Origin of the sequence: Proteiniclasticum sp. (assembly GCF_032054185.1) — a bacterium.
In the GTDB taxonomy this organism is placed as follows: Bacteria; Bacillota; Clostridia; order Clostridiales; family Clostridiaceae; genus Proteiniclasticum.
Genome location: NZ_DAMBTF010000005.1, coordinates 115,344 through 163,085 on the forward strand (window position 1 = coordinate 115,344; position 47,742 = coordinate 163,085).

Consider the following 47,742-nt stretch of genomic DNA (forward strand, 5'->3'; position numbering starts at 1 on the left):
ATACTTTCTATGATGCCGCCATGAGAAAAGGATATACCACCTGTGCACTCCTGTGGCCGGTAACCGGTAAATCCGAGATCACCTATAATCTTCCTGAAATATTCCCCAACAAGTTCTGGAAGAACCAGGTCATGGTGTCACTGGCTAATGGAACTCCCGGATATCTCATTGACATCGAAAGGCGCTTCAGACATCTTCGAAACGGAACAAATCAGCCCGAACTTGACCTTTTTGTGGAAGCTGCCGCACATTACACCATGAAAACAAAAGGGCCTGATGTCATGATGATTCATTTTGTCGAGCTTGATGCCATGAGGCATAAGTTCGGATACGATTCTCCAGAGGCAAATAAAGCCCTCCTGAGCTATGACCAGAAACTCAGCGGGATTTACCGTATGCTGGAGGATGAAGGAATTCTCGATCAGACCACCCTGTTTGTACTGGGTGATCATGACCAGATTTCCGTTCACACGGCGGTACATCTCAACTCCATATTCAAAGACAAAGGCTTTATCCGAACAAAGAATCAGAGAATCATCGATTATGACGTTTATGCCCATGGCCAGGACGGTTCCTGCTATATCTATCTGAGCAATCCTGAAGATGAAAAGATCAAGGGAAATATCCTGGAGATTCTTGAAACGCTGAAAAATCGTGAAGACTTCGGCATCGAAAAAATCTTTTCAAAAGAAGAAATCATCACTTCAGGTGCGGACAGAAAAGCGGTATTCATGCTGGAAGCAAGAAGAGGATTCTTCTTCACAGATGACCATAAAAAACCTGCACTTATGAAACTGGACCCCGACGCCAATGGAGAAGAACACCATGGAAAATCCACCCATGGCTACCATCCGGATAAAGAGAACTACCAGACTGTTTTCTTTGCAGCGGGAAAAGGAATCCGGAAAAATGTGGAAATCCCTGCCATGAGCCTCGTAGACGAAGGCCCTACTTTCGCCTATGTCATGGGTACAAAGCTTCATGATACAGATGGCAGAATTCTGCATGAGATCCTGGAAGATTGAAAGACAGCACAGAAGGGAAACGGACCTGAAATCAATCAGGTCCGTTTAGGGAAACAGTATATTAACAAAGGGTAGGGGTATGACTACCCTAAATATGGGAGCTAAATACTTAGCTTGTGTTAATTCTATCATACTTAAGAATATTTGTTAATTAACAAACTGATAAATCCAATATTGTCCTAAAATGATACAGTATCCCACTCCCTTTTTCTAATTGATGCCCATTTTCTTCATTTTGCTGTAAAGCGTATTTCTGCCTATTTCCAGTTCTTTTGCCATAACCGTAATGTTCCAGTTGCAGCGTTTTCCTGTTTCCAGGATGGCATATTTTTCATAGTCCTCGAGGGTTTTCAGCTTACATGCTGTTGCGGCCATGGTTTCTTTTTCTTTCATTTCTCTATATTTCACGATGAACAGATTGATGATGTCCTTAAGGATGAGATCCGTTGTGCACTCTGCCTTTTCACATCCATCTGACGCATAGATGACACCAATGACGCCGATGGGTTTTCCTGCACCAAGGATGGGCATGATCAGTATGGATTTCTGCTCATCTTCTTTCAGCTTATGGTGCACACCCGTTTTCAGTGAGTTCTTCATAGCGATCTGAATTTTCTTGTTTTCATCGATAAATTCTCCCACTTTCATCCGACCGTCTTTGGTATTCTTGATATCCTTCTTGCTCTCACAGAAGATGGTATTCAGTTTCTCATCAAACACAGCAAGGCTTTCCAGACAGGTAATTTCTTTCAGATCCACGGCAATATATGACATTAAATTAACAATCATCTGCAGTTCTTTAATCTCTTCCGGACTTTTCATCTTTTCTTTCAACCTGAACATCAAAACCAACCCCTTATTTTGATAATATATTAACAGGTGGCGTTTTACAAGGAAGAAACCTCGATTTCGGCATATTTGACGGATTCATTTCCTGAGCACCAGTTTTAGTGAAAGAATGGTGAAAATAGCGCACAATTATTGAAAATTAAGCTATAATGAAAAAAGATAAAATGATGATAATGGAGGGAAAACAAGTGAAAAAAGGTGAAGTGATCAAAAGCGGAATTACCATGGGCAGCGCACTTGCAATGGTAATCAGCTGGAGTCTAAATCAGTCAGTCATCTGGGCCATCATCCATGGACTCTTCAGCTGGGTCTATGTGCTGTATTATCTCATCATACTAAACTAAAAGAGGTGCTACATGTTCGGAACCATAGTTAATGTCTTTGCAATTATTTTAGGGAGCATCATCGGAATCATCTTTAACAAGAGAATCAATCAGGACATTGCTTACAGCCTTTTCAAGGTGCTGGGACTTTGTGTCATATTTCTAGGAATCATCGGTCTTGTCAAAGTGGAAAATACCATGATCATCATCATCTCCATGGCTCTTGGTACCCTCGTGGGAGAGATCATCAATATTGAAAATAAACTCGAGATCATGAGCGGCAGAATAGAAACGGTTGTCAACCGTTACTACAAGGGTAAAATCAAGGACGGTTTTCTTACAGCCACCCTGCTCTTCTGCATTGGTTCCATGGCCATCATCGGTACCATAAAAAGTACACTCTCCAATAATCATGACACACTTTACGCAAAATCCATACTTGACGGTATCACTTCGGTGATCTTCGCTTCATCCATGGGTCTTGGTGTCATGCTTTCCGGAGCATCTGTTCTTCTCTATCAGGGAGGCATTTCCCTGCTGGCCAATTTCATCAAGCCTCTGGTTACCGCAGTTCCGGACACCATTCCGATGATTTCCGGTGTGGGCAGTCTGATGATCATGGGTCTGGGCATCAATATGGTTTTCAATCTGAAGCTGAAAATCTCAAATATGCTTCCCTCAATCCTTGTGCCTATCCTCTATGCCATCGGACTGATTCTATGGAGAAGTGCAGTATCATAAAAATCTGTTTCAGGATGTACAAAGCGTCAGACCTTTAAAAGATCTGACGCTTTTTTACAATTAACTTCTTTTTGAAATGGAATTCCTTTAAAAGATCTTTCTTCAGATGATCATACCTCGGACATCCGTTTCTTGCCCTTCGGCAGTTCTCTGTTGACGAGGACAATACCGATGACAATGGAAACAAGTGATACTGCAACCTGCAGCGTAATCTTTTCGCCCAGGAATATTGCTGACAGGAGTGAACCTGAAACAGGAATGAGGAACCTGAACATGGTGATTTCACCAGGTTTGTTGTATTTAAGCAGTGCATACCATAAAGTGAATGCCACAGCAGAGAGTACTGCAGAATACAGAAGAAGGACTAAAGAAAGAGGCGTCACATTTATCGTACTGTAGTCTCCTCCAAGAGAGATGAGGAGCATGACGATCCCTCCGAAAATCAGCTGGTAGGCTGAAAGAAGTACGGGATGCATGGTCCTTGAATAGCTCTTCACCATGAAGCTTGAGAGTACTGCGGTCGCGACAGCAAAGAACATAAATCCTTCTCCGATGAGCGTGAAGCTCGTATCAATCCCAGACCCCACGTTTACAATCACTACACCGATGATACCAAAAACGATGCCCATGATCTTGTTTCTGTTCAGTCTGTCATTTTTATAGATAAAATGTGCCAGAATGATGATGAGAAAGTTCGACAGTGAATTGATGATGGCTCCTTTTGATGCTGTTGTGTTGGCCAGTCCGATATAGAAAAAGAAATAGTTAAGGGATGTCTGCACAAGCCCAAGTAGAAGTACTCTACCGAAATCGCCGCGGGATCTGATTTTCACGTTATCCTTCATAGTGAAGAATGCATAGACCAGAATGAGGAGACCCGCAAGAAGAAACCTCACCCCTGCGATGAGAATCTTCGAATACAGATCATCCCCTGCCATATTCATTTCCTGATAAGTGATCTTAAGAACCGGGAATGCACTTCCCCATAGAAACGATGAAAAAACTGCAAGAGTGATCACCCACGGTTTCTTCTGAAATATATTCTTTTTTTCTGAATTCTGACTATCTATACTCATCTTGACATACCTCCAAAATTTTCCATAAACCTCATTATACTCAAAATTTACGATTCATGCATGGAAATCGTAAAATTAAGTGGCATCAAATTTATTTTTGTGAAAAATAAACCCCCACCAGGTATTTTGTTCTATTTTATGTTATCATAATCTACAAGAAATATCATATGACAGGTACGCCCTGCAGCATATTCATTGGAGGTAATAAATGAAAAAATACAGTTTTATCATATGGATAATTATATTCGTTCTTCTTCTGGGTGGAGGATATTATTTCATCCAGCGTTACGGTTCTCCTGAAACACCCGCTCCCGTTTCAGAAAATACTGCACCAGAGGTGGAAACACCATCTGACACAGAAATTCCAGACGCAGAAACACCGGTTGAGGCAGAAACACCTGCTGTAGATGATGCAGTATCAAAGCTAAGAGTTAAAACCCCTTTTGCCCCTGAATTCACTCTGAAGAACGAAAATGACGAGGACGTCTCTTTGGCCGATTATAAAGGCAGAAAAGTCATCGTGAACTTCTGGGCTTCATGGTGTCCACCATGTGTCTATGAGATGCCTGAATTCCAGACTCTTCATGATGAGCTGGATCCTGAGAAAACTGTTCTTCTTGCAATCAATCTCACAGACGGACAAAGAGAAACAAGAGCACTTGCAGATGAATTCCTGAAGGAAAACAATCTGGATCTGAATGTACTTTATGATACCAAGGGAGATGCATTCTACGGTTTCAATATTTCCAGCATCCCTCAGACTTTCGTCATCGACGATGATGGCCTGGTCCAGTATGCCATTATGGGCATGACTGATAAAGCCACACTAGACGCAATACTGGAAAGGATGGAATAAATGGACGGACTTAAACTTGCCCTTCTGTTCTTTGAAGGGGTACTGACTTTCATCTCTCCCTGCATACTGCCGATGTTCCCCGTTTTTCTCATGTACCTGAGCAACGAAAGCCAGAAAAAGGGCAAGGAACTGATCGTAAATATTCTGGGATTCATACTGGGGTTCACCATTGTATTTGTGATCCTTGGTGCAACAGCTACCGCTCTTGGCAGCCTGCTCAATCAGAACCGTGTACTGCTTCAGAGAATCGGCGGCGTGATCATCATTCTGTTCGGTCTTAATATGGCAGGATTCATAAACATCAGACTGCTGAACTTCCAGAGAGGCCTGTCCCTTAAGAAAGACAGCGGAGGCTTTATCTCCTCGATGATCTTCGGTATTGTCTTCTCCTTCGGGTGGTCGCCATGCCTTGGCACATTCCTTGGTTCCGCACTGATCCTTGCTGCGGATGCCAGCACAGTCGGAATCGGCATGTTCTACCTTTTCGTTTTCTCCATGGGTCTTGGTCTGCCGTTTCTCATTACGGGAATTCTGTTCTCAAAACTCGAGCAGGCATTCAGTTTTGTCAAGAAGCACTACAGTCTCATCACGAAGGTCTCAGGAATTTTCCTTGTGATCATAGGGCTCCTCATGGCGCTTGATCTCTTCGGATACTACCAGAGGTTCTTCAACTTCTGATTCAAAAACTGAACATAGTCTATATCGACGAAGGACATCATAAAGCTCCAGGTTTTTACACCTGGAGCTTTTTACTCTATATTTCCCTTTTCACCTGGTTAGTTCATATCCACGATGCTGTCGTAATTCACTTCAATGGGTTCAAACTTCTCAAGAAGAATATGACCTGATTCGTAGGTTTTTCCATCAACCGTCAGCATGATCTTATCTGCACCGTAGTAATCACCTAAGGTGTTGGCCAGCGACTGGAGAATCAGCGATTCATATCCGGCTCCTGCATTCATTTCACTTACGAACTGCTGAGACAGATCCACATACACCATGCCATCCTGATTCAGGTAGAGGTAGTTTACCGCAGTATTCTTTGATAATACCGGTGCGGCTTCTTTCGGCAGATTTTTGTAGGCTTCGACGATCTTGTTTCTAGGGATATCATTGGTGGTGAAGAGAATTTCTTTCCTGTAGAGGAAAATACGTTCATCATTGGCATTGGGATAATAAAAATTGACTACTTTCTTTCTCGGTACTCCTCGCTCCAGTTTTTCAAGGCTTGATGTCACTTCATATCCGTCGCCAAGGTTCACAGTCCTGATCAGCCCAAGCCCTTCTGAATAGTAATCGATATTTGTGTATTCATTACCTTCATTACTGGATTTCCTTGTCACTTCTACTGCCATAAAGGTTCCATATGGAGTGACGACTTCTTTATCCACCGATGTAATGGTATTGGATTCTTTGTCGTTGTTCCAGGCTGTACCCACTGCGATCGGTTCCTGAATCAGTATGCGATCGGTATTGGGTGTTTTCTCAAGTATGTTTTCCTTATAGTAAGTTTCCGGCAGATTGATGACTTCTCTCAGTACGCCATCCTTCTTTTCCAGTACTCTGACAATTTCTGTACCGCCATTGTTTTCTCTTAGCTGAATCCTGTTTCCATCCAGGAAATCCACATACTGATCAAACCATGCAAACTCATTTCCTGTTCCCTGATATACTCTTGTCACATCCGCTTCAAAGGGAAACAGTTTATCAACTGTGAGATCCGAAACTTCCGGTGCCTCTTCAGCAGGAGTTTCTCCAGGTGTCATGACTAGAGGCTCCTCTTCTATCCGCATTTCCTCCGGACTTTCTGCAGGGCTCTCTGCAGGAATCCCTTCCGGATTCGACTCCGGCTGACTATTTCTGCCGCATCCTCCGAGAAATACTGCCATCGATAAAATGATCAATGGTATCATCAGCTTTTTCATTTAAAAGCACTTCCTTTTAACATTCGATATCTTCTGTCTGTGCTTTTAGTCTAGCAGTTCCCAGCACATTATGGGTTACACAGTTATTACAACAATCTGTCAAAATATTCTCAAATCTGTTTCTTAATTATAACAGATTCTCAAAGGTTTCAAAGTATGATCTTACCTCGTTGATGTAGTACAGAGATCCGAAAGCGCAGATGACATCATTATCCTCTGCAGCTGACAACGCCTCTTTTATAGCCTCTTCCACACTCTCACAGTAAAAGGCATCTGTTCCTTCGTTCACGATGATTCTTCTCAGGTCTTCTCCGTGAAGAGCTCTCTGGTTGTCCACTGTCACCGTATAAAATCTTCTGGCAATGGGGAGAACCTCATAGAGCATTTCCATATAGCTCTTGTCCTGCAGAACACCCATGATAAAGATGATTTTCCTATCCGGAAAATATTTATCGAGATTTCCTTTCAGTACCTGTACCCCCTGAAGATTATGTGCTCCATCGATGAGCATCATGGGTGCATGAGTGAGGATTTCGAACCTTCCTGGCCATTTTGCCATGAGCAGACCTCTTTTCAGAAGATCATGTGGAACTCTTAAACCTTTGCTGTCCAGTACATTAAGCGCTTCAATCGAAACCACAGCATTTTTGACCTGATGTTCGCCAAGGATGGTCAGACGGTATTCTTCCTGTTCGTAGGAGAAATTCTGGGTATAGTCATCATGTCCCAGGTATTCCACATGTTCAAAGCTGACCCGATGCACCGGTATACCTAATACGTCCGCTTTCTGAAGGATCACTCTTTCAGCCTCTTCAGCCTGAGGATAAAGGACAAGCTCGGTTCCAGGCTTGAGAATCCCCGCTTTCTCGCAGGCGATTTCTTCCAGGGTGTTTCCGAGAATATCCATATGATCGTAATCTATTGAAGTGATCACAGACACAAGCGGCGCTTCAATGACATTTGTGGAATCAAGTCTTCCACCCAGTCCCACTTCAAGAAGGACAATGTCGCATCCCTCTTCAAAGAAATAGACAAAAGCCAGGGCTGTGATGATTTCAAACTCCGTGGGACTGTCAAGTCCCTGGCTGATCATGTCATCTATTCTCCACCGGATTCTCTCCATAATTTCAGCCAGTCTGTGGTCTTCGATATCTCTTCCCCCAATCCTGATCCGATCATTGAATCCGTGGAATCCGGGTGAAGTATACATGCCAACCTTATATCCCGCATGGCTGAGCACGCTGCCCATAAAAGCCACGGTAGATCCTTTACCGTTGGTACCGGCGATATGGACAAATTTCAGTCTGTTCTGGGGATTGCCCAGAAGCTCCATCAGTTTCTGTATTCTTTCAAGCCCCAGTATACTGCCGAACTTCTGGGTGCTTTCGATATATTTCAATGCTTCCTGATAATTCAAATCAAACACTTCCCTTCAATACTTATGCTCATTATAAACTGGACAGATTTTTAATACAATTGACAACCTTTGAAGAATGCGTAACCTTTGTACATCACTTTCGTATAATCATCGTACGTCACTCTATATCTTATTTTAATATCTTTTAAAGTTATATTATCTTGTATAAATGTATATATATTATTCTTTTTTAAGATTTGCTTAATATTAATAACGTACAATAGTGAAGTATCAATATAATCATCTTCAGTGACTTCATCTTTTTCAATCTCATGAGTTTCTATACTCTTCTGCCCCCTCAAAAAAGCAGACAGTTTTATTGCTAATCATTTTCATCCGTATCTGTTCAGAACAGTTCAAAACAAAGGAGGTTTTTATTTGCATTTATTACTCGACAAATTCAAGGAAATACTTATGGCGGTGCTGCCGATCACCCTCATTGTGATAATCCTCAATTTTACACTGGTTCCTCTGGGACAGACAAACTTTTTGAGATTTTTACTGGGCTCCGCTTTTGTCATCATCGGACTTTCCATTTTTCTCTTCGGTGTAGATCTCAGTGTCACTAAAATCGCAAATCTCATCGGCCATCATCTGGCCCGATCAAATTCCATCCTTATCGTCCTTATAGCAGGACTGATTCTGGGATTCTTCATTTCAATAGCAGAACCTGATCTTCATATTCTGGCAGATCAGGTAAGCGGCGTCACAGGTGGAGTCATCACAAAAACCAGTATTCTTGTCACCGTATCAGTGGGTATCGCATTCATGCTGGCTCTAGGACTTTTCAGAATTCTTTTTGCCATACCGCTCAAAATCATTCTCTGGGTCATTTACGGAGTCATACTTGCACTTACTGTCTTCACCACTCCTGAGTTCCTTGCCATTTCCTTTGATGCATCCGGTGCAACCACCGGAGCTATGGCCGTTCCCTTTATTCTGGCTCTTGCTGTCGGAGTCGCTTCACAGAACAAAAAAACTCAGCGTTCTGAAGAGGACAGTTTCGGGCTTGTCGGGCTGATTTCCACAGGTGCCATATTAGGGGTACTGGTCCTTGGAATGCTCACAAAGACTGAGAACCTTACAGGAATCCAGATAGAGTCTGCGGCTGAATACCCGAGACTTCTGAGCCCGTTTCTCCATCATCTGCCCGTCATTGCTAAGGAAATCGCACTGGCTCTGTTCCCGATCATCCTCATATTTATCCTCGGTCAGAAGCTGGTCTTCAAAGTTTCGAAGAAAGTCTACAGATCGATTCTCCTGGGTTCGCTTTACACGTTTCTGGGGCTTGTTCTCTTTCTCACCGGAGTGAATGCAGGGTTTATGGAAGCGGGAGAAATTGCAGGAAGAGGACTTCACGAGCTTGGGTACCCCTGGCTGACTGTTCTCATCTCATTCATCCTGGGCCTTGTAGTCATCCTTGCAGAGCCGGCAGTCTATGTGCTGACCCGTCAGATCGAAGAGATCACCTCAGGTCATATCAAAAGAAAGGTTGTACTCATTGCCCTTTCCATCGGCGTCGCATTTGCCGTGGCATTATCTGTTGTAAGGATCCTTGTGCCCGGCTTTGAACTATGGCATTTTCTCCTTCCAGGTTATATAATAGCCATAGTACTGAGCACAATCGTCCCCAACCTGTTTGTGGGTATCGCCTTTGACTCAGGAGGAGTCGCCTCAGGTCCGATGACTGCGACCTTCATCATGGCATTTGCAAAGGGTGTCGCAGATTCGACCCCTGATGCGGATGTGCTCATCGACGGATTCGGCATCATCGCCATGGTGGCCATGGCTCCGATACTGGCTCTGCAGATACTTGGACTTATCTATAAGACCAAATCAGTCAAGGGAGGACTTAAACTTAATGAATAATGATAACCATAAGAATTTCGAGCTTTTTGTATATATCGTCAATTATGATGACGGTTCAAGAGTCATGAAGCTGGCAAAAAAATGCGGAGTGCTCGGAACAACAGCATTTCTCGGACACGGAACCATTGACAGCAGTCTGCTTGATTTTCTTGGACTGAATGACATCAGAAAAGAGCTGGTCATGATGGTCACTGAAAAAGAAACCGGGACCCTGGCTATGGAAGAAATCAGCCGCAGCCTGAAACTGGAAAAGCAGGGCCGTGGAATCGCATTCACACTTAATGTCACGCGCATGGTCGGGACCAGAGGAGATTTTACAGAAAATCATAAGGATAATAGAGGTGAAAAGAACATGTATGAAGCAATATTTGTCATCGTGGATAAGGGCAGAGGAGAATTTGTCATCGACGCCGCAAAGAAAGCGGGTTCCACTGGTGCTACGCTGATCAGCGCAAGAGGATCGGGAATACACGAAAGAAGCAGACTCTTCTCCATGGACATTGAACCGGAAAAAGAGATTATTCTCATTCTCTCGGAGAACACATCAACAGAGAAAATCATCGCTTCAGTAGCGGAAGAAACACAGATCAGCGAACCGGGTAATGGTATCCTCTTTACCTGCGACGTGACCCGAACTCTGGGTCTATATCAGAGCAAAGAATAGCAGGATTTACGGAAGGCAGTGAAGTGCCTTCTTTTTTTGTCCTGAAACTATGCAATGATGAATTAAACACGATATTTTCTATGGAAAATTGATATAATCAGTAGTAAGGAAATATATTCACTGGAGGATAATTATGGAAAGCTTCAAAAATCGCATCGTCTACCAGATCTGGCCAAGATCCTTTAAGGACTCAAATGACGACGGAATCGGAGATCTTCAGGGTGTCATCTCAAAACTGGATTATCTGAAGGATATAGGAATAGATACCCTCTGGCTCTCACCTGTCTACGCCACTGGAAATAAGGATTATGGCTACGACATAGATGATTACTATAAAATCAACCCGGAATACGGCACCATGGGGGATTTTGATGAACTTCTTAAGCAAGCAAAGGAAAGAGGCATAGCCATCATCATGGACCTTGTTGCCAATCATACCTCCGATCAGCATGTCTGGTTTAAAGAAGCGCTTAAAAGCAAAGATTCCCCTTACAGGGACTACTATATCTTCAAAGAAGGCAAAAGGGACAGAAAAGGCAGGTCAGTGCCGCCCAATAACTGGCTCAGCGCCTTTGGCGGAAGTGCCTGGCAGAGAGACGAAAAGTCCGGAGAATACTACCTCACCATTTTTACGCCCAATCAATGCGACCTCAACTGGGCTAACAGAAAAGTCAGAGAAGGCATATACGAGATCATGCGCTTCTGGCTGGACAAAGGCATTCTCGGTTTCAGGATGGATGTCATCAACACCATCGCAAAAGCCGATGGCCTGCCACCTGCCGGAAAGGGAAAGAAGCTGGATTTCCCCTTTGAACACATCGTTTCCCTTCCCAAATCCCATGAGTACCTGAAGGAAATGCATGAGGAAGTCCTATCCCATTATGAGAACGCCTTTACAGTGGGTGAAGGCATGGTGACAAGTATCACTGATCTCATCCGTTATACCGCTCCAGAGGAGAAAAAGCTGAACATGATGTTCCAGTTCGATCTCCATCTCATCGGATGCGGACCACTAGGCAAGTTCGACTTCAGAAAAGGATATCTTTGGAACACGAAAGAACTGAAGGACATCATATTCAACTGGCAGCTGAAAGTTCAGGAAGGCAATGGCTGGCTCGGAAACTTCATGTCCAATCATGATCAGCCGAGGCAGGTTTCACGCTTCGGGAACGACAGGCACTTCAGAAGAAAGTCCGCAAAAGCGCTGGCACTTCTCAACATGACTCTACGTGGTACACCATTTCTCTATCAGGGAGAAGAAATCGGCATGACGAACTGTCAACTGGAAATCGATGAATGGAGAGATTTTGAAGCCATAAACGACTTCAAGGTTCTTCAGGAAATGATGCATCTTCCGGAATTCGTCGCAAAGAAGGTCATCCAGAAGATGACAAGAGATCATGCAAGAACGCCCATGCAGTGGAGCAGAAAAGAATATGCAGGCTTCTCAAATACCCTTCCCTGGATAAAGGTGAATCCTAATTACACCTACATCAACGTTGAAGATGAATTGAAGAAGGAAAATTCCCTCATCGGCTTCTACAGGCAGATCATCGCCATAAGAAAAAACTCGTCTGCACTCAGCAGCGGTGTCATTATCCCCGTAGACAGAGATCATCCTCAAGTGATCTCCTATCTCAGAGAGAATCAGAATGAAAGCTTCCTTGTGGTCATCAATCTCAGTGAGAAAAAGACGAAGGTGAACCTTGAAGAAGTCATGACTTCGGAGTGGCGCGCGGTTCTTGGCACCTATGGCAGCCGTGAGTACGACAGCACCTTGAGTGTTCATCCTTATGAAGCTCTTCTTTTCAGAAGAGTGAAGTCCATAGAAAAGATCTGATGAGACCTGGAACTTCTTCCTGATCGGAGCCGTTTCACCAGACTATAGATAAGAAAATGATAAAATCCAGTTCGCACTGAACTGGATTTTTTATCTGCTGTGATTATTCCACTTCTTTCTTATCTTCTTCCCGGATTACGAGCTTCTCAATAATCTCACCATAGGTTTTCTCATCAATGATGTATTTCTTTCTGTAGATGAAGAAACTGAGGACAATGAGGAGAAGCGGAAGAAGCATCATGGCCGATTTCATGATGAGAAGACCTCTTTGTGAAAGAAGTTCTCCATCATTCAAGGAATTGATACCTGAAATGACCAGTGTGTATCCCACGATACCGTTGGCAACAGCTGCGCCCATTTTGTTGATGAATGGCTGAATGGCAAAAGTCACACTCTCATTTCTCTTTCCAAGTTTGAGGTGCCCGTACTCAATGGTATCTGCAAGGAACACAAGCATGAGAAGCTGGATGAAGGCCTGCCCCACAAAGAGAAGGATTCCGGCTGCTCCGATGAAGATCATATTGGCAGGTGAAAAGAAGAATATGAGATAGCCAAGAACAATCAGTATGATCGCACCGCCATAAAGTGTTTTTCTTGAATGCCTCCTGCTGAACCAGGGAAAAACAAGAAGTGCGAGAATCTGAGAAACACCCAGGACAATAGCGAATACGCTGTACATCTCCTCATTGAGAAAAACGTACTTGAAGTAGTAGACACCAAAGCTCGTTGTGGTCACATATCCGATCATAAAGAGAGCCATGGCAACAGCTGTCACCAGCAGCTGATCGTTCTGAAAGAGTGCTCTAAGCATACCCTTAAGGTCCGTTTTGGACTCATCAGCACCCCCGATGACAGGAGGCTCCTTGACCCCAAATACGGTAACCATCTGGAAAACGATCATGATGATGACCAGTATACCCGTATACACAAGGAATCCTGTTTTTTTGCTTCCAAACTGCTCTCCGAGCATATTGGTCACAGGAATGACAGATGCTACAACGACAAAAAGTCCGATATTGGCAAAAATTCTTGATAGTGCTCCGATTTCTTCACGTTCCTTCTGGTCATAACTGAGACTTGGCATCATTGACCAGTAGGATATATCGTTCATCGTCCAGGCTACATCCCATAAGATATAGAATATGGTGAAATAGATGATGTATGAAGTCCCTGTTAGCCCCATATCCGTGAAAAGCATCATGGCGACAAATGCACTCATGAACAGCCCGATGACGATCCAGGGCTTGTACTTCCCGATCCTGCTTCTGGTGTTGTCGATGATTACACCCATGATGGGATCATTGAAAGCATCGAATACACGTGCGACCATCATGATCGTTGTGATGGTGATGAGGGTCTGATCGCTCACCCCTACCACTTCTGTGATAAATACCATAAGATACATGCTGACCATGGTGTAGACCATGTCACGTCCGATGGTTCCCATACCGAAACTGAATTTATTCTTTCTGAAATTACTGCTTCTCTCCATTTACGATCGCTCCCTTCATTTCTGCACTCATCAGCTGGGAACCGAAATCCCCGAGCATTCTTGTTTCTTTGGAATAGCCTGTGCCCATAAACTGCTGATTCACCCTGAGTCCTGAGGCCAGGAGATCACCATAGCAATCATAGCTCTCCACGTTATGAGGCAGGCGGTAGAACTTTCTCGCGTTTCTAAGTATGAGGCCGCCAGGCTTAAGCTTAACTGGGGTCACATGCTTCAGAAGTTCACCGAAAGCCTCGATATCCATGGTAGCCTTCACCGTTTCCACATGATATCTTTCGTCCGGATTAAGTCCCTTAAAATGCAGAACATCGAATCCTGGACTCGATTTCTGAAGGATCTGGAAATTGCCGAGAACGGCGATACTTCCGTCTTCTTCAGCTACCTGGAAATTGACCCGGTTCTCCTTTTCTTTTATGAATCTGTAGAACCTCCCGAACTGCATAAGACTTCTGTACTTTTTATACCAGATGATCTGATTTCTGATTTCCTCTTTTTCCTTGAGGTTCAGATTGCTTAAATCAAGTTCATAACCGAGAAGTCCGAAAGCCGCCACATTAAACCGTGTTTCCAGAGGGGTTCGCCTTAAGGTCTGCTGATGGGGACTTTGGGAGACATGAGCGCCCATGGTGGAAGATGGATAGAAATAACTGAGTCCTTCCTGGATCTTCAGCCTTTCGACTGGATCAGTATTATCCGAAGCCCAGATCTGGGGCATATAGGAAAGCATGCCTAAATCGAATCGGTTGCCGCCACTTGAGCAGGACTCGAAAAGAACGTCCGGAAAATCATCTGTAATCTTCCTGAGTACCCGATACAGCCCTTTGATGTAGCTGTGAAACACCATGCCCTGATGCTCGACGGCATCCGAGAACATATCGCTCATGTGTCTGTTCATATCCCACTTGACGTAGGATATGGGGGCATCTCGAAGAATTTTCTCCACATTTTCGATGATATAGTCCTGAACTTCAACTTTGCACAGATCAAGAACCAGCTGGTTTCTACCTTTTGAAGGTTTTCTTCCAGGCACTTTCATGGCATACTCCGGATGTTTCCGAAAAAGCTCACTGTCTTCATTGATCATTTCAGGCTCAAACCAGAGCCCGAAGGACATGCCCAGTGCCTTTATCTTTCTTGCTAGATTTGAAATCCCTCCAGGAAGTTTGCTCCTGTTGACCTCATAGTCGCCAAGACCGGCATGGTCATTGTTTCTCTTTCCAAACCAGCCGTCATCCAGAACAAAGAGCTCCACGCCAAGTTTAGATGCCTCTTTTGCAAGGGACATGATTTTTCTTTCGTTGAAATCGAAAAAGGTCGCCTCCCAGTTGTTCATAAGTATGGGTCTTGGTTTTTTCTGCCACCTTTCACTGATCACATGATGATTTACAAAGTCATGAAAATGATGACTGAGATCGTTCAGTCCCTTTCCCGATGTGGTCAGGACAGCTGAAGGGGTCTCAAAGCTTTCCCCTGATGCGAGCGGCCAGTGAAAATTATGCTGAGATACCCCTTGAATGACCCTCACGATGCCATGATTTGAAACCTCAATGGCCGTATGATGATTTCCGCTGTACATGAGATTGAATCCATAGCAGCGTCCATGATCTTCTGTGGTCTCTTTCTTCATGAGGATGACTCCAGGGTTATGTCTGTTGCTGCTCGCGCCTGTTGTGGAGTCATTGATGAGCATCCCCTGGGAAAGTTCCCTTCGGTGAGCATGGGCTTCCTTGATCCATCCGCCATCCAAAGTCATCACATCGAATCCGTCGGACAGAAGATCAAGACATAAACTCATGATCTTTCTAAGCCTTACGGTCTCTTTGGAATGATTGATGATTTCAGTTCGCCTTGTGATGACATCGCAGTCAGAAAACACTGTGTAGCTGAGCTTCATGGTTATGGGAAACAGCTTATCTCGAAGCTCAACCACAATAGTGACTCCATCTCCATGGGCATCAGGCAGCTCATTCATGGGCATCGTCCCTTCCATGATTTCATGACCGGCATAGACAAAATCACAGACAAATGACCCGTCAGGCATTTCCATTTCAAGGGGCATCACCCGATAATCACCTTTTCCGTTGAAGGAATATTCCAAGGGAAGAAGATCAAGGGACATGGCCTCCTCCATATAGAGTACGGAGCTGCCTGCTCCCGCATTCTGTTTCATATGGATTCCACGAAAATCCTGTTCTTTAAGTCTGTTTCCATAATGGAGATTTTCAAGATGACCTGAGGGAAGAACACGAAAGATGTAACTGGTCTCTTTCGTACTCAGCATAAATACTTTATTGACTTCACTGATCACTTCATCACTTCCTTATGGAGCATATGCTCCTTATCACTATCTTCATTCTATCATGAAAACAATTACACATATATCCATAAATGGATAAGAATTAAGCCATATCGAGAGTTATGCCGATCAATTCTTCCATCTGAAAAAGAAACGGCGCAGGTCTTTCCTTTCCAGCTAGAAAACTTCCGTAGTTTCAACTAACACAGTATATCCATAACTTGATTTTTATTTACATAATACTTCTTATGCATTCTATTTTTCAGCTTAAGTATCTCCTCTTTATGATTAAAGCCTTCCTCTACATCAGATCAAACCGTAGAAAATATAAATCCCATCGAGCATATCAGCGAGAAACGCTAAAAAAAGATCCATCTCAAATCGAAATGGATCTTTGATACATGAACTTTACTCGTAGGGCAGAATAGCGGTCTGTGGTGGTGTATCTTTATTGATGATCACACTGCTGTTGTCATAGAATACCGCATCATTAACCCTTGTGAGAAAATCATCAAGATGCGAAATCTCCTCTAAACCGATCCGTTCTGTACGATAATGCATAGGTATGACAACTCTCGGTCTGATCTGATCAATCAGATTCTTGGCTTCCTGGGCATCTATCGTATAATACCCTCCTACAGGAATCATCACAGCGTCCAGTCCTTTCAGGACTTCGAGCTTATCATCACTCAGGACTTCTCCGATGTCTCCGAGATGTGCAAGCCTCAGACCTTCTCTTTCAAAAAGAAGAATGTCGCTCATGCCTCTTTTCTGACCTTCATTGTCATCATGTGCACAGGGTATCCTTGTGAGTGTGAAGGGTGATGTTCTGGAATTGTCCCTTATGGTCACTGCCTTAGTGTAGTTATGGTCACTGTGATTATGCGTCACATAAACCTCATCAGCAAAAAGACTGAGCGGTACCAGTCCGGGTACGCTGTTGTCTTCATAAGGATCTATGACGAAAGTGAACTGGTCGTAAGTGACAGAGAAACATGAATGTCCATGCCAGGTAATAATCAGATTCTGTTCCATAGGTTACCTCCTTACAGATTGACTGCTCATATTTGTTATATTACGATTCTTCTTTTCATTATAACTGCAATATTTTAACAGTGTAAAAACAAAAGGCAACAGATTTATATCCATCGCCTTTTTAAAATTCATAATATTGACAGTACTGATATCTTTTTATATAAAATGCCATTAGGACGAAATGAACTGACGCTTTATCCGTTTATTCATATCCTTCCGGATAGTGAATCCTTCCGAAACGGTTCATCTGAAAATGCGGCATATCCTGTTTTCCGTCTTCCCAGAAATAACCGGCTTCAAGGCCGATCATCTTTCCGATTTCTGCAGCTTTTCTGAAAAACTCTTTGTCACTGTATTCTTCTCCACGGACATTTTTTGCGATATCGAATGCATTCCGCTTTGTATGCTGTGAATTTCTCGTCCAGGTGACCACCTGTCCAGGCCTTGTACGTCCCTGCTCATACAGATAATCCTGTCTTTCCTGTGTTCTGTAGGTTTCAGTAATCTGGATCTGAAGGCCCTCATCCTCAGCAATGCGTAGAAAAAGCACTGCCGCCTCCCTGGTCTTCTCGTTCAGCATATCGATGCTAGAAATTCTTTCCTGCGGATCGGAAATATCGATACCATCTTCCCACTTTTCATCCGTATCCGGTACAATACGACCCTGAAGCCAGAACCCGAAAAGGACAAGGAGCATAAGACCGATGATCCCCATGATCATGGTCCTGGTATTTTTCTTCTTTTTTTTCATCCTTCTTCGTGCTTCGATTCTGCTCTCAGCCATATCCATTTTCACCAGCCCCTCAATCTATTACTCTTATTATGAGGAAAAGAGTTTAACATCACATAATTATCTTCTTCATCTTTTCGTAAGAAACTGACTTTTACCTTAAAAAGAAATGAAGAAAAGGTAAGCACCGAAAAACATATCCGGTCACTCACCTTTCATTTCAATCTTATCGATCAGCTTTTTCAGCTGATCCTCTTCAAAAATCGCCTGACCTCTGAAGGGATATTTTCCCATGACACTGATGCCCTCTTCTGCGAGGTGCTGTGCTTTCACCTTATCCTTTTCCACATAATAGGCATAGTATGCTTTGATTCTCATCCCGTTGATGTCTCTGTCCCTAAGAAGGATCTTCCCTGCTTTATCATGATACCTGACTGCCTTCTCCATATCACCGGTAATCAGACTGAAGAAGATGATTTCATAATAATATGCCGGAAGAGCATAAGGCGGAACTTTAGAGAGGTTCTCTTCGATGATGAGGATGTATTTACGCGCAGACTCCTCGTCTCCCCGATCCAGTGCCATGAAATAGAGATAGAGCACATTGCCTGTCTCATGGTGATCTTCAAGAGGAAGCTTCGGCTCTTTCAGATTAAGATCTCTCGGCCTTACTCCGGTCATCAGCTTTTTCGAAAGAATGACGCTTTCATAAAACCTTTCGGCCAGAGGATTCTTCTTTAGAATACTGAAAAGCATCATTCCATCCGTGGGCTGATTCATACTGAAAAACGGCCATCCGTTGATGAGGGCAAGAATGATGGACACCATACCTGTACCGTAAACCGGCAGAGCATAAATCATATCTAAGGACAGGATTTCTGGCAGGAAGAGAAAAAGGACTCCTGTCAGAAGATTGAAGATGATTCCGCCAGTGGAATAGATGGCAAAATCCTTTAGATCGGAATCCTCCGCAGGAATCATCGCGCAGAGCCCGCCGTATCCGACATTCTTTATGAGAGAAAACTTAAGCTTTCCATTTTCCTTATGGATGGAAAAGATTCCGGCACGAAACATCAGAAACCTGTATCCAAGGAGCTTACCGAATACGAGATGTCCAAGCTCATGAATATTGATCACTAGGAAGACACCTACATAGAACAGAAGCAGCACCACTGGAATCTCTATAAAACCGATACGTTCCATAAATGAGAGATCAACATCAAGAACGGCCAGAAGAACCCCCAGGGCAACACCCAGAAGGATGATGAGACCTATGCTTTTTAGATAGGATTTCTTCTTTTCACCGCTGTCTTCCAAGTCCGTCCCTCCTTATCACTTCAGATAACTACAGATTAAGTATGACCCCTGCCAGAAGGAAATAGATGATGAGCGACAGGGCATCCACAATGGTCGTAATAAGCGGAGCTGCCATGATGGCAGGGTCGGCTTTGAATACTTTTGCAATGATCGGAAGCAGTCCGCCAACAATCTTTGCAATGATGACCGTCGCAAAGATGGCAAGGGAAACAACAAGAACGATTCCTTCCTGACCAGGGTAGGAAATGCGTAGTCTGATGTAGTTGATCACTGCAAGGAAAAGTCCTGCGATAAGACTTACTCTGAATTCCTTCCAGAGGACTTTCAGACCGTCTGCCATTTCAATTTCATTAAGGACCATACCACGGATAACGAGGGTGCTCGCCTGTGAGCCCGCATTACCCCCTGTATTTGTGAGCATGGGGATGAAGGTGACAAGAAGCGGAATGGCGGTAAATGCTTCCTCATATCTTGACAGGATTCCTCCTGTGATGACACCTGAAATCATGAGCACCGTCAGCCACACGATACGGTTTCTTGCAAGCTCCCATGCCGGTGTCTTGAGATACGGCTTGCCTGAAGGGAATGTTGCTGCCATAAGTTCAAAGTCTTCCGTGGCCTCGTCTTCCATAACATCGATGATGTCATCGACGGTGATGATGCCCACTAGCCGGTCTTCTGAATCCACAACAGGTAGAGACAGGTAATCATAACGGTTGAAGAGATAGGCCGCATTTTCCTTGTCGTCTGAAGTATGCACTTTGATGACATCGTCTTCCATGATATCTGAAACCATTTCCTCGTCACGGGAGAGAAGAAGAGTTCTTAAGGTGATTACCCCATCAAGCACTCTGTTTCTGTCGATGACATAGCAGTTATAGAGCGTCTCGCTGTCTGCACCGTTTTTTCTCAGATATCTGATGGCTTCCTTGACGGACATATCCGCACGAAGGTTTGTATATTCAGCGGTCATGATGCTTCCTGCGGAATCCTTGGGATACTTCAGGAAAGTATTGATGGCCTGGCGTGTTTTTTCATCTGTATTTTTGAGGACTCTTTTGACGACCCCTGCAGGAAGCTCTTCCAGCATGTCCACCATATCGTCCATGAACATTTCATCTAAGATGTAGCCAAGTTCCTGGTCCGTGATTTCATGGATGATCTTTTCCTGAATATCGATCTCAAGATTCGAGAATACTTCTGCAGCAAGATCCTTCGGCAGAAAACGGAATACGATAATGGCTTTATCTCTAGGCAGAATCCCGATGAATTCAGAAATGTCCACTTCATTGAGTTCTATGATTTCTTCACGTAGTGCTTTAAACCTGTTTTCTTCAAGCAGTTTTGTAAGCAGTTCGATTCTTTCTTCTGGGTTCATCTGGCACCTCCTCTTTATCTTTTGCTTTCACTTTCCATCACTGAATAATTATACCCTATGTCACCTCGCTAGTTAAAGAAAAAGCGGAAAAAAAGTCCTGAAAGTCGCCTTTCAGGGCTTTATATGTATCGTAATGGGGATTACAGATCAGAGATTCAGTATCCCCAGAGCATTAAGAAATACGATGATGAGGAGTACGGGGGTCACAGTCTTCAGAACAAGATGCAGTAATTCAATGACTCTTCTGTTCTGCAGCTGCCCCTCATTTGTCATCTCTTCAATCAGGCTGTCTTTTCTGACGAAGTATGCCACAAATATGGTGATGAGCAGTCCGCCTAAAGGCAGAAGCAGATTGGAAGAGATATAGTCGAAGGAATCAAACAGATTTCTTCCGAAGATTTCCACATGACCGAATACCGCATCGGGATGAGTTGTGAGCACACCCACTATGAACATGAGTCCTGTAGTGAGAACAACAGCTGTACTTCTTTTCATTCTGGTTTCTTCTGTCAGAATGGCGATCGGCACTTCCACCATGGAAAGCATAGCAGTTGTGGAGGCGATTGCCGTAAGGAGGAAAAATGCGATGAGCAGAAGGTTACCCAGAGGCAGCATGGAAAACACCAGCGGTATGGTCTGGAAAAGAAGCCCAGGACCACCTTCAGGTGCAAGACCGAAGGTGAATACCACAGGGAAGATGGCAAGGCCCGCCAGGAGTGACACGGCTACATCGGAAAAAGCCACTTTGAAGGAGGTACCCACTAGATTGTTCTCTTTATTGAAGTAGCTTCCGTAAGTGACCATAGTGCCCATACCAAGAGAAAGCTTGAAGAATGCAAGTCCCATAGCGGCAAGTATAGACCCGGTACTGAGCTTGGAGAAATCCGCCTTCATCAGAAAGGACAGTCCTTCTCCTGCTCCGGTAAGGGTCAGTGCACGTACTGCGGAAATGAGGATGAGGACAAGAAGAACGGGCATCAGCGTCTTCGTGACCCTTTCAATCCCTTTCTTCACACCGCCAAGAAGTACAACCGCAACCACGACGATGACGATACCCTGCCAGATCATAGGTGAACCGCCAAGCAGAGTTTCGCTGAAAATACCTTCTGATGCCGCCCTTGCTTCAGCGATACCAAGAGAGCCGAGGAATCTGAAATCACCTCTCAGCGCTCTGAAAACATATGCATAGACCCATCCGGCAACAGTGCTGTAGAAGAACATGATGAGAAGAGAAGAAAGCAGACCGAAGTAACCGATGATCTTCCAGAACCTGTGGGCTTTCAGTTTGGTGAATACGCCGATTACATTGGACCTGGTTTTTCTCCCCAGAAAGAACTCAGCGAGCATGATGGGAATACCCAGAACCAGCACAAAGAGGAGGTATACCAGTATAAAGGCTCCTCCTCCGTTCATGCCTGTCATATAGGGAAATTTCCAGATATTGCCCAGCCCCACTGCTGAACCGAGGGTCGCAAAAAATACGGTCAGTGAAGTGGAAAAGGTTTCTCTTTTAACGGTTTTATCGGGGTCTGTCGTTCTCATTTTCATCTTCTGTTACCTCATGTCAAAGTTTTTTAGACTTTATTATACTTTGTCCATGAAAGATTTACAATTGATTTTTTCTAGAGGATTTCAAAAACCACTTCGACTTTTCTTTCGATCTCCACTTCCCGTGGTGAGATGTCCATCTCCATTGCCTTCATTTCTCTGGGCATCTCTACCCTTGAATGATAGATGATGCTGTCCTCACTGACTGCAACCACCGACTTCACATGACCTAAGGAAAACCCCATGGTCTCCGCAAGAACAGATGCTTTCTTCTTTGCATCAAGTGCCGCTTCTCTCAGAGCTTCATCAAGATCCCTGTCTTCATCTTTTATCCCGAAGGTTATGGTGAACTCAGGAGTGGTTCCCCTTCCTGCAATCTTTTCAACGACTCTGGAAAGCAGGGAAAGATCCATGGGCATTTCCAGATAAAGATTCGACGTGATGAGGTATCCTTTAAATACACTCCTGTAATTTCTGCCGTCATGTTCCTGCTCATAATGAGTGCCGACATGAAGATTTGCGGTCTTCATCTCTTCTCTCGGAAGTCCTGCTTCTGTAACAGCACCGATGAAATTTTCGTACCCTTCATTATAAAGCTCCAGTGCTTCCTGATATTTTTCATCCTCGAATTTCAGATTGAAGCTGAGCTGTATGACATCGGGTCTACGTCTGATTATTCCTTTTCCTTCAACTCGTATTGTATTATCCATCTCTTTCTCCTACCTCACTCTTTTCTAAGATTAAGCTGACTGCCCGATCCATATAGCGAATCAAGCGGCAATCAGCCTGACTATGCTTTCATTCTACACATCAGCACCTTTATATTCAAAATCCAATCAATGAACAGTTGGTAAATATGATCTCTGTTTAAGTCCGAAAAGTTTGCACTTTCCTCATTTTCCGTATATTGTAAGGATATAGACACAAAAAATATGAAGAAAAAGGAAGTAATGTTTATGCTAAGTCAGAAACTAATCGACGCCATCAATGATCAGATCAACTATGAACTTCTATCCTCCTATCTGTATCTCTCCATGGTCGCATACTGCGAAGACAATGACTATCCTGGAGCTGCGAATTTCTATCGTATACAGGCAAAGGAAGAAGTGGATCATGCCATGAAATTCTATGACTATCTCATCGAAATGAATGCAAGAGTGATTTTAAAGGGCATTCCTGATCCTGAAGTGGAATTTGACGGCTATAAGGATACTTTTGAAAAGTCCTTAGTCCATGAAAAATCCGTAACAAAAAGAATCTATAATCTCATGGATATCGCCATCGAAGAAAAGGAACATGCTACAATCAGTTTCCTCAAATGGTATGTGGACGAGCAGGTTGAAGAAGAAAGCAACTTCAACGCAATTCTCGGTAAACTGAAAAGAGCAGAGCTTAATCCTGCAGCACTTTATATGCTGGATGACGAGCTTCTTGCAAGAATCTATGTCCCAATTGCAGCAGAATAACATCAATAAAGAGCGTGGAAACTGATTAAACTCAGCTTCTGCGCTCTTCTTTCTTACCGATCATTTCGAAAAGTAGAGAAGACCCAAGAATCAGAAGTGCCCCCAGAATCATATTGAAGTATACCTTTTCCCCAAGAAAAACCGCGGAGAAGATAATCGCCGCCATGGGGTCGATATAGCTTAAGAGAGCCACATGCTGTGAATCGAGTTTGTCCACGGTTGAAAAATAGAGATAGTAGGCAAGCCCTGTATGAAGAATCCCCAGAATAAGGATATAGATAAGTGAACCTTTCGGGATGACAAAATCGGAAAAATGTCCGGTTGCCACCATATACAGGGAGAGAACGGCAAGGGAAAGAAAGAGCTCCATGAACGTTCTGTCCAGTCCTTCTATCTTATGCATTCTCCTGTTGAGAATAATGACCAAGGCATAAAAGAAAGCTGCCGCCAGGCCATAGGCTATTCCTATGGAATACATGTTGCCATAGATCGTAAAATCCTCCATCTGCAGGATGATCAGACCGAAAAAGGACAGGAAAATGGTCAGAATCCTGATTTCTGTAATCTTAACTTTCATGATGAAAAACGAGAGAATAACAAAGATGATCGGAGCCATATAATAGGCAAGTGTTGCACCTGCAATCGTCGTCCCTTTATACGCTTCAAAAAGAAGAATCCAGTTTATCCCAAGAAACGTACCCGCGCAGAGCAGATTGATTCTGTTCTCCCAAACTGCCTTTCTGTCTATTTTCTTCCTCGATATGAGATAAATGACCGCCATGACTGCAGTTCCGATAAGTGTCCGCATGAAAGCGATGTGCAGTGAAGGCATGGGAATCTTCCGGACGAAAAGCCCGATACTACCGAATATGAGCATAGAGGATAGATAGATCACTTTATTGCTGGTTCTGCCCATGACAGCCTCCCTCAGGATAATCGTTGAGATAAAGCGGAAATCATTAATCATCCTATGATTAGTATCTTCTATCTGACCATGTCTGTCTATAACCTGTAAAATTTATTAACTCAATGTTAAATAATCCCATAGAAAATGACCGCTCTCACTTAAATCAGCCAGCCGGTCATCTCATATCTTTCTGCTTCGGAAAAGCGGAATATTTCTCAAAAGCACAGAAACTATCTTTTTCTTGTCTCCATCACTTTCGCTTCCATTTCATAGATTTTCAGCTCTTCATCATGGGTCAGATTGGAAAGGGTTTCCTGTCTGTAGAGCAGCCCCAGTCTATCCCGGGTCATCTTTCTGTCTTTCGTCAGGTCTCTCCAGGATATTTTCTTTTTACCCATATAGAGATCATAATCCACAATTCTTGTCCCGTCATCCACATATTCCATCCCCAGAAGGACCTTCTTGATGTAATGGGGCTCGTAGAATGAGAAGAACCTTACGCTGTACACATCAACAGCCAGAAGCATCTTCGGGTAATCCTTGGACCAGGAGCTCCCAAGAACAATTCCCATCTCCAGTTCGGTCAGGACGTTGATCAGCCGCTCAAAATGAAGCTTGAAGGCGCCGTACATATCATAGATTCGGATATCCATTTCGTACCAGACTTTGTTGCCCAGGCCGCTGTTGAGATATTTCAGCGCATTTGAGCGCAGCTCCTTGAATATGGTGAAATAATTTTCATTGATGAGCAGACACTTTTCCATATAGATGTCGCCGAGGGTCACCTGCCGGTTCAGTGATCTGTCCGTCAGCGCGATGATCACGCCCTGTTCAAGATTGGAATTGATGAACTCCATAATGCTTCCCTCAATGCCGTGATAGTCTTCCTGAAGCTCGTCAAAGACTTTTTCCATATCACCCATGGTTCTCATGATGATGGTCCTCGAGACGATCTTGGTTTTCCCGACATAGGCACTCATCCCGCTGTTGATGAGATTCGAGAGAATGACAGACGGCTCATCCTGAAGGATAACCGCATATCTGTCTTCACTGCTTCGAAGCACCTTGTGGTCCTCAGGTGTGATGAGCACAATGGTTTCTCCTTCCGTGGCTAGGCTGAACGCATCAAGCAGGCTGAACATGCCATGTTCCGAACTCACATCATAGAACGCCTTCAGCTGATTTTCGTCATGGGTTTCGATCAGTACTATTCCGGGACCGGTCCTTAGTAATTCCACCATATCTCTCATTCTCCTCAATCATTATTCTTATCTAAAGGCCGCTTTTTCTTCTTCGATACCTGTAATCGTCTGTACTCCATGGATATCTCAGTTCATAAACCTTCCCTGTGGAAAGGTCGATGACATTGATGCTGGATACCCCATTTAGAAACCACCGGTTTCTCACTTTGTGATTCTTCATGAGGGGATTATGCCCATAAAGATTATAATCCTTAGGCTCTGTCATCACGTCCTCATAGTAATGAGAAAAATGAATATCATATTCCCCGATCCTTATGATCTTCCCCATTTCTGCCAGTATGCTTCTTTCCTTAAGTTTCTCCACTTCTCTCAGTTTATCGTGATTGCCCATGGCAATATAGACTTCTTCTGCTGAAGAGAACTCCATGATGCGGATGATTTTCTTTGCCTGCAGAACGAAATCTTTCATCAGGTTCTCATTGAACTCCAGCTTGATGTTGTCGGAGAGATCCCCTGTATGAATAATCACCTTCGGTTTCAGTTTTCGGATGAGCATTCTCAGCGCTGGAAATATCTGCGAAGGCGTATCGGAAATATGCAGAAGGAGATCGCTCTTCCCCATAATCTCTTCCGGTATATAGATTCTTCCGAAAATACTGTACACACCCTGTTTCACTTTTCTCATATCATTCTCCTTGGCTGTTTGTATTTCAATCATAACATACAAAAAAGACGGATTACAGAAGCACATCCGTCACAGTAACATATTCACAGATGAGATTCCATCTAAGTGCTTTAGAAATCATAAATGGACTGCATCTTCAAGGTGCAGTCCATTCATGTCATTCTGATCAAAAAGTTATTATAGCTTGATTCCGTCTTCAATCCAGCAGGATATGCTTCCGGGTTCTGCAGCAAATTCGCCATACCCTTCCTCATCGATTTCCACCTTATCTTTGCAGTTTCCTGTAAAATCGGCAAAAACCTTTCCTGTCTGATCTTCTCCCACAAACATCCTTATGGTTTTCTTTTCCTTGATGGAGATGACGACAGCGCATTTCCCCGGATGCTCCTCATTTCCATGTCTCAGCCATCCGATGAGGTGCGGCTCCTGAAAATAGTCATCCTGACTGCCGTATGCGTGGTTTTTTCGGATGAGCGAAAGCACATCAATTTTTTCCTTCATCGGCTCAATCATGTATTCTCCACCGATGCCGTAATAGTCTCCATAGAAAATGCAGGGATAGCCGTCTTTGCGAAGAAGTATGCATCCATAGGCGATCTCCTTGAACCACGGTTCAACAAACGAGTTCAGAGACTGTCCAGGCTCGGAATCATGATTGTCCACAAAAGTCACGCTCATGGAAGGGTTTTCCTTGGTTATTGTCCCGTCAAACAGCTTTCTGAGGTCATAACCGTCTCCGTTCTGAGATGCGCCGAAAAGATTGAAATGAAGCGCAACATCAAAAAGATCCAGTCTGTACTTGGTCGTTTTCATGAACTGCTTCTTGTTCTTGATGCTGTGGTCCCAGTATTCCCCAAGCAGATAGAAATCCTCTCCATGTTTTTCCAGAATATACTTAGAGAAATCCTCAAGAAAACTGCCGTCGATATGTTTGACCGCATCAAACCTGATCCCGTCAAGTTTCAGCTCATCAATGAACCAGTCGATCCATCTTTTGAGCTCTTCTCTGACATCCGGATGAGCATGGTCGATATCCGCAAACATGAGATAGTCGAAGTTGCCGTTGTCATGAGATACGCCCCAGTTCCAGCCTTTATTCTCTCCAAGGATTCTGAAGATTCCTTTATCCTCTGTTATGGTGTCGTAATCGACTCCTGTGAAGTGGTTGAAGTTCCAGCTGAACTCAGAATACTTCCCCTTTCTTCCGGGAAAGTTGAATCCGGTCCATGCTCTGATTTTTTTCGGTTTCTCGATATCCACTGTTCTATCGGAGCTGTCCACTTTAACAGCCATGAACTCCTCTTCAAAGTCAGCCGCTGCTTTATGATTAAGGACCACATCCGCATAAACCTGCATGCCGTGTTCATGAATGGCATCAATCAGCTGATGAAGTTCCTCTTTGGTTCCGTACTTGGTCCTGACTGAACCCTTCTGATCAAATTCACCCAGATCGTAGAGATCATAGATCCCGTATCCGGTATCATAGGAGCTTGTCGCTTTGCAGACGGGCGGCAGCCATACTGCCGTTACACCGATATCCTTAAGCTCCGGGAGCTTTCTGATCATGTCCAGATAATATGCCCCTTCATGGGGGAGATACCACTCAAATGCCTGAAACATTACACCATTTTTCATTATCATGCACCTCTTTCATCCAGTTGAAACCAATTGTTTCAACAAAAAATTTCATGTTATTATTATACACAATTTTTAGATTATTTCACCCTGAATGTTTGAGGCGCCTTCTTATAGACTAAAATTACCGCCACCAGTGCATAGAGAATAGAGAAAATGATGATCACCGGCAGAAAGGCTGCAGCAGGTGTTCTGATCTGCAGTGCCATATAGGACACGAAGTAGACCAGTCCGTTTATGATGCTGAAAAACGGATTCTTGACCTCCATGGATGAGGTATAGGGCTGGAAAATATAGTACATGAAGATATAGTGGATGGAGAAAAACAGAGAAAGCGAGATCAGCATGAGGATGACCGGCAGGATTTCCATATAGTTTCTCGCACCCGACACAGTCGATAAAACGAGAATACCCAGGATGATGGCAAAAGTTGGAATCAGATTCCCCATGACGATTCTTTTCAGCCTTAAGGTGAACATTTCAAGGAGCGCCTTCGGCTGTCTGTAGAATCCGTATTTAAGCATGGAAAGATCACAGTTGAAAAACATCGCTTTAGTTTCTCTATTTGAGTTGCACAGCATATACATGATAAAAATGAATATATTATATTCAGAGGATAATCCTCTTGCCGCCTCTCCCAGTATGGCTTTATCAAAAATAAGTCCAGCCCCGATAAGTATCACAAAAAGTGCTGTCACGATGGCTGTCTTGATGACAACCGGTTTGTAGAAAAACTTTTTATGACGGTCAAAGAATATCGCATTGAGATAGGAAAACCCTTCTTTATTCTCATAACGGGTTCTGTCGCTTTCTTCAAGGACCATGTCCTTGTCTTTCATTCTGACATCAGCAGTACGAGCTTCTTTCATGGCATTCTGAAGTCTGCTCATCTTCTCGAGACTTGTGGCACGCCCCAGTGCCTCTCCGTAGGCATCAAAACGGATGATGTATCTCAAAGAGAAGGCAGCAGATGCTGCAAGGGCTAAAATGAATACAGGATGATACATGAAGCTTTCCGGACTAAGCGACGGCAGAAGGAAATATGCGCCATAGCTTGTAAAGATCAGTATAAGCCAGACAATGATGAGGAGAGTATTATGTTCCTCAAGAACAAAACCTTTCTTTTTAAAGAGATACAGGTGAAGGGTTTCCGATATCAATGATACAAAAACAGCCATCACCGACGTCAGAAATACTCTCTCAATGGACAAGGACATGAGACCGCCCACGAGAAGAAATGCAAGGGTTCTCCCGATGAACTTGAATCCTTCCTTTTTCAGAAGAAACGCATGGGCGTAGACCCTCGGATTCATCCGAAGCTCCTTCACCATGATAAACTTCTGGATGTTCTGCTCAAGCAGCGCACTGCTTGTCAGTCTCAGTATAAAGTAGAACACAAAGATGAGGATGTATGGATTCCCTGTATTTTCAGGTAAGCCGATAAATCCCGGAAGGATGATGAAGATGAGCGGAATGAGAAGTGCCTTGATGGACCCCCAGATCACCTGATAAACAAGAGCCGCATAACCGATGACATTTTTAATCTTCAAGAAGGAATAGCTCGTGGATTTCAGGAGCTTCTTCAGAAAGAACAGCTTTTTCAGGAAGTAGAGAAATCCGTTGATGAAGATCGACGTCTCCACTTTCATGATGGTCAGGATACTGTTAATCATTGGTTCCCTCCTTAAGCCTTGTCATGATCTCTTCCTCGAAGTCGGCATCACTGAGCATATCATGATCTAAAAGGCTGAGCTTCCCCTCGCTTAGTATGACGATCTCATCACACAGATCTGTCGCAAGCTGAAGGATATGGGTGGAGAAGATGATGATATGATCTTCTCTTATGCTTCTCAGAAGTCTCTTGATTTCAAGGGCCACAACCACATCAAGGGATGTCAGCGGTTCATCAAGAAGGATGACCGGTGGTTTCGCGATGAGAAAAAGAAGCATCTGGACTTTGTTCTTCATGCCGTGGGAATACCCTTTGATCAGCCTGTGACGGTCTTCTCTGTCGATCTTTATGAGATCGAAATAGTCATCGATGGTTTTTTCCGGAGCGATCTTATCTTTATTGATGTCCATAAAAAATCTGATGAATTCATAGCCTGTAAGAAAATCAGGCAATACAGGCGATGAGTAGACATAAGATAGATCCTCGATTTCCAGAGACCTCATCCCAGTTTCTTCAACAAGGCTCACACTTCCGCTGTCCTCCCTGATTTCATCTGCAAGGATATTGAAAAGTGTGGTCTTTCCCGCACCGTTTCTGCCAAGCAGAGCATAGATCTTTCCCTTTTCGAATTCGAATGTGATGTCCTTCAGAACTTCCTTATTGTCAAAGGATTTCTGAATGTTTTCCAGCTTTAATTTCATATTCTGCACCTCTTCTATATTGATTAGTATGTAGTATATTATACCACTTAATAAGATAAAAATAAACTTTTATTTGGGATTATTTAGTTATTCTTCTGACAATCAATTATAGCATAAACATGTATGTGATATTGAACCCGCTATACACATCTCCAGAATCAGGACGGAAATCATACGGAAAACAGGATGAATTTCATCTGTGAACACATATTTCGAATAAGTGTATACCCTGATAACTCTTTGTAAACTCAATGTTTCTTCACATTTTATTTTAGGTTTATCAATATCTCTTGCCTATAATCAGTCCAAGAACCAAATTCATACTGATTTATAAGGAGTGATATCATGAATGATCTAACTGTCAGCATAGAGAGAAGTCTTCCCGATATTCTTGTCGGGATCATCTATCTCATCATCGCCATCGCAGTCGCCTATCTTGTCAAGATGCTCATCGTAAAAGGGGCTAAGGCTTTAAAACTGAATGAAAAACTTGGTGAAAGCGCGAGAGACGCAAACAGTATCGCAGAGCTTCTGGGTAAACTCGGATTCATCCTGACCATACTATTCTTCCTGCCAAGCATATTTGACCGCTTCGGTCTGACGAACATTTCCTCACCACTTACCGAAATGGTGGGCACATTCCTTGGATACATTCCAAGACTGATTGGAGCAGCACTGCTTCTCTTCCTTGGATTTGTCATCGCAAAGATTGTACAGCAGCTGGTTATGGGTTTCCTTCAGAGACTGAAAGTGGACAGACTGAAACAGAAAATGGGTCTTGAGCACTCTTCTGATAGAGGGCAGCAGACCCAGAACAGTGTATCTTTAGCGGATTTAGGCGGTAAGATCCTGTATGTCATCGTACTCATCCCATTCATCATCGCAGCACTTGAAGTACTGGACATCAGAGCCATTACAGATCCCGCTGTAGATATGCTCACCAGAATAACCAACATCATCCCTCAGATCATCGCAGCCGGTATTCTCATCGTGATTGGTGTATTCATCGCCAAGCTGGTCGGAGATCTTGTAGAAAACCTCATCGACGGATTCGGCCTATCCGATAGAGTTGCAGACATCATGGATGAACCGAAAGCATCCGGTTTTGATCTGGGTAATGTCATCGGAATGATCGTGAAGGTACTGATCGTTTTATTCTTCACTGTGCAGGCTTTCGATCTCATCGGCCTGGAAATCTTCCAGACCATAGGAGCCGCTGTCATTGCGTATCTCCCAATGATCATCAGCGCAATGCTTATCCTTTTTGGCGGATATATCCTAGGTTCAGTGGTCAAGAAGTTTATTGTGAAGACCATACCTGAGGCAAGATTTGCCGCCATCGTTGTGAAGTTTGTCATCATTGCCATTGCAGCACTTATGGCGCTGTCACATCTTGGCATCGGTGCACTGTTTGTGGAAACCCTCTTCATCGCACTGATCGTAGCGGCAGCGGTTGCTTTCGCTCTGGCATTTGGAATCGGCGGAAGAGAATTCGCAAAGAATATGCTGAATAAATTAGAACGCAACATGGAAGAAGGCAAAGGAAGTCTTAAAGAGATTCAGAAAAAAGTGGAAGAAGAAGACAGACAGAAAGAAGCCGAGCAGAAAGCTCAGCTTGATGAAATCAGGCAGTCAGGTTCACCTGACAAGGGTGAATACAGAGCACCATCAAGAGACAGAGGGCCTGTAATCACTGAAGTGCACAATGACCCTTATGTTAATCCGAATGCAGATCCTAATGTCAATCCGACCATAAGACCGGACGTCAATCCGAACTTCGGAAAAGACAATGAGGATATGTAGCTAAGAAGTAAGTTCCCCCTTTCTTCTTAAATAAAGTTATGACCGTCCATGGTGAGATTCACCATGGACGGTCATTTCATTCTGTTTATGAAAGATCATGCTTCTTTCTTTCCTTGCCTCTACTCTTCAGGAAATAGTTCTCTGTTCTCCAGAATATTCTCCAGGGATCCGTACTTCTCTGAAAGCTCGGTTTCGGTAAAGGTTATAGAAGTCTTGTATTCATCCTCTTCCAGCTGGCCCTCTGATGGGGTGTTTCTCACTCTGAAAGTGACCTGCCCTGCATTATCGATGAGAGACAGAAGAACCAGAGCATTTTTCTCCATATTGAGATAGATCTCGTTGGCCGGATCTTTTTCCGGCATGATGATGTTTCCCGAGAGCTCTTCTTTGGGCTCGTAATAAACGATCACACCGTATGGCTCTTTCTCTGTCTTAAGACCCATATACTGCTGTACATAACCGCTTCCCGGTACAGGCATCTCTTTTAGAATCGCTCCGACTTTCCCGTGATCCCCGACATATGGCGTCTTAAGGTTTTTCAGATTTTCGAGGGAAAAGCTCTGCTGGTCCACAAGAATATGGAGACCATAATGCGCCTCTCCTTTGTCGCCGTAATCCATACGAATCATATAGACATAATCTCCTGAAGATTCCTGGATATCCAGTACAACGGTTTCTCCGTTCACGCTGTACTTCGCATCCTCAAGTTTTTCTCTGCTGCCTTTTCTGTAGACTTCAAAAGACGATATGCTATGTGGCAGCTCACCCTCATTCTGAGCTACGCTCATGTAGACTTTCTGACCTTTACTCGCCTCCAAGGTGCTGCTTTCACCATATTCAAACATGGCCGGATGATCGGCATCAGCAATGACACTTTTTCTGCCGCTGTGCCATTCATAGCTTCCAAGAACGGCTTCTCTTCTGATGCTGTTGTTCATCAGAACATTCAGGACGGGAGGTTTTGACTGATTCTTATCACGACTTAGATAACTGTAGAGCCCTGATCCTGCGAGTATAATTGCTAGTACTCCGATAATCATCCTCTGACTGACTTTTCTGCTCCTTTTGCCCATAACTGTCTCCTTTGTATGCATTTTCATTACTTTCAGCATAGAGAATCAAGCTTAAGATATCTATAGCGAATACTTAAGATTCGTTTAAGCTGAAATGATGTTTTCAGAAGATCGCGCTTTACTTTGCCATATCCGGAATTCTCAGGCACTACAGTTTCTTCCTTTTATAGAATTTTATAGTAATGATTGATGCCGTACCAGGTACCGAATTTGAATCCGACCTTCGGCAGATGACCAGAGAAAACATAGCCCATCCTCTCGAATGCACTGCTGCTCTTTTCATTCCCGGATGTGATGACAGCAATGGCGACGACTGCGCCCCTCTCTTTCATCTGTTTCTCCAGTTCTTCCATAAGGATTCTTCCATATCCCTTTCCGTTTTCCTCTTCATGAAGATAAACGGATACTTCAACGGTCTGTTCATAGGCTTTTCTTCCTCTGTACACGGAGCTGTAGGCAAAACCTGCAATTTTTCCGCCAATCTCGAGGACAAGAAAGATGTGTCTTCCTGAGGAAGATAATATTTTATCTTCCATCTCGGTGATCGACGGTGCCTCATAGGCAAATGTGATGGCGGTTTTTTCCACATAGGGCCTGTAAATCTCAACAATTCTCTTAGCATCTTCTTTTTGTGCCTGTCTGATCATATTTTACCTCATCAGTGATTTTTCTCTTATTATATCTCTCCTCAGGCTTATAATAAAACCTCCTTTAAGCTGATATTTTTCTTAAGAACCGGAATGACAAGCACCTCAGTTTTCGAATCCATTCAGTACCAAAAGGGTTTCCCTTATGTTAAAATGTAACTGTCAGCATCAATAACATCCAAGGAAAGGTCGGTTGTCATGAAGGATAAGGAACTCATAGAACAGGGCTATCGTAAGTATCGGGGTACAGATCTGGATATCTATTTCAGACTGGAGCTGTGCACTCATTCAGCGGTCTGTATTAAAGGAAATCGAAGAGTATTCAATGTACGAAAGAAACCCTGGATTTTCCCGGACGGTGAGCATCACAGAGAAAAAGTTATGGAACTGATTGATGCATGCCCGAGCGGCGCACTGAAATATATAGCAAAAGACGAGGAGGGACCAGTTATGCGACTTGAACAGGATGAAAAAAGACTCTATCTCATGAATGAAGAGGATATGGAAGCTGGAGAGATGATTTTTGAAACCGAAGGTGATGAGATCATCGTCATCAAACATACCTATGTCCATGATTGCTTCAGCGGACAGGGTGTCGGTAAGAAACTTTTGAAAGCTATGGTGAAGAAAGCCAGATCTGAACAGAAAAAGATCAGACCGGTCTGTGAATTTGCCAAGGGTGTTATGGAAAAGACAGATGAATATCAGGACGTTCTGGAAAGCTGAGTCAGTCCGGAAAACATTAAGAGCCTGACAGCTTATCAAAAAGGAACTGATCAGGCTCTTAATGTTTTCAGGTTTTTATCATGAGTTTACGTACAACCGGATTTTACTCCGGTTTTTTCTTGAGATGTCTGTATCTCGAGTAGGTCTTATGACCTCCTGAAAGGTTAAAGACTTTTTTGAATCCTCTGTTCAAGAGGATATTCTGCACAGCATTGCCTGTGGTCCCCTTATTGCAGTAAGTCACGATGACCGCATCTTTATCCATATCATCCAGTCTGTCTCTGAACTCCGAATGAGGGAGATTCCTTGCCTCTTCCACATGAGCTGCCTCAAACTGTTTCTTCACTCTGGCATCCACAATGACCACTTTTTCATCAGAACTCATAAGCTCCTCAAGATCGTCACTGGTCACCAGGGGACGGTTGCCGAAAATTGCATTTTCCTGAATCATTCCTGTATACATCACAGGATCCTTTGTAGTGGAAAACGGTGGTGCATAGGCAAGATCAAGATGCACAAGATCCTGCACCCTGGCTCCGAAGGTAATCAGCGCGACGAATACATCGATTCTCTTATCCACACCCTGCTCGCCTACAATCTGCACGCCAAGAAGTCTACCATCACTTTTATCCGCAACGGACTTGATGACCATCTCTTTCCCGCCCATATACTCAGGACGGTCAGGCTTTATATTATGGCTCACCGAGATTTCATATCCCTCTTTTTTCGCTTCATTTTCACTAAGCCCCGTCTGCGCAACAGTCAGATCGAAAACCTTGAAGATTCCGGTTCCAAGGACACCTCTGAATTCAAGTTTCCCGCCTGTAGCGTTATTTCCTGCCATTCTGCCTGTCTTGTTCGCTGTGGAACCCAGCGGTCTGTATACGGGTTTTCCGCTTACTGCATGGAACTGCTCGATACAGTCGCCTGCCGCATAGATGTCTTTTTCGGAGGTTTCCATAAATTCATCCACTCGGATGGCGCCCGTTTCACCGAGCCTTATTCCCGCCGCCAGAGCCAGTTCCACATTCGGACGGACTCCTGCCGCGATGATGACCATATCGGCAGGGAGTCTGGTTCCATCGGATAGAAGAACCTCTTCTTCTGTGACTTCCTTTGCAAGAGATCCGGTAATTACCCTTACACCCTTTTCTTCCAGATGCTTTTCGACCATAACCGCCATATCCGGATCTAAAGTCGGTGAAACCTGAGGAAGAAGCTCGACAATGGTGACTGTCATCCCCATGCCCTTAAGATTTTCAGCCATTTCAAGACCGATAAATCCTGACCCGATGATCACCGCATTCCTGGGTGATCTGTTGATCATATGGTGTTTGATCCTGTACATGTCATTTATGTTTCTCAGACTGAAAACATGACTGAGTTCATTTCCTTTAATCGGTGGAATGACTGAGCTTGCGCCTGTGGCTATAATGAGCTTGTCATAATGATTGGTAAACACCTGTCCACTCACAATGTTTCTGACTTTAAGTTCTTTTCTGTCCTTATCGATTCCGAGCACCTCATGCTCCGTTCTGATGTCCACATTATACTTGTTTCTAAAAAATTCAGGATTTCGAGGAGTGAGCTCCTCTCCTTTTTCAACGACTCCTCCAATGTAGTATGGCATACCGCAACCCGAATAGGAGATGTGTGTATCCCTCTCATAGATGACGATTTCCACATCTTCATCATTCCTTCTGGCTTTAGCGGCAGCTGAAGTTCCGGCTGCGACCGCTCCGATAACGAGTAATCTCATAAAACGACCCCCATTTCTTTTTACTTGTTCCCTTTCATGATACAACATTTATGTTAATTCTCCGTGAATTGAAACCAATACCCTTCATACATTTATCTTCAGTTTAGGAAGATCAGCGGATGACGCCCATACCATAATATTCTTCCATGATACCTCGAGAAATCTCATCCTTATCTGTCGATGGACGCAGAAAACCTTCAGATGCCCACAAAGCGGTCATCTGAAGGTTCATCTTTACTAAAGGATAAAAGGACTGTTATATGTTAAGAATCAGCTGCGCCAGATAGAAGTAGATTAAAAGTGAGGTCGCATCTACAATCGTTGTGATCATCGGAGCAGCCATAATCGCGGGATCGGCTTTAATCAGTTTCGCGAAAAAAGGCAGAACCGCGCCGATGATCTTGGCAACCATAACTGTCGCAAAGATGGCAAGAGACACCACAAGTACAATGAGCGGTTTCTCCGGATAGGACAGAATCAGTCTAAGATACGTAATCACCGCAAGAAACGAACCGGCCATAAGTGACACTTTGAATTCTTTGAATATCACTTTTGGCAGATCAGCTGTACGGATTTCATTAAGCACCATACCTCTTATGACAAGCGTGCTGCTCTGAGATCCTGAATTACCCCCTGTATCCGTAAGCATGGGGATAAAGGTAACAAGTACCGGAATGACCATAAAGGCATCTTCAAACACCGTAAGCACATAACCTGTCAGTATGCCTGACAACATGAGCACAGTCAGCCATCCCATTCTGTTTCTGGCAAGTTCCCAAACTGAGGTTTTGAGATAAGGCTTGTCGGAGGGCTTTGTTCCGGCCATTCGAGCAAAATCTTCTGTATCTTCTTCCAGAATGACATCGATGATGTCATCGACGGTGATGATGCCCAGGAGTCTTTTTTCAGAATCCACTACAGGTATGGTCATAAAGTCGTATTTTCCGAAAAGATCAGCCACTTCCTCAACGTCTTCCTCTGTGGAGACACTGACGATACTTGTATCCATGAGATCCGAGATGCTCACGTCATCTTCGGAAAGAAGAAGCGTACGAAGGGTCACAATGCCCTCAAGCTTTCTGGTCGGATCGATGACATAGCAGCTGTACAGGGTTTCACTGTCTTGTCCTTTGCTTCTGAGATGCGCAATGGCCTCACCCACCGTCATGTCTTTCTTGAGGCTCGTGTATTCGACGGTCATAATGCTTCCGGCAGTTCCTTCTTTATAGTGAAGAAAAAGATTGATCATTTCTCTGTAGGAAGGATCCACTCTCTCCAGCACATCCACGACCATCCCTGCGGGAAGCTCCTCAAGCATATCGACAAGATCATCCACATACATCTCATTTAGAATATGATCGATTTCTTTTTCCGTGATCTGTGAAATGAGCTCCTCCTGCATATCGGTCCCGAATTCGGAAAAGACTTCCACAGACATGTCCTTAGGCAGAAGTCTCATGGCCAGGACATTATATTCCTTTGGCAGAGACTCTATGAATTCTGCAATATCCACTTCATTGAGTTCCTGAATCACGACTTTGAAGGCTGTATACTCCCGATTTTCAAGTTTTGAAAAGAGCAGCTCGAATTCTTCAGTCTTGTTCATGATCATCCCTCCTTTAATTTTATTCCATCTATATTATAGTCTTATCTCAGATCTAATCAACGTCCCGATAAATCTTTAAATAATTTTTCTATTAAAGGATAAACAGATTGAACCTGACAGCTTCAATAAACTGTCAGGTTCAATCTTAACAATATGCTATGCAGGTATTTCCTTAAGACGCTTCCGTTCAACAAGCATGGATAAGATGATACCCAGTTCAAAAAGAAGAATCATAGGCAGTGCCAGAAGCATCTGTGAGATGACATCAGGTGGTGTAAGCACCGCCGCCACAATGAAAATCACAAGAATGATGTATTTACGGTTTGATCGGAGAAACTTCACCTTCATGATGCCTAGTCTTGTGAGGATCACCATGATACTCGGGAGTTCAAAGATGATCCCGAAGGATAATACAGTGTTCACCACAAGAGATAGATAGCTGCTGAAACTGATCATCTCTTCAATTCCTTCCATCTGGAAGCCCATAAAAAATGTGATCATAAGCGGCAGTACGACTATGTAGGAGAATACTGCACCGATAACAAAGAATACCCCTCCAAAAATCAGAGAAAACACGATGGTTCTTCTCTCCTTTTTCTCTAGACCGGGGCTGACATATAGCCAGATCTGAGTAATCAGAAATGGCGAGGACAAGACAAGCCCCATGATCACCGCGATCTTGATGTAGGACAGGAGAAGCTCTGCTGGTGAAATAAAAACAAATCTGACATCAGGAACGATACCGATCATATCCTTTACCAGTATCTCGGAGAAACTGTAGCATAGAAGAATGGCTGCAACAAGTGCCACAGCCATATATATGATTCTGTTTCTGAGTTCAGTAAGATGCTCAACTAAGGTGAGCTTATCTTCGTGGCTCTTCTTAGTTTTTCTTTTCATCTTTCTTCTCATCTTCCGTGCTGTTCATGACGTCTTCAGTCAGCTTGTTAGCATGAGACTTGAATTCACCGATAGCAAGTCCAATGGATTTCCCGATGGACGGCAGCTTGGAGGGTCCAAAAATGACCAGTGCAATTGCAAGGATAAGTACAAGTTCCGACATTCCTAATCTTCCCATATCTGATTCTCCTCTTTTCTCTTAATTTCTGTTTCCCGGATTGTGATTAAAGATTGTAGTAAGCATTAATGAGTTCTACAACTTTTCCTGCAGCATCAGCTGTAAGGCCAGCACATCTTGCTTTACGCTCAGGATCGCCCATGGCATGTCCTGATACTTCAAGGAACTGTCCTACTGAATCAAGGCAGTTTACGCTCTTGGATACCAGCGCCTCATTATCAACGTCCGGCTGGTAGACAGGAAGCTCTGTGCTTGTGTACCACTTGAAAAGCTCAGCCGTCACCTTTGGTGCATCTTCTGGCGGTATGGAAAAACCGATACAGGTTGCCGCACCTGCCAGTGCTCCGCATAATGAACCTGCACCAAAACCTGTTGCTCCATTGGCAAAAACATCTACCGGAATCTGATTCCATGGATATCCTGCTTTGTCTCCCAGCTGACCGATAACAGCATCGATTACACCTCGGCAGCAGCCGCCCTTATTGTAGTATCCTGCATATCCTCTTTCCATGGATGTAGCCACGTCCAGCTTCTGATAAGGATATGGATATGCTGGTGCATCGGTACTTGCAGGCATATATTCATAAGCAAGCACTTCCTTTGATGGAAGCTCAACTTTCTTGTCGCATCCAGTAAGGAAAGACGGAATTACAGCTACAGCCGCTACCCCAACGGCTGCCTTTCCTGCTGTCTTAAGCATGTCTCTTCTTGAATAAACTTTTGTGCTGTTCACTTCACTCATGTCTGATCCCCTTTTACTTAAATATTTTTTAACGATTATTCAAAAGTTTGATAAATATCTAACTTCCTTATCAATATACAATCTGGATGTGTTCAGGTCAACAGTTTCAAGGCTTTATTGAGTATTATTATATTTCTATTTATAAAATACCCCCATAATTATTCTAATCATGAAAATAAGGTTAAATAATTAACATATTGGTTTCGATAAAAACAGTTTACTTGATAATTATTATCATCACAATATTAATTACAGAAATACTATTGAAGAAGAAAAGCGAAGAACTCAATCTTCGCTTTCCTTCTTCAATGATGATTTAAAGGCTTATTCAGTTAAATGATCTTTGAAGAACGTATAATATTTATCATTTTCATCCTGAGAAAAAGGATCTGACACTTCCACAAAGTTGAATTCACGCTCCATGGCAAGGTCTTCGATAGGCACCTCTACAAGTCTTCTCTCCGTAAGTTCTGCCAGTGCAGCATCGCGATACATCATGCTGATGCCCATACCCGTTTCCACCATTCTCTTCATGATGTTCACATTCCCCATAACGATGGTATCAGAAAAACTCTTCAGACTTCTGTTCCTTTCAATCAGACCTCTCTCAAGTATCTCCCTGGAACCTGACCCCTCTTCTCTTATGATGAGCACTTCGCTGAGAAGATCATCCAGTCTGACATTTTTCATTTTCGTCAGTCTATGACCTTCTTTGACCACCAGTACAAATGACGATGTTTTAAGAAGCCTTGCTCTGTATTCGTCCTTATCGATGAGTCCTTCAACCAGAGCAAACTGAATTTCTCCGTCTTTCAGCATCTTCAGCATATTCTTTGTGTTGTCCACAAGCAAGGTCAGATGCTCATGAACAAAACTTGAAAAAAGTTCAGGTAGGATGTCCGCTAGAGTGAATTCTCCAATGGTTAAGGTTGCGCCAAACCTTGTCTCCTTTCTCTTTTCAGTCATATGCTGGAGCCTTTCTCTGATCACTCTTTCCCTTGCTTTAAGCATTTCAGCATGGTCAAGCACAATTTTCCCTTCTTCTGTAAGGGTCAGTGTACGGTTCCTGTATTCCAGAAGTTTACTGCCGTAATGCTCTTCAAGGAGCTTCATATGGTGGCTGATGGCAGGTTGAGTCAGCTCCAGCTCCAGTGCCGCTTTAGTGTAACTTCCGTTTTTCACGACGCTTAGAAATGACTCCAGTTTCTGATCGATCATGCTCCACCTCTTCATTAATATATTTGATGAATCTATCAATTATTATAATTTTATCTTATAGATAAACCATGTTAGAATCAAGAGGTATTATAAAAGTATTGGAGATGACCGAATTTGAACAGACTTAAATCAATATACAAAGGAATTTTACTGTCAGCGGCTCTTGCCGCCGTTTCCTATTTCATCAGCGAGGCTCTGCCTGTCCATCTGATCAGTGCTGGTGTATTTGCCCTGATCATCGGGATGGCCCTTAATCCTTTTGTCACGTCCATGGACGGCGTCATGGAAGGCTTCACCTTTACCTCAAAGAAGCTGCTCAAGTTTTCTATCATCCTCATGGGGCTCGGTCTCAGTTTCGGACAGATCCTGTCCGTGGGTAAGTTTTCTCTCATCGTCATGACCTTTACCCTCATCTCCGCTTTTGGAGGCGGATATCTTCTCGGTAAGGTTCTAGGAATGGACTGGAAGCTCTCAAGCCTCATATCTGCTGGAACAGGCATCTGCGGAGGCTCCGCAATTGCGGCCATAGCCCCTGTAATTGACGCCAAAGACAGCGATATCGCATATGGAATATCCGCAACCTTCATCTTTGATATCGTTATGGTGGTACTTTTTCCCATCATGGGCCGCTATTTCATGATGTCGGACCTGGGGTTTGGCCTATGGGCAGGTACTGCCGTAAACGACACCTCCTCGGTTGTCGCTGCAGGTTATGCATTCTCGGATGCTGCTGGTCAGTTTGCGGTCATCGTCAAGCTTACAAGAACCCTGTCCATCGTTCCAGTGGTTCTCATCTTCTCCTACATCAACGAAAGAATCGAAAGGAAGAAACTCATTTCTTCAGACAGCGGAGAAGCCGTGAAGGCTAAGGTGGATGTGAGAAAAATCTTCCCCTGGTTCATCCTCTTCTTCCTTCTCATGGTTGCACTGAAAAGCACCGGATTTGTGCCCTTAGCCTTAAGCTCATCTCTCTCGAAGCTCAGCAAGTTCATCATGGTCATGTCACTTGGCGCCATCGGACTGAAGACGAATTTCAGCCAGGTGGCCAAGTCAGGATTCACACCCATGTTTCATGGATTCATCATCTCGGCTCTTGTCGTGGTGGTCTCCTTCCTTGTCCAGATGATGCTGGGCCAGATCTAGCAAAGAGACTTTCATTAAAGAAATACAGATCATAAACCGATTGTAGATCTTCATAAAAAAATGGCACTTCATAAGAAGCGCCATTTTTTTCTCGATATTCTACTTGAATTACTTTCCTCTGCTTTCCAAAGCTTCCTTGTATGCCTCAACATACTCGTAAGGGGTTATCTTCTTGCAGAGCTCACTGATGAGATCATAGGGTATATCCTCCATTTTTTTCAGGCGGATGCAGCTTTTCCCCATATCAGGTTTTGCATTTACTCTTTTCTTATACTCATCCCTGAACCATTTTTCAAGCTCAGGCTTTGCATAAAGCCCCATATGGTATAGGGCAATGTAGTTCTTCTGTGAAGCAAGGCTCATAAATGGAAGTGGCTCACCTTTAGAAGCATGATAGCCGGAGGGAAATATACGAAGAGGAACAACATAGCCGATCATCCCAGAGGACATCTCTTCTTCAAAGCCTTCGGGAAGATTCTTCAGTATGACGTCTCTCAGCTTCTTCATGGCCTCTTTCCGCTCTTCGGGCAGCTCATCAAGATATGCGTGTACTGTTTCTGCATCTGAATGCATAATATCACCCCTTAAAAAGATTCGGTTTACGCGCTGATATTTTCAGTTCCATAATATCAGGCAAATATGAATATTTGTCTCTCTCTCTAGTTTGCACTTCCTGCTCCAGCACCGGAAGACTGCTGAGCGGCAAGAACCGCATCAATGGCCAGGACCACCGCAAGAGCATGAACCTCATTCTGATTGTCCATGATGTCCATCACATAGGAATCTCCCCATCTGAACCACTCTTTCTGAATGGAGACCACAGGGTCTCTTCCATCATAGATCTCGTAGTCATGTGCCCAGAAGTCTCCGGATACTTCCCAGTTAAGACCCTGAATGGAGTACTTGGGCTTGAAGAAGGTGAACTCCTTCACGATTTCTGCAATGAGCTCATCCTCGATATACACATAAAATTTCGGCAGCCAGCTGAATACCTTCTGCTGGATAAATGCCACTTCTTTTCCGGCAAGATCATATACATGGAGCTTTTTACCCCATGAGAAGAGTTCTCCTTCAACATAGTACCTATCCTGTTCGTTTTCGTCTTTGATGTAGAACCTGTCTTTCCAGGAAAACACCTTCTGTTTCATATAAAGCTTCATTTTCTTCCTCCATCTCTTTAATGTTATGTTTCTTTCATTCATACTGACTTTTGATATTGCTCTAGCAGTTCTTATCTGTCGTCTTCTTTTCTTTTATTGATGAACTTTAAGATGACTTTCTTCAGAATCAGTGTGAGGACGCCAAGGACAAGAAAACTGAGCAGCAGTGTTCCGATGAAATAGATCGGATACTGATATCTTGAAAGGGTTCCCTTTGCTCTGTCCATTGCTGTGATCTCTTCCTCTTCATAAAGAACGAATCTCAGATCTTCTTCCGGGAGCGTTTCAAACTGACCGGAATACGTTCCGTCTTCCTCTCTTTCCAAAGGCAGAGTGCTGTCGATGATAAAAGGATAATCTTCTGAAGGTGTAATCTTCACCGTCAGATTCTGGAAGTCCTTCCACCTTGCCGCCGGCTGTAGAAAGTAGTCATAGGTATAGGTAGGCTCTTCAGTCTCTCTTCTGTCCATGGTGCCGTAGGTCATATAACGTACTTCTACACTTTTCTCTTCTCCTGCTTCAAAAGGCACATCATAGACGATCATGGCATATCTCGGATCTCCAAGATACATGATGATCATATCTTCCATGATTACAGCCTGCTCGCCAAGTGCCTTGTCCAGTGCTTCAAAGTAGAGATTTTCTTCCTGGAGGGTGTTCATCTTGACTGAAGGAATAAACTCGCTCTCGGTAACGTATTCTTTATAGTAAGCTGCAAGATTCATGGATTCTTCGTGAACTTCATACTGGATATCATCAACTGGTTTTTTTATCCCGTTTTCAATGCTGCTCACAATGGCTATGTTTAGAACCGAAGGATCTCCACCTAGAATATAGAATTCAGCGGTTGTTTCACCTTCTTCAAGATGTGCACCCAGTTCATACTCACCTTCTCCATATGAGCCGTAACTGTTGAAACCGCTGGCAATGACTTTCTGCGAGGATTCATTGATATTGAAACTGATCTGAAGATACCCGGACTGTTCGGCTTTCCTATCTGCCCGGACTCTGTACAGCATACCCACATCGGTATAATTAAATTTTTCCGGCGTATACTGGTCCCGTGTCACAGAAGAGAGGATGTTCTCGATATCCATGACATACATGGGCGGATCCTCATCATTAAGCAATGCTTCCTTCCCGTAGAAGAGCTCATAAGCGATTTTTTCTCCATCAACCAGCACTTCTATATCATCTGATTCTGTATTCCACATCTTCTGGAAGAACGGAAAAACCATACTGGTTACTTCAGCTTCATCTTTGGTATTCTTCATTTCATACTTTGCGGAAACCGATGCTCCAGGTGAAAAGCTTTCTTCATCCTTCAGGCTGAAATCAAAATGAAGATCTTCCTTCAGCACTTCTATGCCTGTATCGGAATCAATGGCCATCATGGATGATGACGGATAATTGACCCAGATGAAGGGTGCGGAATTGGCGGATACCCTAAGAACATCCGGAGCGAGAAACAGAAGAACAAGCAGGAATACCATGACTTTTTTCATCTTCAAACACCTCTTGAATCTATAATATCATAACTATAGAGAAAGAATTGACAAATGACTGACAATATTATTGTAGAGACTCAAGAAATACCTTGGGGATAACGATAAAGAATCCTGCAGTCATTACGATCCGCAGGATTCTTTATCACTATTCCTTAATTGTCTTCCAGGAAAGAAATCAGCTGAATTCTTTGAGCCTGATCGGCATAGTTCTTCTTCCATAAAGAGGACTTTTCACGCCCAGTACCTGATTTCCCATAAAGCTCAGGGAAGATCCGCATAAAATGAGATACAGTCTGGTATCACTCCATTCATGATCGCAGTATTTCTGAATGATGATGAGATTTCCGGTAACCTGCAGCAAGGTAAGGAAACTCATCTATGACAAAAACCATCCGTTCCGACTTCGAAATCTCCGCAAGATAATCAAACAGCACCTCGAAATCCGAGAATCCGCTGAACCGGAATTCAGTAGCTGAATGCTTAAGAATCAATTTCGACAGCATCTCCATGTTCTTCTCACCACTGCTTTCCGTTGCCATATAATAGACAGAATTCTTACCCTTGATAAACTGCCTGATCATCTCAGTTTTTCCAACTCTTCGTCTGCCGTATATCACCGTGATATGAAATACAGCTATTGTACTGACGATCTAGTGAATCAAGTTCTTCTTCTCGTCCAACAAACATCACATTCACCTCATTTAGCAGTTTGTAATTTGGTATAACATAGTATACTAAATTACGATATACCAGATTGCGGATTCACCAATCATAGATTGTCGTATTTCTCAGTGTTATCCTAATACCTTTTATATGCCTGGGCATCATTAAGATCAAAGAGTCTGAGATTTTCCTTCTCCATAAATTCTCTGATATGTTTCATTTCGCTGTATACCAACAGACCATAGACCCTGATCCCCTCATTCTTTGCATGCTCCAGGGCATCCTTATAGAGTATCGTTTTCTTTTCTCTCTGCTCAAGAATCTCCAGGTTATCTCCTCTGTCTATGACATATTCAAGCAGGCTGAAATAATGCTGTTTATATCCTTCAGCAATATTTACAGGATCGGTGACATCAACCTTACTTCTGACCATCCAGTTCATCAATGAAAATGCGGGATATTTCTCCCCGATCTTTTCATCACCTGCGAGTGACCCCATCAGCCTGTTTCCCATCAGACTCATCCCCAATTTTTCGATCAGTTCTTCGTCCTTCTCACCTGTTCTGACTGCAGCCCACTGAAACTGGATATCCTCATATTTATCTTCGAGTCTGGCCAGCTCTTCCAGTGTAAGATCTTCTTCGAAACTTATACTGAAGGATCCGTAAGTAACCGGATTCAGTTCATCCACATCGGCCATTGCATTTTCATTCAGCTCATTCAGTATGTCTTTCTGATTATTGTAGTACCTTAAGTTTTCAAACGGGTCAATTCTGAGCACAAGATCCTTGCGAGAGGATGCAATCTTACCGCGTCGGATTACATGACTCACATCATAAAAATCGCCTCTGAACTGATCGAGATATGAGTATGTGAGATGGTATACACCAAATCCTTTCCGGTCTACAAATGCAGTGCTCGGAGACATTCCCGGCATATTCAGTTCGGTCACAGCTGCAAGATCAAAAGAGACATCATGATCAAGTTCTCCGACACTGACTTTTTGCGGATTATAGAAGAATGCGTCAACTACCGGCGAGAGGATATAGAATATACTGATCCAGACTCCCATGGCAATAAGCACTGATTTCAGGATAACCTTACGCAGTCTGTGATCCACGCTTCTTTTAAGCTTTATGGTCTCCTGACTGTTCCCTTTCTCGTCTCTTGTATTTTCAGGTATATCCAGCTCATCCTCCAGTTTTTCCGAAAAGTATTCTTCCATAGCTTCATACTTTTCGATTTCCTTTTCAATGAACATCTTTTCTTCATCACTTACCTGATTCAGCTGATACCTTTTCATAATATCCTTATAATCCATTGTTGTCCTCCAGTCCTTTTTTGAGTTTTTTTCTTCCTCTAAAGAGAAGTGTCTTAACCGTTCCCTCATTCAGTTTCTTAGACTCTGAAATCTCCAGAACAGAAAAATCGCAGTAGTAGTATAGAATGAGCACCTCTTTGTAAGATTCATTAAGCTTTAGGATCTCCTGAAACAGTTCCCATTTTCTCTCGTTCTCAATCATTCGATATAGAGGAGTAACTTCCTTATCTTCTACTCTTTCAATATCATCATCAAAAAGATACTCCTTATCCTTTCTCTTAAGATCGATGAAGAGATTCCTGCATACTTTAAAGAGCCAGTACTTGATGTACGCATCCTGATCTTCCAGAGACAGGTAGGCTTTGAAAAAGGTGTCACTTGTAAGGTCCTGTGCAAGATGATGATCTTTGCAGAGTGAAAAAGCATACAGGTAGAGTTCTTTATAATACTTGATATACAGTTCTTCCATTACATCCTTGACCACATCAGCACCCCTTTCACTATATAAACGTTTGAAAATAAAATAGGTTTCACATTACATCAGAAATACTCAAAAAAAACTGATGACAGCAAAAAGGGGCTGTTGCAAAATAGCCCCTTTGTCATGCAGATAGTTACCTTGCGGTTT

Annotated in this window: 44 protein-coding genes (1 of these 44 cut by a window edge); 12 read left to right on the top strand and 32 right to left on the bottom strand. The window is 43.4% G+C overall.

All coding sequences use genetic code 11. The annotated features are described in order from the left end of the window. A protein-coding gene (locus tag RTX25_RS04275; RefSeq protein ID WP_312650864.1) for an ectonucleotide pyrophosphatase/phosphodiesterase crosses the window boundary here: on the top strand, window positions 1-1,025 show its 3' portion. The gene continues 274 nt to the left of window position 1, outside the view; only the last 1,025 of its 1,299 coding nucleotides appear in the window; its start codon lies off the left edge, out of view; it ends in the stop codon at window positions 1,023-1,025. A gap of 210 nt (window positions 1,026-1,235) precedes the next feature. On the opposite strand, the gene RTX25_RS04280 is transcribed toward RTX25_RS04275, so the two are convergent. Continuing rightward, on the bottom strand, window positions 1,236-1,868 hold the full coding sequence (locus RTX25_RS04280) for a helix-turn-helix domain-containing protein (protein ID WP_312650867.1): 633 nt from the start codon (window positions 1,866-1,868) through the stop codon (window positions 1,236-1,238). A gap of 194 nt (window positions 1,869-2,062) precedes the next feature. Between RTX25_RS04280 and RTX25_RS04285 the strand changes: the two genes are divergently transcribed. Together RTX25_RS04285 and RTX25_RS04290 are read left to right on the top strand one after the other, a co-directional pair. Beyond that, window positions 2,063-2,218 carry a hypothetical protein gene (locus RTX25_RS04285; protein ID WP_312650979.1) on the top strand — a complete coding sequence of 52 codons (156 nt, stop codon included), beginning with the start codon at window positions 2,063-2,065 and terminating at the stop codon, window positions 2,216-2,218. Window positions 2,219-2,230: 12 nt separating this feature from the next. Continuing rightward, window positions 2,231-2,938, top strand: coding sequence for a DUF554 domain-containing protein (locus RTX25_RS04290; RefSeq protein ID WP_312650869.1), 708 nt, complete (start codon window positions 2,231-2,233; stop codon window positions 2,936-2,938). 110 nt (window positions 2,939-3,048) lie between these two features. Here the strand turns inward: RTX25_RS04290 and RTX25_RS04295 are convergent, their stop codons facing one another. Further along, entirely contained in the window at window positions 3,049-4,014 is a 966-nt protein-coding gene (locus RTX25_RS04295; RefSeq protein WP_312650871.1) for a DMT family transporter, read from the bottom strand. Window positions 4,015-4,222: 208 nt separating this feature from the next. Here RTX25_RS04295 and RTX25_RS04300 point away from each other — a divergent pair, with 208 nt between their 5' ends. Together RTX25_RS04300 and RTX25_RS04305 are read left to right on the top strand one after the other, a co-directional pair. Further along, entirely contained in the window at window positions 4,223-4,870 is a 648-nt protein-coding gene (locus tag RTX25_RS04300) for a redoxin domain-containing protein (RefSeq protein WP_312650874.1), read from the top strand. Beyond that, window positions 4,871-5,548, top strand: coding sequence for a cytochrome c biogenesis CcdA family protein (locus RTX25_RS04305; RefSeq protein ID WP_312650876.1), 678 nt, complete (start codon window positions 4,871-4,873; stop codon window positions 5,546-5,548). A 98-nt stretch (window positions 5,549-5,646) separates the two neighbouring features. Here RTX25_RS04305 and RTX25_RS04310 read toward each other — a convergent pair whose 3' ends face one another. Beyond that, window positions 5,647-6,795, bottom strand: coding sequence for a GerMN domain-containing protein (locus RTX25_RS04310; RefSeq protein WP_312650878.1), 1,149 nt, complete (start codon window positions 6,793-6,795; stop codon window positions 5,647-5,649). Window positions 6,796-6,922: 127 nt separating this feature from the next. Beyond that, window positions 6,923-8,212 carry a folylpolyglutamate synthase/dihydrofolate synthase family protein gene (locus tag RTX25_RS04315; RefSeq protein ID WP_312650881.1) on the bottom strand — a complete coding sequence of 430 codons (1,290 nt, stop codon included), beginning with the start codon at window positions 8,210-8,212 and terminating at the stop codon, window positions 6,923-6,925. A 378-nt stretch (window positions 8,213-8,590) separates the two neighbouring features. Here RTX25_RS04315 and RTX25_RS04320 point away from each other — a divergent pair, with 378 nt between their 5' ends. The 3 genes from RTX25_RS04320 (at window position 8,591) to RTX25_RS04330 (ending at window position 12,585) form a co-directional block, all read left to right on the top strand. After that, window positions 8,591-10,081 carry a DUF1538 domain-containing protein gene (locus RTX25_RS04320; protein ID WP_312650884.1) on the top strand — a complete coding sequence of 497 codons (1,491 nt, stop codon included), beginning with the start codon at window positions 8,591-8,593 and terminating at the stop codon, window positions 10,079-10,081. Then, window positions 10,074-10,745 (top strand): P-II family nitrogen regulator, encoded by a 672-nt coding sequence (locus RTX25_RS04325; protein WP_312650887.1) that lies wholly within the window; start codon window positions 10,074-10,076, stop codon window positions 10,743-10,745. Before RTX25_RS04320 ends, RTX25_RS04325 begins: the two co-directional genes overlap by 8 nt. Window positions 10,746-10,878: 133 nt before the next feature. Next, a complete protein-coding gene (locus tag RTX25_RS04330) occupies window positions 10,879-12,585 on the top strand; it encodes an alpha-glucosidase (protein WP_312650889.1) in 1,707 nt (568 codons plus the stop codon). A 103-nt stretch (window positions 12,586-12,688) separates the two neighbouring features. Here the strand turns inward: RTX25_RS04330 and RTX25_RS04335 are convergent, their stop codons facing one another. The 8 genes from RTX25_RS04335 to RTX25_RS04370 form a co-directional block, all read right to left on the bottom strand. Further along, entirely contained in the window at window positions 12,689-14,077 is a 1,389-nt protein-coding gene (locus RTX25_RS04335) for a glycoside-pentoside-hexuronide (GPH):cation symporter (protein ID WP_312650892.1), read from the bottom strand. Then, window positions 14,061-16,403: an alpha-galactosidase gene (locus RTX25_RS04340; RefSeq protein WP_312650895.1), complete on the bottom strand. Its 2,343-nt coding sequence runs from the start codon at window positions 16,401-16,403 to the stop codon at window positions 14,061-14,063. The genes RTX25_RS04335 and RTX25_RS04340 overlap by 17 nt, the downstream gene beginning before the upstream one ends. A gap of 396 nt (window positions 16,404-16,799) precedes the next feature. Continuing rightward, window positions 16,800-17,426: an MBL fold metallo-hydrolase gene (locus tag RTX25_RS04345; RefSeq protein WP_312650897.1), complete on the bottom strand. Its 627-nt coding sequence runs from the start codon at window positions 17,424-17,426 to the stop codon at window positions 16,800-16,802. A gap of 202 nt (window positions 17,427-17,628) precedes the next feature. Next, window positions 17,629-18,216 carry a M15 family metallopeptidase gene (locus RTX25_RS04350; protein WP_312650900.1) on the bottom strand — a complete coding sequence of 196 codons (588 nt, stop codon included), beginning with the start codon at window positions 18,214-18,216 and terminating at the stop codon, window positions 17,629-17,631. A 144-nt stretch (window positions 18,217-18,360) separates the two neighbouring features. Next, entirely contained in the window at window positions 18,361-19,473 is a 1,113-nt protein-coding gene (locus RTX25_RS04355) for a M50 family metallopeptidase (RefSeq protein ID WP_312650903.1), read from the bottom strand. Between the two features lie 28 nt (window positions 19,474-19,501). Beyond that, window positions 19,502-20,851 (bottom strand): magnesium transporter, encoded by a 1,350-nt coding sequence (gene mgtE / locus RTX25_RS04360; RefSeq protein ID WP_312650905.1) that lies wholly within the window; start codon window positions 20,849-20,851, stop codon window positions 19,502-19,504. Window positions 20,852-20,998: 147 nt separating this feature from the next. Beyond that, window positions 20,999-22,399: a sodium-dependent transporter gene (locus tag RTX25_RS04365; protein WP_312650908.1), complete on the bottom strand. Its 1,401-nt coding sequence runs from the start codon at window positions 22,397-22,399 to the stop codon at window positions 20,999-21,001. Between the two features lie 74 nt (window positions 22,400-22,473). Then, window positions 22,474-23,109: an SIMPL domain-containing protein gene (locus tag RTX25_RS04370; protein WP_312650911.1), complete on the bottom strand. Its 636-nt coding sequence runs from the start codon at window positions 23,107-23,109 to the stop codon at window positions 22,474-22,476. A 246-nt stretch (window positions 23,110-23,355) separates the two neighbouring features. On the opposite strand from RTX25_RS04370, the gene RTX25_RS04375 reads away from it, so the two are divergent. Continuing rightward, the gene (locus RTX25_RS04375; protein WP_312650914.1) at window positions 23,356-23,865 is read left to right on the top strand and encodes a ferritin; all 510 of its coding nucleotides are present in this window, start codon (window positions 23,356-23,358) and stop codon (window positions 23,863-23,865) included. A gap of 31 nt (window positions 23,866-23,896) precedes the next feature. Here the strand turns inward: RTX25_RS04375 and RTX25_RS04380 are convergent, their stop codons facing one another. The 6 genes from RTX25_RS04380 to RTX25_RS04405 form a co-directional block, all read right to left on the bottom strand. Beyond that, window positions 23,897-24,781 carry a DMT family transporter gene (locus RTX25_RS04380; protein WP_312650917.1) on the bottom strand — a complete coding sequence of 295 codons (885 nt, stop codon included), beginning with the start codon at window positions 24,779-24,781 and terminating at the stop codon, window positions 23,897-23,899. A 221-nt stretch (window positions 24,782-25,002) separates the two neighbouring features. Beyond that, a complete protein-coding gene (locus tag RTX25_RS04385) occupies window positions 25,003-26,013 on the bottom strand; it encodes a hypothetical protein (protein ID WP_312650920.1) in 1,011 nt (336 codons plus the stop codon). 31 nt (window positions 26,014-26,044) lie between these two features. Further along, complete coding sequence (locus tag RTX25_RS04390; protein ID WP_312650922.1) at window positions 26,045-26,659, bottom strand: metallophosphoesterase; 615 nt, start codon at window positions 26,657-26,659, stop codon at window positions 26,045-26,047. Between the two features lie 177 nt (window positions 26,660-26,836). After that, window positions 26,837-28,294, bottom strand: coding sequence for an alpha-amylase (locus RTX25_RS04395; protein ID WP_312650924.1), 1,458 nt, complete (start codon window positions 28,292-28,294; stop codon window positions 26,837-26,839). A gap of 80 nt (window positions 28,295-28,374) precedes the next feature. Next, entirely contained in the window at window positions 28,375-29,967 is a 1,593-nt protein-coding gene (locus RTX25_RS04400) for a hypothetical protein (RefSeq protein WP_312650927.1), read from the bottom strand. Continuing rightward, on the bottom strand, window positions 29,960-30,667 hold the full coding sequence (locus RTX25_RS04405) for an ABC transporter ATP-binding protein (protein ID WP_312650930.1): 708 nt from the start codon (window positions 30,665-30,667) through the stop codon (window positions 29,960-29,962). Before RTX25_RS04405 ends, RTX25_RS04400 begins: the two co-directional genes overlap by 8 nt. Window positions 30,668-31,012: 345 nt before the next feature. Here RTX25_RS04405 and RTX25_RS04410 point away from each other — a divergent pair, with 345 nt between their 5' ends. Further along, window positions 31,013-32,470: a mechanosensitive ion channel gene (locus tag RTX25_RS04410; protein ID WP_312650933.1), complete on the top strand. Its 1,458-nt coding sequence runs from the start codon at window positions 31,013-31,015 to the stop codon at window positions 32,468-32,470. 119 nt (window positions 32,471-32,589) lie between these two features. Here the strand turns inward: RTX25_RS04410 and RTX25_RS04415 are convergent, their stop codons facing one another. Together RTX25_RS04415 and RTX25_RS04420 are read right to left on the bottom strand one after the other, a co-directional pair. Then, complete coding sequence (locus RTX25_RS04415; RefSeq protein ID WP_312650935.1) at window positions 32,590-33,543, bottom strand: DUF4825 domain-containing protein; 954 nt, start codon at window positions 33,541-33,543, stop codon at window positions 32,590-32,592. A gap of 164 nt (window positions 33,544-33,707) precedes the next feature. After that, window positions 33,708-34,190 (bottom strand): N-acetyltransferase family protein, encoded by a 483-nt coding sequence (locus tag RTX25_RS04420; RefSeq protein WP_312650938.1) that lies wholly within the window; start codon window positions 34,188-34,190, stop codon window positions 33,708-33,710. A gap of 198 nt (window positions 34,191-34,388) precedes the next feature. Here RTX25_RS04420 and RTX25_RS04425 point away from each other — a divergent pair, with 198 nt between their 5' ends. Next, the gene (locus RTX25_RS04425; RefSeq protein ID WP_312650940.1) at window positions 34,389-34,916 is read left to right on the top strand and encodes a GNAT family N-acetyltransferase; all 528 of its coding nucleotides are present in this window, start codon (window positions 34,389-34,391) and stop codon (window positions 34,914-34,916) included. 103 nt (window positions 34,917-35,019) lie between these two features. Here the strand turns inward: RTX25_RS04425 and RTX25_RS04430 are convergent, their stop codons facing one another. The 6 genes from RTX25_RS04430 to RTX25_RS04455 form a co-directional block, all read right to left on the bottom strand. After that, a complete protein-coding gene (locus RTX25_RS04430) occupies window positions 35,020-36,675 on the bottom strand; it encodes an FAD-dependent oxidoreductase (protein ID WP_312650942.1) in 1,656 nt (551 codons plus the stop codon). Between the two features lie 256 nt (window positions 36,676-36,931). Continuing rightward, window positions 36,932-38,281: a magnesium transporter gene (gene mgtE / locus RTX25_RS04435; protein ID WP_312650944.1), complete on the bottom strand. Its 1,350-nt coding sequence runs from the start codon at window positions 38,279-38,281 to the stop codon at window positions 36,932-36,934. 156 nt (window positions 38,282-38,437) lie between these two features. After that, a complete protein-coding gene (gene tatC, locus RTX25_RS04440; RefSeq protein ID WP_312650945.1) occupies window positions 38,438-39,181 on the bottom strand; it encodes a twin-arginine translocase subunit TatC in 744 nt (247 codons plus the stop codon). Next, window positions 39,165-39,359: a twin-arginine translocase TatA/TatE family subunit gene (gene tatA, locus RTX25_RS04445; protein ID WP_312650947.1), complete on the bottom strand. Its 195-nt coding sequence runs from the start codon at window positions 39,357-39,359 to the stop codon at window positions 39,165-39,167. The genes tatC and tatA overlap by 17 nt, the downstream gene beginning before the upstream one ends. Window positions 39,360-39,405: 46 nt before the next feature. After that, the gene (locus RTX25_RS04450) at window positions 39,406-40,101 is read right to left on the bottom strand and encodes a C-GCAxxG-C-C family protein (protein WP_312650949.1); all 696 of its coding nucleotides are present in this window, start codon (window positions 40,099-40,101) and stop codon (window positions 39,406-39,408) included. A gap of 324 nt (window positions 40,102-40,425) precedes the next feature. Then, window positions 40,426-41,319 carry a LysR family transcriptional regulator gene (locus tag RTX25_RS04455; protein WP_312650952.1) on the bottom strand — a complete coding sequence of 298 codons (894 nt, stop codon included), beginning with the start codon at window positions 41,317-41,319 and terminating at the stop codon, window positions 40,426-40,428. Window positions 41,320-41,433: 114 nt separating this feature from the next. Here RTX25_RS04455 and RTX25_RS04460 point away from each other — a divergent pair, with 114 nt between their 5' ends. Then, complete coding sequence (locus RTX25_RS04460; protein WP_312650955.1) at window positions 41,434-42,462, top strand: YeiH family protein; 1,029 nt, start codon at window positions 41,434-41,436, stop codon at window positions 42,460-42,462. Window positions 42,463-42,570: 108 nt separating this feature from the next. Here RTX25_RS04460 and RTX25_RS04465 read toward each other — a convergent pair whose 3' ends face one another. The 6 genes from RTX25_RS04465 to RTX25_RS04490 form a co-directional block, all read right to left on the bottom strand. Next, on the bottom strand, window positions 42,571-43,035 hold the full coding sequence (locus RTX25_RS04465; protein ID WP_312650956.1) for a DUF1801 domain-containing protein: 465 nt from the start codon (window positions 43,033-43,035) through the stop codon (window positions 42,571-42,573). An 86-nt stretch (window positions 43,036-43,121) separates the two neighbouring features. Beyond that, window positions 43,122-43,622: an LURP-one-related family protein gene (locus RTX25_RS04470; protein WP_312650958.1), complete on the bottom strand. Its 501-nt coding sequence runs from the start codon at window positions 43,620-43,622 to the stop codon at window positions 43,122-43,124. Window positions 43,623-43,693: 71 nt separating this feature from the next. Next, a complete protein-coding gene (locus RTX25_RS04475; RefSeq protein WP_312650960.1) occupies window positions 43,694-45,127 on the bottom strand; it encodes a hypothetical protein in 1,434 nt (477 codons plus the stop codon). Between the two features lie 311 nt (window positions 45,128-45,438). Then, window positions 45,439-45,747 carry an ATP-binding protein gene (locus tag RTX25_RS04480; protein WP_312650961.1) on the bottom strand — a complete coding sequence of 103 codons (309 nt, stop codon included), beginning with the start codon at window positions 45,745-45,747 and terminating at the stop codon, window positions 45,439-45,441. Between the two features lie 182 nt (window positions 45,748-45,929). Then, window positions 45,930-47,114: an anti sigma factor C-terminal domain-containing protein gene (locus RTX25_RS04485; RefSeq protein WP_312650964.1), complete on the bottom strand. Its 1,185-nt coding sequence runs from the start codon at window positions 47,112-47,114 to the stop codon at window positions 45,930-45,932. Then, on the bottom strand, window positions 47,104-47,598 hold the full coding sequence (locus RTX25_RS04490) for an RNA polymerase sigma factor (RefSeq protein WP_312650967.1): 495 nt from the start codon (window positions 47,596-47,598) through the stop codon (window positions 47,104-47,106). Before RTX25_RS04490 ends, RTX25_RS04485 begins: the two co-directional genes overlap by 11 nt. Window positions 47,599-47,742 lie beyond the last annotated feature (144 nt).

Excerpts from the sequence above, each read along its gene's own strand:
- RTX25_RS04330 (WP_312650889.1), top strand. The coding sequence starts at position 10,879 with ATGGAAAGCTTCAAAAATCGCATCGTCTACCAGATCTGGCCAAGATCC.
- RTX25_RS04350 (WP_312650900.1), bottom strand. The coding sequence starts at position 18,216 with ATGGATATGGCTGAGAGCAGAATCGAAGCACGAAGAAGGATGAAAAAA.
- RTX25_RS04410 (WP_312650933.1), top strand. The coding sequence starts at position 31,013 with ATGAATGATCTAACTGTCAGCATAGAGAGAAGTCTTCCCGATATTCTT.
- RTX25_RS04290 (WP_312650869.1), top strand. The coding sequence starts at position 2,231 with ATGTTCGGAACCATAGTTAATGTCTTTGCAATTATTTTAGGGAGCATC.
- RTX25_RS04400 (WP_312650927.1), bottom strand. The coding sequence starts at position 29,967 with ATGATTAACAGTATCCTGACCATCATGAAAGTGGAGACGTCGATCTTC.
- RTX25_RS04405 (WP_312650930.1), bottom strand. The coding sequence starts at position 30,667 with ATGAAATTAAAGCTGGAAAACATTCAGAAATCCTTTGACAATAAGGAA.
- RTX25_RS04385 (WP_312650920.1), bottom strand. The coding sequence starts at position 26,013 with ATGGTGGAATTACTAAGGACCGGTCCCGGAATAGTACTGATCGAAACC.
- mgtE (WP_312650944.1), bottom strand. The coding sequence starts at position 38,281 with ATGAACAAGACTGAAGAATTCGAGCTGCTCTTTTCAAAACTTGAAAAT.
- RTX25_RS04345 (WP_312650897.1), bottom strand. The coding sequence starts at position 17,426 with ATGGAACAGAATCTGATTATTACCTGGCATGGACATTCATGTTTCTCT.
- RTX25_RS04295 (WP_312650871.1), bottom strand. The coding sequence starts at position 4,014 with ATGAGTATAGATAGTCAGAATTCAGAAAAAAAGAATATATTTCAGAAG.
- RTX25_RS04325 (WP_312650887.1), top strand. The coding sequence starts at position 10,074 with ATGAATAATGATAACCATAAGAATTTCGAGCTTTTTGTATATATCGTC.
- RTX25_RS04395 (WP_312650924.1), bottom strand. The coding sequence starts at position 28,294 with ATGAAAAATGGTGTAATGTTTCAGGCATTTGAGTGGTATCTCCCCCAT.
- RTX25_RS04420 (WP_312650938.1), bottom strand. The coding sequence starts at position 34,190 with ATGATCAGACAGGCACAAAAAGAAGATGCTAAGAGAATTGTTGAGATT.
- RTX25_RS04465 (WP_312650956.1), bottom strand. The coding sequence starts at position 43,035 with ATGCATTCAGATGCAGAAACAGTACACGCATATCTTGATGAGCTGCCC.
- RTX25_RS04300 (WP_312650874.1), top strand. The coding sequence starts at position 4,223 with ATGAAAAAATACAGTTTTATCATATGGATAATTATATTCGTTCTTCTT.
- RTX25_RS04485 (WP_312650964.1), bottom strand. The coding sequence starts at position 47,114 with ATGGATTATAAGGATATTATGAAAAGGTATCAGCTGAATCAGGTAAGT.
- tatC (WP_312650945.1), bottom strand. The coding sequence starts at position 39,181 with ATGAAAAGAAAAACTAAGAAGAGCCACGAAGATAAGCTCACCTTAGTT.
- RTX25_RS04430 (WP_312650942.1), bottom strand. The coding sequence starts at position 36,675 with ATGAGATTACTCGTTATCGGAGCGGTCGCAGCCGGAACTTCAGCTGCC.
- RTX25_RS04375 (WP_312650914.1), top strand. The coding sequence starts at position 23,356 with ATGCTAAGTCAGAAACTAATCGACGCCATCAATGATCAGATCAACTAT.
- RTX25_RS04455 (WP_312650952.1), bottom strand. The coding sequence starts at position 41,319 with ATGATCGATCAGAAACTGGAGTCATTTCTAAGCGTCGTGAAAAACGGA.
- RTX25_RS04380 (WP_312650917.1), bottom strand. The coding sequence starts at position 24,781 with ATGGGCAGAACCAGCAATAAAGTGATCTATCTATCCTCTATGCTCATA.
- RTX25_RS04365 (WP_312650908.1), bottom strand. The coding sequence starts at position 22,399 with ATGAAAATGAGAACGACAGACCCCGATAAAACCGTTAAAAGAGAAACC.
- RTX25_RS04370 (WP_312650911.1), bottom strand. The coding sequence starts at position 23,109 with ATGGATAATACAATACGAGTTGAAGGAAAAGGAATAATCAGACGTAGA.
- RTX25_RS04305 (WP_312650876.1), top strand. The coding sequence starts at position 4,871 with ATGGACGGACTTAAACTTGCCCTTCTGTTCTTTGAAGGGGTACTGACT.
- RTX25_RS04470 (WP_312650958.1), bottom strand. The coding sequence starts at position 43,622 with ATGAAGCTTTATATGAAACAGAAGGTGTTTTCCTGGAAAGACAGGTTC.
- RTX25_RS04280 (WP_312650867.1), bottom strand. The coding sequence starts at position 1,868 with ATGTTCAGGTTGAAAGAAAAGATGAAAAGTCCGGAAGAGATTAAAGAA.
- mgtE (WP_312650905.1), bottom strand. The coding sequence starts at position 20,851 with ATGAACCCAGAAGAAAGAATCGAACTGCTTACAAAACTGCTTGAAGAA.
- RTX25_RS04415 (WP_312650935.1), bottom strand. The coding sequence starts at position 33,543 with ATGGGCAAAAGGAGCAGAAAAGTCAGTCAGAGGATGATTATCGGAGTA.
- RTX25_RS04425 (WP_312650940.1), top strand. The coding sequence starts at position 34,389 with ATGAAGGATAAGGAACTCATAGAACAGGGCTATCGTAAGTATCGGGGT.
- tatA (WP_312650947.1), bottom strand. The coding sequence starts at position 39,359 with ATGGGAAGATTAGGAATGTCGGAACTTGTACTTATCCTTGCAATTGCA.
- RTX25_RS04475 (WP_312650960.1), bottom strand. The coding sequence starts at position 45,127 with ATGAAAAAAGTCATGGTATTCCTGCTTGTTCTTCTGTTTCTCGCTCCG.
- RTX25_RS04335 (WP_312650892.1), bottom strand. The coding sequence starts at position 14,077 with ATGGAGAGAAGCAGTAATTTCAGAAAGAATAAATTCAGTTTCGGTATG.
- RTX25_RS04390 (WP_312650922.1), bottom strand. The coding sequence starts at position 26,659 with ATGAGAAAAGTGAAACAGGGTGTGTACAGTATTTTCGGAAGAATCTAT.
- RTX25_RS04450 (WP_312650949.1), bottom strand. The coding sequence starts at position 40,101 with ATGAGTGAAGTGAACAGCACAAAAGTTTATTCAAGAAGAGACATGCTT.
- RTX25_RS04310 (WP_312650878.1), bottom strand. The coding sequence starts at position 6,795 with ATGAAAAAGCTGATGATACCATTGATCATTTTATCGATGGCAGTATTT.